The sequence below is a fragment of the Geodermatophilus siccatus genome (assembly GCF_900103785.1).
Taxonomy (GTDB): Bacteria; Actinomycetota; Actinomycetes; order Mycobacteriales; family Geodermatophilaceae; genus Geodermatophilus; species Geodermatophilus siccatus.
In genome coordinates, this window is sequence record NZ_FNHE01000008.1 from 117,817 (window position 1) to 175,487 (window position 57,671).

51 protein-coding genes, 1 tRNA gene and 1 pseudogene (2 of these 53 only partly in view) are annotated in these 57,671 nt (G+C 74.1%); 26 read left to right on the forward strand and 27 right to left on the reverse strand.

Going from position 1 to position 57,671, the window contains the following annotated elements; translation table 11 throughout:
• Positions 1-189: the 5' portion of a hypothetical protein gene (locus tag BLS21_RS25950; protein ID WP_245700470.1), read on the reverse strand. The gene continues 132 nt to the left of window position 1, outside the view; 189 of the gene's 321 nt are visible here — the first part of the coding sequence; it begins with the start codon at positions 187-189; the stop codon falls past the left edge of the window.
• Between the two features lie 140 nt (positions 190-329).
• Here BLS21_RS25950 and BLS21_RS15710 point away from each other — a divergent pair.
• A tRNA-Asn gene (locus tag BLS21_RS15710) sits at positions 330-402 on the forward strand.
• A 239-nt stretch (positions 403-641) separates the two neighbouring features.
• Here the strand turns inward: BLS21_RS15710 and BLS21_RS15715 are convergent.
• On the reverse strand, positions 642-1,304 hold the full coding sequence (locus BLS21_RS15715) for a tyrosine-type recombinase/integrase (RefSeq protein WP_091220201.1): 663 nt from the start codon (positions 1,302-1,304) through the stop codon (positions 642-644).
• A 397-nt stretch (positions 1,305-1,701) separates the two neighbouring features.
• Between BLS21_RS15715 and BLS21_RS15725 the strand changes: the two are divergent.
• Positions 1,702-1,908, forward strand: a pseudogene (locus BLS21_RS15725) (IS5/IS1182 family transposase); the annotation flags it as partial.
• A gap of 304 nt (positions 1,909-2,212) precedes the next feature.
• Positions 2,213-4,375 carry a S8 family serine peptidase gene (locus BLS21_RS15730; protein WP_091220207.1) on the forward strand — a complete coding sequence of 721 codons (2,163 nt, stop codon included), beginning with the start codon at positions 2,213-2,215 and terminating at the stop codon, positions 4,373-4,375.
• Between the two features lie 235 nt (positions 4,376-4,610).
• Here the strand turns inward: BLS21_RS15730 and BLS21_RS15735 are convergent, their stop codons facing one another.
• The 4 genes from BLS21_RS15735 to BLS21_RS15750 all read right to left on the reverse strand — a co-directional run bounded on the left by BLS21_RS15735 (position 4,611) and on the right by BLS21_RS15750 (position 8,070).
• Entirely contained in the window at positions 4,611-4,994 is a 384-nt protein-coding gene (locus tag BLS21_RS15735; RefSeq protein ID WP_091220209.1) for a DoxX family protein, read from the reverse strand.
• A gap of 231 nt (positions 4,995-5,225) precedes the next feature.
• Positions 5,226-6,173: an RNA polymerase sigma-70 factor gene (locus tag BLS21_RS15740; protein ID WP_091220212.1), complete on the reverse strand. Its 948-nt coding sequence runs from the start codon at positions 6,171-6,173 to the stop codon at positions 5,226-5,228.
• Positions 6,170-7,099 (reverse strand): NAD-dependent epimerase/dehydratase family protein, encoded by a 930-nt coding sequence (locus BLS21_RS15745; protein ID WP_091220784.1) that lies wholly within the window; start codon positions 7,097-7,099, stop codon positions 6,170-6,172. Before BLS21_RS15745 ends, BLS21_RS15740 begins: the two co-directional genes overlap by 4 nt.
• A 332-nt stretch (positions 7,100-7,431) precedes the next feature.
• Positions 7,432-8,070 (reverse strand): TetR/AcrR family transcriptional regulator, encoded by a 639-nt coding sequence (locus BLS21_RS15750; protein ID WP_091220215.1) that lies wholly within the window; start codon positions 8,068-8,070, stop codon positions 7,432-7,434.
• An 86-nt stretch (positions 8,071-8,156) separates the two neighbouring features.
• Between BLS21_RS15750 and BLS21_RS15755 the strand changes: the two genes are divergently transcribed.
• Positions 8,157-9,515, forward strand: a complete 1,359-nt coding sequence (locus BLS21_RS15755) for an FAD-dependent oxidoreductase (protein ID WP_091220218.1) — start codon at positions 8,157-8,159, stop codon at positions 9,513-9,515.
• On the opposite strand, the gene BLS21_RS25205 is transcribed toward BLS21_RS15755, so the two are convergent.
• From BLS21_RS25205 to BLS21_RS15800, 10 genes are all read right to left on the reverse strand, one after another.
• The gene (locus tag BLS21_RS25205; RefSeq protein ID WP_175479586.1) at positions 9,510-9,671 is read right to left on the reverse strand and encodes a hypothetical protein; all 162 of its coding nucleotides are present in this window, start codon (positions 9,669-9,671) and stop codon (positions 9,510-9,512) included. The genes BLS21_RS15755 and BLS21_RS25205 overlap by 6 nt on opposite strands.
• A 166-nt stretch (positions 9,672-9,837) precedes the next feature.
• Positions 9,838-10,911 carry an endonuclease/exonuclease/phosphatase family protein gene (locus BLS21_RS15760; protein WP_091220220.1) on the reverse strand — a complete coding sequence of 358 codons (1,074 nt, stop codon included), beginning with the start codon at positions 10,909-10,911 and terminating at the stop codon, positions 9,838-9,840.
• Positions 10,912-11,104: 193 nt separating this feature from the next.
• Entirely contained in the window at positions 11,105-11,518 is a 414-nt protein-coding gene (locus tag BLS21_RS15765) for a YybH family protein (RefSeq protein ID WP_175479587.1), read from the reverse strand.
• Between the two features lie 728 nt (positions 11,519-12,246).
• On the reverse strand, positions 12,247-13,599 hold the full coding sequence (locus BLS21_RS15770; protein ID WP_091220407.1) for a family 43 glycosylhydrolase: 1,353 nt from the start codon (positions 13,597-13,599) through the stop codon (positions 12,247-12,249).
• Positions 13,600-13,803: 204 nt separating this feature from the next.
• Positions 13,804-14,481, reverse strand: a complete 678-nt coding sequence (locus BLS21_RS15775) for a GntR family transcriptional regulator (RefSeq protein WP_139177160.1) — start codon at positions 14,479-14,481, stop codon at positions 13,804-13,806.
• A gap of 57 nt (positions 14,482-14,538) precedes the next feature.
• Positions 14,539-14,898 carry an allophanate hydrolase-related protein gene (locus BLS21_RS15780; RefSeq protein ID WP_245700472.1) on the reverse strand — a complete coding sequence of 120 codons (360 nt, stop codon included), beginning with the start codon at positions 14,896-14,898 and terminating at the stop codon, positions 14,539-14,541.
• Positions 14,899-14,902: 4 nt separating this feature from the next.
• The gene (locus BLS21_RS15785) at positions 14,903-16,099 is read right to left on the reverse strand and encodes a glycerate kinase (RefSeq protein ID WP_091220424.1); all 1,197 of its coding nucleotides are present in this window, start codon (positions 16,097-16,099) and stop codon (positions 14,903-14,905) included.
• 9 nt (positions 16,100-16,108) lie between these two features.
• Positions 16,109-17,908, reverse strand: a complete 1,800-nt coding sequence (gcl, locus tag BLS21_RS15790; RefSeq protein ID WP_091220435.1) for a glyoxylate carboligase — start codon at positions 17,906-17,908, stop codon at positions 16,109-16,111.
• A gap of 67 nt (positions 17,909-17,975) precedes the next feature.
• Entirely contained in the window at positions 17,976-18,854 is an 879-nt protein-coding gene (locus BLS21_RS15795; RefSeq protein ID WP_091220441.1) for a 2-hydroxy-3-oxopropionate reductase, read from the reverse strand.
• 83 nt (positions 18,855-18,937) lie between these two features.
• The gene (locus BLS21_RS15800) at positions 18,938-19,741 is read right to left on the reverse strand and encodes a hydroxypyruvate isomerase family protein (RefSeq protein WP_091220443.1); all 804 of its coding nucleotides are present in this window, start codon (positions 19,739-19,741) and stop codon (positions 18,938-18,940) included.
• Positions 19,742-20,234: 493 nt separating this feature from the next.
• Between BLS21_RS15800 and uraD (BLS21_RS15805) the strand changes: the two genes are divergently transcribed.
• The 13 genes from uraD (BLS21_RS15805) to BLS21_RS15865 all read left to right on the forward strand — a co-directional run bounded on the left by uraD (BLS21_RS15805) (position 20,235) and on the right by BLS21_RS15865 (position 37,821).
• Entirely contained in the window at positions 20,235-22,172 is a 1,938-nt protein-coding gene (uraD, locus tag BLS21_RS15805) for a 2-oxo-4-hydroxy-4-carboxy-5-ureidoimidazoline decarboxylase (RefSeq protein ID WP_091220445.1), read from the forward strand.
• Positions 22,173-22,262: 90 nt separating this feature from the next.
• Positions 22,263-23,726, forward strand: a complete 1,464-nt coding sequence (locus BLS21_RS15810) for a xanthine dehydrogenase small subunit (RefSeq protein ID WP_091220448.1) — start codon at positions 22,263-22,265, stop codon at positions 23,724-23,726.
• The gene (gene xdhB, locus BLS21_RS15815) at positions 23,723-26,170 is read left to right on the forward strand and encodes a xanthine dehydrogenase molybdopterin binding subunit (protein WP_091220450.1); all 2,448 of its coding nucleotides are present in this window, start codon (positions 23,723-23,725) and stop codon (positions 26,168-26,170) included. The genes BLS21_RS15810 and xdhB overlap by 4 nt, the downstream gene beginning before the upstream one ends.
• A 10-nt stretch (positions 26,171-26,180) precedes the next feature.
• Positions 26,181-27,050 carry a xanthine dehydrogenase accessory protein XdhC gene (gene xdhC, locus BLS21_RS15820; RefSeq protein ID WP_091220452.1) on the forward strand — a complete coding sequence of 290 codons (870 nt, stop codon included), beginning with the start codon at positions 26,181-26,183 and terminating at the stop codon, positions 27,048-27,050.
• On the forward strand, positions 27,047-28,345 hold the full coding sequence (locus BLS21_RS15825; RefSeq protein WP_091220454.1) for a guanine deaminase: 1,299 nt from the start codon (positions 27,047-27,049) through the stop codon (positions 28,343-28,345). The genes xdhC and BLS21_RS15825 overlap by 4 nt, the downstream gene beginning before the upstream one ends.
• A 447-nt stretch (positions 28,346-28,792) precedes the next feature.
• Positions 28,793-30,145 carry an allantoinase AllB gene (gene allB / locus BLS21_RS15830; RefSeq protein WP_091220459.1) on the forward strand — a complete coding sequence of 451 codons (1,353 nt, stop codon included), beginning with the start codon at positions 28,793-28,795 and terminating at the stop codon, positions 30,143-30,145.
• The gene (gene alc / locus BLS21_RS15835; protein ID WP_091220461.1) at positions 30,142-31,371 is read left to right on the forward strand and encodes an allantoicase; all 1,230 of its coding nucleotides are present in this window, start codon (positions 30,142-30,144) and stop codon (positions 31,369-31,371) included. Before allB ends, alc begins: the two co-directional genes overlap by 4 nt.
• Positions 31,368-31,892 (forward strand): 2-oxo-4-hydroxy-4-carboxy-5-ureidoimidazoline decarboxylase, encoded by a 525-nt coding sequence (uraD, locus tag BLS21_RS15840; RefSeq protein WP_245700473.1) that lies wholly within the window; start codon positions 31,368-31,370, stop codon positions 31,890-31,892. The genes alc and uraD (BLS21_RS15840) overlap by 4 nt, the downstream gene beginning before the upstream one ends.
• Entirely contained in the window at positions 31,889-32,221 is a 333-nt protein-coding gene (uraH, locus tag BLS21_RS15845) for a hydroxyisourate hydrolase (RefSeq protein WP_175479588.1), read from the forward strand. Before uraD (BLS21_RS15840) ends, uraH begins: the two co-directional genes overlap by 4 nt.
• A gap of 16 nt (positions 32,222-32,237) precedes the next feature.
• Positions 32,238-33,116, forward strand: a complete 879-nt coding sequence (gene pucL, locus BLS21_RS15850) for a factor-independent urate hydroxylase (protein ID WP_091220462.1) — start codon at positions 32,238-32,240, stop codon at positions 33,114-33,116.
• Positions 33,117-33,148: 32 nt separating this feature from the next.
• On the forward strand, positions 33,149-34,636 hold the full coding sequence (locus BLS21_RS15855; RefSeq protein ID WP_091220464.1) for a nucleobase:cation symporter-2 family protein: 1,488 nt from the start codon (positions 33,149-33,151) through the stop codon (positions 34,634-34,636).
• A gap of 105 nt (positions 34,637-34,741) precedes the next feature.
• A complete protein-coding gene (locus tag BLS21_RS15860) occupies positions 34,742-36,454 on the forward strand; it encodes an NAD-dependent malic enzyme (protein ID WP_091220465.1) in 1,713 nt (570 codons plus the stop codon).
• Positions 36,455-36,564: 110 nt separating this feature from the next.
• Positions 36,565-37,821: a DUF6986 family protein gene (locus BLS21_RS15865; protein WP_091220467.1), complete on the forward strand. Its 1,257-nt coding sequence runs from the start codon at positions 36,565-36,567 to the stop codon at positions 37,819-37,821.
• A 357-nt stretch (positions 37,822-38,178) separates the two neighbouring features.
• On the opposite strand, the gene BLS21_RS15870 is transcribed toward BLS21_RS15865, so the two are convergent.
• Both BLS21_RS15870 and BLS21_RS15875 read right to left on the reverse strand, forming a co-directional pair.
• On the reverse strand, positions 38,179-38,925 hold the full coding sequence (locus BLS21_RS15870) for an SDR family oxidoreductase (RefSeq protein ID WP_091220468.1): 747 nt from the start codon (positions 38,923-38,925) through the stop codon (positions 38,179-38,181).
• A 102-nt stretch (positions 38,926-39,027) separates the two neighbouring features.
• Positions 39,028-40,251, reverse strand: coding sequence for a PucR family transcriptional regulator (locus BLS21_RS15875; protein ID WP_245700474.1), 1,224 nt, complete (start codon positions 40,249-40,251; stop codon positions 39,028-39,030).
• Between the two features lie 162 nt (positions 40,252-40,413).
• On the opposite strand from BLS21_RS15875, the gene BLS21_RS15880 reads away from it, so the two are divergent.
• A complete protein-coding gene (locus BLS21_RS15880; protein WP_091220472.1) occupies positions 40,414-40,794 on the forward strand; it encodes a hypothetical protein in 381 nt (126 codons plus the stop codon).
• A 233-nt stretch (positions 40,795-41,027) separates the two neighbouring features.
• Positions 41,028-41,804 carry a DUF6544 family protein gene (locus tag BLS21_RS15885; protein WP_217636153.1) on the forward strand — a complete coding sequence of 259 codons (777 nt, stop codon included), beginning with the start codon at positions 41,028-41,030 and terminating at the stop codon, positions 41,802-41,804.
• A gap of 25 nt (positions 41,805-41,829) precedes the next feature.
• Here the strand turns inward: BLS21_RS15885 and BLS21_RS15890 are convergent, their stop codons facing one another.
• The 4 genes from BLS21_RS15890 to BLS21_RS15905 form a co-directional block, all read right to left on the reverse strand.
• The gene (locus BLS21_RS15890) at positions 41,830-43,227 is read right to left on the reverse strand and encodes a DUF2254 domain-containing protein (RefSeq protein ID WP_217636154.1); all 1,398 of its coding nucleotides are present in this window, start codon (positions 43,225-43,227) and stop codon (positions 41,830-41,832) included.
• Complete coding sequence (locus tag BLS21_RS15895) at positions 43,224-43,688, reverse strand: STAS domain-containing protein (RefSeq protein WP_091220478.1); 465 nt, start codon at positions 43,686-43,688, stop codon at positions 43,224-43,226. The genes BLS21_RS15890 and BLS21_RS15895 overlap by 4 nt, the downstream gene beginning before the upstream one ends.
• 73 nt (positions 43,689-43,761) lie before the next feature.
• Positions 43,762-44,082, reverse strand: a complete 321-nt coding sequence (locus tag BLS21_RS15900) for a TraR/DksA family transcriptional regulator (protein ID WP_091220484.1) — start codon at positions 44,080-44,082, stop codon at positions 43,762-43,764.
• Between the two features lie 75 nt (positions 44,083-44,157).
• A complete protein-coding gene (locus BLS21_RS15905) occupies positions 44,158-44,337 on the reverse strand; it encodes a hypothetical protein (RefSeq protein WP_091220486.1) in 180 nt (59 codons plus the stop codon).
• A gap of 333 nt (positions 44,338-44,670) precedes the next feature.
• Here BLS21_RS15905 and BLS21_RS15910 point away from each other — a divergent pair, with 333 nt between their 5' ends.
• Together BLS21_RS15910 and BLS21_RS15915 are read left to right on the forward strand one after the other, a co-directional pair.
• Positions 44,671-45,576 carry a universal stress protein gene (locus tag BLS21_RS15910; protein ID WP_091220488.1) on the forward strand — a complete coding sequence of 302 codons (906 nt, stop codon included), beginning with the start codon at positions 44,671-44,673 and terminating at the stop codon, positions 45,574-45,576.
• A 22-nt stretch (positions 45,577-45,598) separates the two neighbouring features.
• Positions 45,599-46,252, forward strand: coding sequence for a trimeric intracellular cation channel family protein (locus tag BLS21_RS15915; RefSeq protein ID WP_091220490.1), 654 nt, complete (start codon positions 45,599-45,601; stop codon positions 46,250-46,252).
• Between the two features lie 10 nt (positions 46,253-46,262).
• Here the strand turns inward: BLS21_RS15915 and BLS21_RS15920 are convergent, their stop codons facing one another.
• The 3 genes from BLS21_RS15920 to BLS21_RS15930 form a co-directional block, all read right to left on the reverse strand.
• Positions 46,263-47,516 (reverse strand): amidohydrolase, encoded by a 1,254-nt coding sequence (locus BLS21_RS15920; RefSeq protein WP_091220493.1) that lies wholly within the window; start codon positions 47,514-47,516, stop codon positions 46,263-46,265.
• Positions 47,517-47,628: 112 nt separating this feature from the next.
• Entirely contained in the window at positions 47,629-49,260 is a 1,632-nt protein-coding gene (locus tag BLS21_RS15925; protein WP_091220495.1) for a phospholipase D family protein, read from the reverse strand.
• Between the two features lie 465 nt (positions 49,261-49,725).
• Positions 49,726-49,947 (reverse strand): hypothetical protein, encoded by a 222-nt coding sequence (locus tag BLS21_RS15930; protein WP_091220497.1) that lies wholly within the window; start codon positions 49,945-49,947, stop codon positions 49,726-49,728.
• Between the two features lie 392 nt (positions 49,948-50,339).
• Here BLS21_RS15930 and BLS21_RS15935 point away from each other — a divergent pair, with 392 nt between their 5' ends.
• A complete protein-coding gene (locus BLS21_RS15935; protein ID WP_245700475.1) occupies positions 50,340-50,612 on the forward strand; it encodes a DUF7455 domain-containing protein in 273 nt (90 codons plus the stop codon).
• Between the two features lie 50 nt (positions 50,613-50,662).
• Here the strand turns inward: BLS21_RS15935 and BLS21_RS15940 are convergent, their stop codons facing one another.
• Positions 50,663-51,607, reverse strand: a complete 945-nt coding sequence (locus BLS21_RS15940) for an aldo/keto reductase (RefSeq protein WP_091220500.1) — start codon at positions 51,605-51,607, stop codon at positions 50,663-50,665.
• A gap of 19 nt (positions 51,608-51,626) precedes the next feature.
• Positions 51,627-54,092, reverse strand: a complete 2,466-nt coding sequence (locus tag BLS21_RS15945; RefSeq protein ID WP_217636155.1) for a beta-glucosidase family protein — start codon at positions 54,090-54,092, stop codon at positions 51,627-51,629.
• A gap of 115 nt (positions 54,093-54,207) precedes the next feature.
• Between BLS21_RS15945 and BLS21_RS15950 the strand changes: the two genes are divergently transcribed.
• The 4 genes from BLS21_RS15950 to BLS21_RS15965 form a co-directional block, all read left to right on the forward strand.
• Entirely contained in the window at positions 54,208-55,149 is a 942-nt protein-coding gene (locus BLS21_RS15950; RefSeq protein WP_091220510.1) for a phosphoglycerate dehydrogenase, read from the forward strand.
• Positions 55,150-55,234: 85 nt separating this feature from the next.
• Positions 55,235-55,894, forward strand: a complete 660-nt coding sequence (locus BLS21_RS15955; protein WP_175479589.1) for a GntR family transcriptional regulator — start codon at positions 55,235-55,237, stop codon at positions 55,892-55,894.
• Positions 55,895-56,089: 195 nt separating this feature from the next.
• Positions 56,090-57,514, forward strand: coding sequence for an MFS transporter (locus BLS21_RS15960; protein ID WP_091220514.1), 1,425 nt, complete (start codon positions 56,090-56,092; stop codon positions 57,512-57,514).
• Between the two features lie 24 nt (positions 57,515-57,538).
• A protein-coding gene (locus BLS21_RS15965) for a transketolase (protein ID WP_091220515.1) crosses the window boundary here: on the forward strand, positions 57,539-57,671 show its start. 743 nt of this gene lie beyond the right edge of the window; only the first 133 of its 876 coding nucleotides appear in the window; its start codon is at positions 57,539-57,541; its stop codon lies off the right edge, out of view.

Sequence of the window (57,671 nt, forward strand, 5' to 3'; positions counted from 1 at the left end):
GACCCGGGCGCGGGCCGAGTTGAGCACGCCGTCGGCTCGGGCCTGCGCCATGCCGGCCAGCCCCTGCAGCTGTGGGTTGTCCTTGGCCTGCTCCCAGGCCCGGCGGATCTGCTCGTAGCGCTCCGTGCCTGCCCTGGCGCCGAGCACGTAGCCGGCGCCGAAGCCGACGAGGAAGGACAGCTTCGCCATGGAGAACCTCCAGGTGAGACGAGGGGGACCGGACGATCACGGTAGTCGCGTTCCGGTGTGGCGCGCGACGCAGAGGGCCCTGCGCGGCTGCGGGGACGGCGTGGGGTAACCTCGTCCCTGCGCGCGGGCACGCCCGCCGATCCCCCGTAGCTCAATTGGCAGAGCATGCGACTGTTAATCGCAGGGTTATTGGTTCGAGTCCAATCGGGGGAGCAACACCGCAGGTCAGCGGCTCGTGAGCGCCTCCAGGCGGAACCAATTGTCGCTGGAGTCGCAAGAAACCCGTGACATTGGGGCGCGTGACGGCGCTGGGTGGCACCTCTGACGGGCTCTCGACGCTGGCTCGGCCGACGTCGCGGGGCCGCTGTCTGAGAGCTGGCCGGGTAGTGGCTGCGGTCCTCGGGGTGCCCAGCAGCGCGAGGTTGTGAAGAAGCCCTCGCGGATTCGAGGCGCTACAGGGCCCGCCGGATGACCGCAGCGGTCCTCGGGCTGGCGGTGCCGCGGCCGAGGTAGACGTCCTGGGTCAGGCTGGGCCGGCTGTGGCCGAGGTGGTCGGCGATCTGGCGAGCGGACAACCCGGCCTCGTCCAGCCGGGTGGCCACGGTCTTGCGGAACGTGTGCGAGGTGGCCCAGGGGAAGCCGGCCCGGTCGAGGGCCTGGCGCAGGTCGCCGTTGGTGTTGCTCGGATCGCGGAGCCGTCCCTGCGGGCTGGGGAAGAGCACCGGGTCGTCCCCAACGGTGGCCAGAATGGTGATGCGGCGCTGGAGCAGCTCAACCGTCCGCGGTGGGAGGGTGATGGTGCGCCGCCCGGCGGTGGTCTTCGGCACGTCCTGGATGAGCAGGCCGCGACCTCGCTCGCGGATGACGGTGCCGGTCACGGTCAGCGTGCCGGCGTCGAGGTCCACGTCCAAGGGGCGGAGCGCGCAGGCCTCGCCGATGCGCAGGCCGGTGCCGAGCAGGAAAGCGACGAGGTCGGGCAGGTCCTGGCGGGCCGCCGCGGCGTCGACGACCAGCCGTTCCTGCAGCGAGCGGGCTTCCTCGACGGTGAGCGCCCGGGGGCCGCGGGCGGTGCGGGCCGTGCGCCGGGCGGTGGCGTGTTCGAGGGATCGCGCCAGCCGCCCATGGGAGCGGGAGAGACTGGATGGTGACCGTGACCTTCATCCGGGTGCAGGCGGGGGTCCCGCGCGCGCAGCATTCCGACGTGCCAGCGTGGCAGCACCGCGGCCGCCCGCAATTCGATCGTCCCCGCCTGCAGGTCCACGGCGTTCCAGGGCAGTCCGCAGGCCTCGCCGATGCGCAGCCCGGTGGCCATCAGGAAGGCGCCAGGTCGGGCAGGTCCCGGGCGATCACCTTCTCGTCGTAGGACAGGGCGGCCCGCAGCTGCCGGAGCTGGGGCTCGGTCAGCGCGCGTTGCCTTCTTGGCCCGGACGGTCGTCGCAGGGTTATCGGATTGAGTCCCCTCGGGGGAGCGGAGCTCCAGTTCAGCCGCTTGTAGTGATCGGGGGGATCCACGGCGCAGCACGAGGGCCGAACCCGATCGATCGGGGCACGCGCGGCGGCAAGTACCACCTGCTCGGCGACGTGCACGGCCTGCCGCTGGACGTGCTCGTCTCGGCGGCCAACCGGCACGACAGCCTGTTCGTCGAGTTGATCCTGGACTCGATGCTGGCGATCAAGCGCGGCGGCCGCGGCCCCCCCGCCGACGGTCCGGTCGAGCTGCTGATCCGCCGCCATCGACGGTTCACCGGGGCCAGAGGGCTTGTGACGTCACGGTGATGACGCGGTGACGCAGGACCACGATCCTGAAAGTGATCGAGCGAATCCACACCGACGAACGCTGTGGCTTGCATGTGGCCGGGGACACCACCCCTCATGCCCTTGTCCCGACCAGCCGCGTCCCGCATCGCCTCGATCCGTGCTGGCCGGCTGCCGAGGGACCCGATCAGCTCGTCCGACCTCGTAGCTAGCCGTCCAGGAGCGGACCTCAGCCGCCTTTCCGTCACACCATCTTGAGGAGCCCCGCATGCCGATGCAGGACATCCACCTGACCACGAACGCTCCACTGGGCGAGGATCAGGTCCACCGATTGGAAGACCTGGGGCTACGCCTCGTCAGCCGGTTGTCCGAGAGCTCCTACCGGCTTCGGGGCGACAGCGGCGCCACCGCCGCCGACCTCGTGGGGCTCGACTTCGTCGACACGGCCTCGGCCTACGCTGCAACGGACAAGCTCGACCCGTCGCTCAGCGCGGCGTCGGCTATCGCGGCCACAACGGTGGCAGATGCTGGAGCCGCACCCTTGGTCACCGGCCTGGTGTCCCTCGACCCGGCCGTCGACCCGGCCGTCACCAAGGAGCAACTGGCGGAGCTGGGCAACGTCGTCACGGCCACGCCCCGGCGAGCGGTCGTGAGCACCTCGACCGACCGGCTGGCAGACATCGCCTCGTTGGACGGCGTCCTGAGTGTCGAGATCGAGCCCGATCCCCACACCCAGAACGACGTCGCCCGCACGCTCGCCAAGGTCGAGCCCATCGCCACGACCCTCGGTCTCGACGGCACAGGCGAGATCGTCGGCGTCGCCGACAGTGGCCTGGACACCGGGGTCGCGGCCACGGTGCTGGCCGACTTCGCCGGTCGCGTCGTCAACATCCGGGCCACCGTCGTCAAGGCACCGGCCAACGGCGCGGACCTGAACAACCACGGCACCCACGTGTCCGGGAGCATCCTCGGTGACGGAGCCAACTCCAACGGCCGTCTCCGGGGCATGGCGCCAGGGGCGCGCCTGACGATGTTGGCGATGGGCCCCGACAACTCGACCCGCCTGATTGTTCCTGCTGACCTGGTCGCCGGGGTGTTCACGGACGCGTACGCCGACGGCGCCCGTATCCACTCCAACAGTTGGGGGTCGAACAACACCCCGGGCCGGTACACCGCGTTCTCCGAGGACGTCGACGACTTCGTGTTCCACCACCCCGACATGCTGGTGGTGATCGCGGCGGGGAACGCGGGACCTGGAGCGTCGACCGTCCAGGCACCGGGAACGGCCAAGAACTGCTTGACTGTGGGAGCGTCGGAAAGTGTGCGGCCGCTGCCGGCGGCGATCAGCATCAACCCGAACATGCAGGACCACGATCACAATCCCGCTACTCCGAAGACCAACGTGCCCGTGACGCGGAACAACTTCAGTCAGCAAGCGGACGACGCCGACGACATCGCCGGCTTCTCGGGGCGTGGCCCAGTGAACGACATCGGGGATACCCGCACGAAGCCGGACATCGTCGCACCGGGCACGTTCATCCTGTCCTGTCGCTCGACGGTGAGCACTGCGGATGTCGGACCTGACGGTGTGCGGCACTCGGCCGACATCGATGCGCTCTACGCCGACGACGCCGACGGCGTGGCGACGCACGCGGAGGCCGTCGGCCGAGGACTGCCTGGCGCGCCCTTCTTCGGCACGTGGAACCAGAACACCCCCGCAGCGCCAGCCGGGTCAGGAGCGCTGGCACAGCAGAACTACTTCTACAGCTCCGGCACCAGCATGGCCACCCCGATCACCAGTGGGACGGCGGCACTGCTACGGCAGTACCTTCGGGAGCGCCGCGGCGTTGCCACCCCGTCGGCCGCCCTGATGAAAGCGATGATCGTCAACGCCGCAACCGTGCCGGCCGGCGTCTCCACCGCACCCGACAACACCCGCGGCTTCGGCTGGCTCGACCTCGAGCAGCTGCTGTCACCGCCACCCACCGGCCAGCAGGCGATCAGCGACGACGTGCACCTGGCCGTCGCCACTGGCGAGGTCCGTCGGCTGACGGTGCAGGTAGCCGCTCCCAACCTGCCGCTCCGCGTCACGCTGGCGTGGACCGATTCGCCGGGCAAGGGACTACAGAACCGGCTGTACCTCCGGCTTCTCCCGCCCGGTGGCGGTGCCCCCATCGACGGCGACGTCACCGCGTTCCCCAACCCCACCAACAACGTGCAACGCGTCCACGTGGCCGCGCCGACCGCGGGCACCTGGACGATTGAGGTGCACGGAATCGACGTGCCGTTCGGTATTCCGACATTAGCTCCAGCTTTGCGCCAGGACTTCGCGCTCGCCGTCTCCAACGGTACCGGTTTCTCGGCCGCGCCCGTTGACATCAGTCAGGTCATCGACCACGGCGGCAGCATGGGGACTCAGCTCGCCATTTGATCTCAGGCGGCGGCCTGGTGAATGGCCGGATGGCGTGGTGCCGGTCCTCGTCGGTTGCCTTCTGGGCGTCCGGGTGAGCGTCCGCAGGGTTTCGGTGGGCTGGCAGGGGTGTCAAGGATCTGCAGGTTCTGGGAGGAAGCGTGGAGCGTGCGGGTTGGAGTCAACCGGACTGGGGGCAGTCCCAGCTGGCCGCTCGATCAGTCCAGGGCCGGCATCCAGAAGGCACCGCACCCGGTCAGACGGTGAAGGACTCGGGGCCGAAGCGGCCGAACGCCACGAAGACGGCCATGGCGAGATAGGTCACGTCCACCAGCACGTGAGTGGACTCCTGACGGCGGTAGGTCACGATCGCCGCGCCCGCCATGATCGTCGCCAGACCGACAGCGGCCAGCGGCACCAGAACCGGCGCTATGCCGAGCAGGGCGGGCAGGATCAGGCCGACGGCACCCAGGATCTCGACGGCTCCGAGAGCCTTAACGAAGCCGGCGCTGACGTCCAGGACCCATCCACCGCCGGGAGCCTGGGCCAGTTTCTCCCGGGACATGAACAACTTGGTGGAGCCGGCGAAGAGGAACACGGCGGCCAGGAGTCCGGCGATGATCCACAGAGCGAGGTTCATGAGGTCTCTCCTTGCACTCCCGATTGGCGCTGGAGGTGTCGAGGCAGTGGAGGTGTCGTGGGCGAGGTCCTGACCCGGATCGGTTGAGCTGGAGGTCGCCGCGCCCGGTTCCGGCACTTCATCGCGTGAGGCCGGGTGGCGCGGTGAGGGAAGGGGAGTTTCTGCTGCGGGGGGCACTCCCGGCTGTCGTCCTCGGGAGCTCTTCGACAGGCCCGCCGGAGGTCGCGGTTGCTAGCTCGGCGCTGACCCGTTCCGTTCTCGAGTCGATCGGCGAGCCCGGCTCACCTCGCGGGTGACGGACCAGGCGTCCGCCACCGGACCCAGGTGCCCGAGCTTGTCGGGGTTGATCAGCGAGTGGATCGTCTGGATCCGCCCGTCGAGGATGTCGAGCGTCCAGGTGAAGAGGACCCTGTCGTTCCGATCGCGGAAGATCGCGCCCGCCTGGCCGTTCATCTCGTGCGGCTCGAACGTCACGTCGATCCGGACCAACGGAGGGGCGATCGAGGCGAGCAGCCGGGCCACCTTCGCGGCACCGATGACGGCCCTGGCCAGCTGCGGGGCCTTCCCGCCGCCGTCCCCGACCAACTGGACGTCGGCGGCGAGCAGTTCTTGCAGACCGTCGACGTCCCCTTCCCTGAAGGCGTCGAAGAAGCGCTTGGCGAGTTCCTCGCGCTCCCTCCGGTCGGCCTCGAACCGCGGGCGCCCAGCGTCCATGTGGCGGCGCGCCCGCACCGCGAGCTGGCGGCACGCCGCCTCCGACCTCCCCACCGCCGAGGCGACCTCGGGGAAACCGAACCCGAACACCTCCCGCAGCACGAAGACCGCGCGCTCGAGCGGGCTGAGCCGCTCGAGCAGGAGCAGGGCCGCCATCGACACCGAGTCGGCCAACTCCGCCGAGCGCGCCGGATCCTCGTAGGGGTCGTCGAGCAGCGGCTCGGGGAGCCATTGCCCGACGTACTCCTCCCGCCGCACGCGGGCGGAGCGCAGCACGTCGATCGAGATCCGGGTGACGACGGCCGAGAGGAAGGCCTTGGTCGACGTGGGTCGTGTCGGGGAGGACTCGAAGCGCAGCCAGGTCTCCTGGACCGCGTCCTCGGCCTCGCTGACACTGCCGAGGATCCGGTAGGCGATCGCGAACAGCAGCGACCGCAGCTCCTCGAACTCCTCGGCCAGGGTCACGCCAACCCTTCCCTGAAGCCCTGCCGCCACGACGGATAGCGCAGCTCCCAGCCGAGCTCGCGCTTGGCCTTGGCGTTGGAGAAACCGCGCCCCTCGGTCATCATCGTCACCGCCACGTCCCCGGCCAACAGCCTGGCGAGCCACGTGGGGACCCGCATCGGCCGCTTCGCGCCCGTGCACGCAGCCAGGTAGGGCAGCCACTCCCTGGCCGGCGCCGGTTCGTCGTCGACGATGTTGAACACGCCGGTCGCCTTCTGCTCCACGGCCAGGACGGTGGCGCTCGCCGCGTCGTCGAGGTGTACCCACGAGCTGTAGCCGGTGCCGCCCCCGACGAGGGGGAACTGCCGCCTGCGCACGAGCTCGACCACGTCGTCGGTGGCGCCCGGCCCGTAGAACCCGCCGTATCGCAGGACCGCGCCACCGGCCTCGACGACCACGTCCTCGACGTGGCGCATCGCCGCCATGCCCTTGCGCATGCTCGGCGGGCCCGGGTCCAGCGGGTCCTCCTCGGTCTTGACCCATCCGCCCTCGCGGATCCCGTTCCAACTGGCGTGGCCCTGGGCGACGACGTGGGAGACGCCGGCCGCCTCGGCCGCGGCCAGCAGGTGGTCGGTCCCCTCGGTGCGCAGCTGGTTGGTGGTGGCGAAGAACCGGTCCATGTGCCTCATGTCGGGCTTGCCGGCGTGGGCGGGGCTGATCGCGGTCATCTGGTGCACGATCGCGTCGGGCCGGGCGGCCGCCACGGCTGCACCGACCGACACCGCATCCAGCCCGTCCATCACGACACCGGCGGCGCCCAGCTGCTCCAGCAGGCCCAACTTGCCCGAGCCCGTCGTCGTAGCGGTCACCTGGTGGCCCCGGGCCACCAGCTGCGGCACCAGCCGCCGTCCCATCGCCCCGGTGCCACCGGCCACGAACACCCGCATGACCATCACCTTCCTGATCGCAGGATCGGCTCTCGGTCCGGTGACGAGACAGCCCCGGCCATCTGTGACATCGAGGTCCCGGCGCACCCCTCTCCCGAGACGAGGGCTGCGCGGCCGCCCCGGTCCGAAGGCTGCCGGCTCGCGGTGCGCCGCAGCGTCGGCGTGGTCGAGGCCGCACCGGCGACGTTCGACGGACAGCGACTGACGAGCCCCCCGCCGTCGAGACCACGACCAGCGCGGCACCCGGCGGGATCAGCACGGAGCCGCTGTGCGGCTCGACGGTTCCCACCAGCCGGCCGCCGGCGGCGCGGCGCCTGCCGTTGCTCGTGCTGCTACGCCAGCAGTGACGCAGCCGCCATCCGCTGCAGGTTCCCGACGTAGGTCTCGAACGTCCAGCCCCACGTGCCGACCAGGCGCTGGTAGAGCGTCGGGTCGATCAGGGCGTCGGCGATGGCGGCAGCCTGTTCGCGATCGAGTCCGGGCGGAAGCCCGCCGAGGTCGGCGACGCGGCCGACGACATCTCGGGCGCCCTCGGCCCGCTGGTCGTCGGTCGTGGCGAGGAGGGCTGCAGCCTCGGGGTCGGCGTCGGCTGCCACGACGAGGACGTGGTGCAGCGTGGCGAGCCGCTGGTTGATGGCGGCGTTCATCGCCATCCACGCGGCGAGCAGTTCGGCAGGGTCCTCGCCCTGCATCATCCGCTGCACCTCCGGCCGGTCCGCGATGGCCACCGGTTCCTCGTCGCCGGCGAGCGTCCAGTCGAAGGCGAGCTTCAGGACGGCGGCCTTCGCGCCGACCGAGGTGAAGACGGTCCTGCGGCTGACCCCTGCACGCTCGGCGATGGCGTCGATCGTGGTCGGGACATAGCCGCTCTCCACGAACAGCGCGGCTCCGGCGTCGACGATCCGCCGGCGCGTGACCCGTGACTGCTCGTCACGCAGGGCGGAGCGGTACGGGCGGCCGCCGGCCGTCATGCGCGCGGCTCCGCAGGCCGCATCGATCGACTTGACAGCACTACTAGTGTAATCAACACATTTTCAGTGTAACGGATGGTGGAACCATGGACGTCGTCATCGTCGGCGCCGGACCCACAGGACTGACCCTCGGCGCGGCCCTCGCCCGGCGCGGCCATCGAGTCGTGGCCGTCGACAGGGACCCCGGCCCCGCACTGGACGGCTCGTGGCGGCGCCGGGGTGTGATGCAGTTCCAGCAGGCGCACGGGTTCCGCCCGCAGGTGCGTGACCTGCTGCTCGCCGAGTGGCCCGAGGCGTGGCGCGCGTGGCTCGACCTCGGTGCGGAACCGATCGACCTGCCCGCCCCCGACGCCTGCACGCCAGCGGTCGGGGTGCGGTCCCGCCGCGTCACCTACGAGCGAGCCCTCCGCCGGGCGGCAGCAGAAGCCGACGGGCTGACCGTCGCGGTCGGTCACGTCGACGGCCTCGCCGAGCGGGGCGGTCGGGTCGTGGGTGCAGTCGTGGACGGATCGACCGTGAGCGCCGACCTGGTCGTCGACGCGAGCGGCCGCCTCTCCCGGCTGACGCCGCCGCAGATCCGCGGGGACGCCGGCATGGCCTATGTGTCCCGGACCTACCGCCGGCACCCGGGCGAGCCGCCGGGTGCCCCGGCCACGCCGTTCGCGTGGAGCGCCCGGTTCCACGGATACGACAGCTACGCCTTTCCGCACGAACACGGCCACGTCTCGATCGTGATCATCCGGCCCAGCGCCGACGCCGGCCTGGGTGCCCTGCGTCACCCGAGCGCCTTCGAGGCCGCCTGCCGGGCGATTCCCGGGCTGGCCGAATGGACCGACGCCCGCGTCGCCACGCCCACCAGCGGCGTCATCGTCGGTGGTGGATTGCTCAACACCTACCGGCGGCAGCTCGAACGGCCCGGTCTGGTCGCCGTCGGTGACGCAGTCGCGACCACGGCGCCCACGGCTGGCCGAGGGCTCGCCATGGCCAGCATGCAGATCGGCGCACTCCTGCAGCTGCTCGACGCCGGCGCCGACCCCGCCACCATCGCAGCGCCCTTCGGCGCTTGGTGCGACACGTGGATCCTCCCGTGGGTCGAGGACCACCTCGCCTTCGACGCCGAGTCGGTACGCCGCTGGCAGGGCCACGACCTCGACCTCACCCAGCCCCTGACCTCGGCAGCCATCGTCGCGGCTGCTCGAGCCGACCCCCGGATCGAACCCCACGTCGCCGGCTTCCTGGCCATGACCGCGTTGCCGGCGTCGCTGGCTGCCGCCGAGCCGCTGGCCCGCGCCGTCTACGAGACCGGCTGGCGTCAGCCGACGGCTCAGGGCCCCACGCGCGACGAGCTCGTCTCGATCGCCGAGTGGGCGCGAGCCATTCCGGGCGCCCGCCTCGAGACGGCGGTGGCCCCAATCCCCAGCTACCTCGAGAGGAGCGCATCATGAACGGCCGCCGTCCTGCGATCGCGCAGGCTCCCGAAGGTCGACGTTGCAGGGGTCGTCGAGCCGCTGCCGCGTGAGTGCGTGGCGCGGACCGCCGCGCAGCTGCTGGAGCACGGCGTCCGCCTCGACGACGAGGTCGGCGCCGTCGAAGCGCACCACGCCGCCTTCCGGGAGGTACCCGACCACTGGGGCCGAGGGACGCGGTCAGCCCGGTCGAGCGGATGGCGGCGACGTGTTGAGCCGGGGACTGTAGCCCTTGGGGGCAAACAGGTGGTCGGGACGGGTCCTGGTCGACCTGAAGCGTGCGATGCGCATCTTCTGCCGATCAATCCTGCTGTACCACCTCGCACTCCTCGAACGTATCGGCACCAGGGCCGCCGACGCAGGTGTCATTGCCCGGACCACCGTCGATGAGGTCGTTCCCCGGGCCGCCGTGGAGCGTGTCGTTGTTGGCGTCGCCGAAGATGGTGTCGCTGTCCTGCTGACCGTGTATCGTGTCGTTTCCTTGATCGCCGATCAGAACATCGCCGAAGGTGCCGCCGAAGAGCGTGTCATTGCCGGGGCCACCATTGAGGAAGTCGATCTGGGATTCTCCGATGAGCGTGTCGTTGCCCATCCCACCACGGAATCCGTTGTTGCTCTCGTTGCCCCAGATCGTGTCGTTACCGGCGCTACCGCAGACCTGGTTACCGCTGCCCAGGTCGTAGATGGTGTCGTTGCCGTCCAATCCGTCGATCCTGCTGTTGCTCGTCACGATGCTGATCGTGATGGTGTCGTTGCCGCCGGTGCCGGTTATGGTCGCCGGCGCACACTGGGGGTCTTGGACCTGGGCTGCGGCCGGTGAGGTGGTGAGGAACACCACGAGCAAGGCCGCAACGCCTACGAGCGCCATCCGGAAGAGGCGACGCAGATCCTTGCATTGCAGACCGGAGATCGAAGTCATGGCTACGCTCCTGTGACAGTCGGAATACCGATCGAGTCCTCGACCGGTCGGCCCGGTTGACCCCCGTCGGTGCCCATCTCCGGGCCGGGCGGAGAGGCCGGCAGCTCGGACTTCAGATGGCAGGTGAGCAGATCGATCGGCCGCCCGCTCCGGCGGAGAGCCGGTGACCTCCGCGACGTCGGTCAGCGGCGGTCGGGACAGGAAGCCGACCCGGATCGGCCGCTGGCTCGGCTCCACGCCGGCGGTCACACAGTGCCACGCGCCGCCGGCCCGCTCGGCCACGTCCGCGAGAGCATCGGGGTTGCCGACCTCCTGCACCGCCAGCACGTCGGGCGCCGTCCGCACGACGACCTCGGCCAGGGCTGCCGGCTCGGCCCCGTACCCGGCCGGATCGCCGGGCCCGGCCTCGTCCTCGGGGCGGAGCAGGTTCTCCAGATCCCACGTGCCGATCCGCACGTCGCCGCACCTCCCCAGGCTGCGGAGTCCACCTCGGGCTGCAGGTCGCGCCGCCCTGTGCGCGCGACCACGAGAGGGTTCCTCTCGCCGGAGCTCCTCCTCGAGGGCGGCAGGGATGGACTCGCCGGCCTTCGGGGCCACCAGGCGATGAACCTCGCTGTGAGGCGAGCCGGTGCGACGAGATGTGTCTGTGTCAGCTGCCGGCCGATGCCGCCGCTGGCCCGCTCGCGGCCGCTGCGTCCGGCTCCCGGCTCGCGAACGGATGATCGAGGACGTAGAGCCAGCCGCCGTCGGGCTGGCGCCGGGCGACCTCGGCGGTGACCGCCGACATCGCCTCGTCGCCGGCCGTGAGCTTCCACTCGAGGCTCAACAGGGCCAGCTCGCCTGACTCGATCACGTACCGGGTCCGCACGGCCATGTGACCGTTCGCTCCGAGAACGCCGGCGAGATGCTGACGGATGGCGTCGGGCCCGGTGGCGAGGGACCCGTCGGGCTGCGCCATGACGGCGTCCGGCTCGTACAGGGCCACCAGGGCCTCGAGGTCCTGTCGGTTGAAGGCGGCCTCGAAGGCCGCATGGAGCCCCTGGGGAGTGCTGACGGTCGTCACGAGATCGCCTCCCTGGCCTCCGGTGACGCCAGCGCCGGGACCGTCGACCACGCTATGCGGAGGACGTCACAGCAACGTCACCGCGGTGTCACCTGACCAGCGCCACCCGAGGACCGATCAACCCACGACCGACGCATCACCCACGACGCAGGGATCGACCACCGGTGTCCGACGAGCTGCTCCAGGGCTGACCTGCCCGTTCAGCGTCGGCCGACGGTTCGCAACGACGCCAGGACCAGCTCGCAGGGGCATCGGCCCGAGTCCGATGGAGGGCAGCACCGCAGGTGGAGGCGGCAAGCCCCCGGGCAGGCCGTGACGAACCCCTGGGTGTCGCGGTCCCGGTCCCCGGTGTGGACGTCCTGGGCACCGGGAGAGCTGAGGCGGGTGGCGGAGCGCTGCGAGTCGCCGGCATGGCCGTCGGGACGCCTGGGGGTGAGCCCGCCACCGTGGTGAGCGTGGCCCGGATGTGCTGCTCCCCATGCCTGCGGGTGAGCCCGTGACCGGAGCAGGCACCGCCCGACGTCACCCTGACCGGGGTGCTCCCCGCGGCCGCGGGTCGGCTCGGCCACCCGGCGCTGATGTCTCGGACGTCACTATCGGGGAGCGAGTCGAGGATGCCGACCGCTGCACCGGAAACGGCCAGGAGGACACCGGGAAACGGCCAGGAGGGCACCTGAGGAACGGTCGAGCGGGGTCGGCCGGCGCACCGCGGGCCGCGAACGGCCGGCTCACACGGTGGTGGCGAGGCTGTCGGTGTAGCCGTCGTAGGGGAGTGTCGTGGTGGCCACCGTCTCACCGTCCACGATCCGGTTGATCCGGAAGGCGGCGATGTCGGCCTTGTGCACGACCCGGTCGCCGGCGGCCGTGCACACCTCGTTGAAGACCACCGACGGCACGTTGCCGGCGCGTAGGCAGGCGGTGATGCTCTCGCCGTCCCGGGTCTGCACGTCGATCGAGTACTCACCCCGGGGCGCCGCCCCCCACTGCAGGGCGACGGTGTTGATCGTGTGCAGGGAGCCGTCGGCCTTGAACACCAGCGGCTGGACGTAGACGTCGCGGCCGGCGAAGACGCCGGCGGAGGTGAACCGGCCGACGTGGTACAGCGTGTAGAACTGGCCGTGCCGGTCGGTGACGGTGTTGTGCCCCTGGTTCTCGATCAGCTGCCCGTCGTGCGTCTCGAGCGGCGACGAGAGGGAATACCGCTCGCGCTCGCGGGTCAGGTCCCTCACCTGGGCAGCCATCACGTAGCTCATCGCGTACTGGCTCCGGTAGTGCCCCTGGCTGTAGACGAGGTAGTGCCGGCCGTCACGGCCGAAGAGGGTGGGCGCCTCGTTGACGTCCTCCTCGGCCGGCGTCGTCGGCCGGGTCACCTCGAAGAGCTCCTCCGGCGCGTCGAGTGGATAGGCCGACACCACGTTGCCGCCCTCCGGGAGGAACCAGGTGTAGTGCATCCACCGGCGGGAGCCGTCGAAGTACACCGACGGGTCCAGCCGCATCGCCTTGTCGCACCCGTCGGCCGGGCAGTCCGCCGTCACGTGGGTGCGGGGATGTCCCGTGTCCCCGTCGATCGTCTGCGGTGCACCGAACTGCATGTCGCCGTCCGCCGCCGGCGCCGTCGCGTAGAAGATCGTCGGCGCGCTGTCGTCCGAGGGGCAGGGCTCGCCCTTGGACACGCGGTTGGCCACGAAGTAGAGGACGTAGTCGTCGCCCTGCTTGTCCAGGTCCGGCGCCCACGTGGCGCAGTAGTGGTAGAGGGGGTCGTGCTCGCTGGGGTCGTAGCGGCGCAGCAGGCTGAACGTGCGCAGATCGGTCGAGGTGTAGATCGGCAGGTCGTCCTGGGGTGACGTCCCGGACAGGAAGTACAGGTCGTCGTCGACCTTGTAGACGTCGGGGTCGGCGAGCCCCTCGACGGCGAGCTGCCGGCCGTACGGCGAGCTCTCGGCCTGCGCGGGCACGGCGCCGACGCCCGCCAGCAGCGGCAGGAGGACGGCGAGCAGGCCGAGCAGCGTGAGCGCCTGCCTGCGGCAACGGGGACGCCGGCGCCCGGGACCACGGACGCGAGAGGTGCTCGGACCCGGCATCGTGCCCTCCCAGGGGCGGTGGTGCCCTCGGACGACGTCGCGCGGAGGCGTCCCGCACAGCGGCACGTGCCGGCGCCGTGGGGCGGTCGTGCGGACCCGACGAATATGGCACGGCGGGTGGGCCGGCGGGAGGCCCGGCCGCACCGGGTGCCGCGACCGACCAGCGCCTGGGCGTCCGGGCCGACCGGGCGCCGTGGCGAGCCCTCAGGATGGGTCGGCGGGCGGGTCGGCTGCGGGGCCCGTGCCGAGGAGGGCTCCGGCGAGGAGGTGCTGCCGGTGCAGCTCCGCTGCTTCGACCAGCTGCTGCTCGTCCCCGGCCAGGAAGGCGTCGAGCATGACCTGGTGCTCGGCCTGCAGGGTCTTCTGCCCGGTCTCGTCCAGCTTGTTCGCTGCCCGGTAGGTCTCGGTGGCGTCCCACAGGCCGTCGAGGAGACGGAGGAGGCGCGGCATGCGACAGGAGGCGAGGACGACGGCGTGGAAACGCCGGCCGTTGTCGCTGAAGGCGTTGACCTGTCCCCGGGCGAGCGCGTCCTCGGCCGCCGCGCAGGCCTCGTGGGCCGCTGCGCGGTCGGCGTCCGTGGCGTTCGCCACCGCTCGCCGCAGGGCCTCGTCCTCGAGCAGCGCGCGGAGGTAGTAGATCTCCTCGAGCTCCTCGGCGGTCAGGCTCGGGACGGCGAAGCCCACGTGCGGCCGGTGCGTCACCAGCCCCTCGCCCTCGAGGATCATGAGGGCCTCGCGGACCGGGATCCGGCTGACGCCCAGGGCCGCCGCCACCGCGTCGACCCGGATCACGGTCCCCGGCGGCAGCTCACCGTCGTTGATCCGGCGCCGCAGTTCCCGGAGGACCGCCTCCTGCATGGTCTGCGGTCGGAACGTCGTCACCACCTGCCACCTCGCTCTGCTGACCTGTGTGGCAGGTAGTGTCCCTCCTCCCGGCCGTCAGCGATGCCCTGGACTCGCCTGGTGGGCGCGCCAGCCACCGGAGTCGGAGATGTCGACGAGCCCCTCCCCCCGGGCGTGCACCTCGGGACGCAGCACGACGGCCAGGCTGGCCGACCCGTCGGCGAGCTCGATCACGGCGAGCTCCAGCTCGGGGGGCTCCACGGGCATGAACTCGTCGCGGACGGCCGCCAGCGGCAGTGCGTACAGCTCGCCGGGAACGGAGACCCCGCCCTCGGTGACCGGCCACAGGGCCGGGAAGCCGCCCTCGCAGGCGTAGAAGCGGTAACGCGGAGCGGTCCTCGCCTCACCGAGGAACGGGTACCGCGCGATGCCGGGGTGCACCCGACCACCGCGCATGCCCTCACCGTTGAGGAAGAGGGGGACGGGAACGCTCCCCTCGGACCCGGCTGGTGGTGTCACGTGATCGCTCCTCGTCGTCGTCGGTCAACCAGTCGGCGGCGACCAGCCCGGCCAGCCGCTCCAGGAGGGGGCCGGCCTCGCTCATGCACCGGGCAGGGTCGGGTTCGATGTCGGTCAGCGCGTACGCGGCGCCGATCCCGGTGGGCGCCAGGTCCGCAGGGGTCAGCAGCGAGCGGCCGGCGACGGCGACGGCCGGCACGTCCAGCCCGCGGGCGGCCGCGGCGACGCCGGCAGGTGCCTTGCCGTGCAGGGTCTGCTCGTCCAGTGAGCCCTCGCCGGTGACCACCAGGTCCGCACCGGGCAGCGCGGCGCGGAAGCCGACGAGGTCGAGCACGAGGTCGATGCCCGGTCGCAGCGCGGCGCCGAGCGTGGCCATCGCCGCGAACCCGACCCCACCGGCCGCGCCGGCGCCCGGGCGGTCGGCCACGTCGATGCCGGTCGCCACCCGCACGGCCTCCGCCCACCGGGCCAGTGCGGCGTCCAGCTCGACGACGTCGTCGGGCGAGGCCCCCTTCTGCGGACCGTAGACGGCGGCCGCGCCGCGCGGGCCCAGCAGCGGGTTGTCGACGTCGGAGGCGACGACGACCTCCGCCTCCCGCAGTGCCGGGTGGAGGCCTGAGAGGTCCAGCGACGCGACGGCCGCCAGAACGGCACCGCCGCGGCCGACCTCGCGGCCCCCGGCGTCCAGGAGACGTCCCCCGAGCGCCTGCACCAGCCCCGCGCCGCCGTCGGTGGACGCGCTGCCCCCGATGCCGAGCACGATGCGCCGGCACCCCGCGTCGAGCGCGGCCCGGACGACCTCACCCGTGCCGTGGCTCGACGCGGTGCGGGCCGCCGGCCGCCCGCCGGGGAGCCGGCGCAGCCCCGACACGTCGGCCATCTCGACGACAGCGACGCCGTCCCGCTCGGCGTAGGCGGTCCCCACCGGTTCCCCGGTGGGCCCCTGTGCGGACACCGGCACCCGGCGGTACCCGGCGGAGACCGCTGCGTCGAGCGTCCCGTCACCCCCGTCGGCGACCGGCACCTGGACGACCTCGGTCCCCGGGGCGGCACGGGTCAGCCCGATGGCCAGGTGAGCGGCGACCTCCGGCGCGGACAGGGAGCCCTTGAACTTGTCCGGCGCCACCACGACGCGCACGTGCCCTCCTCAGTCGAGGAGCTGGGCGGACGCGAGCCCGAGCGCGGCGATGGCGGTGGGCGCGTGCTCGCCCGTGCTGGCCAGCTCCTCGAACTCCACGACCTCGTCGAGCTCGGTGCCCATCGAGATGTTGGTGACCCGCTCGAGGATGACCTCCACGACCACCGGCACGCGGTGCTCGACCAGCAGCTTCTTGGCCTCCTCCAGGGCGGGGCCGATCCGGTCGGGCTCGTGCACCCGCAGGGCCTTGCAGCCCAGTCCCTCGGCGACCTTGACGTGGTCCACGCCGTAGCCGCCGAGCTCGGGGGAGTTGACGTTGTCGAAGGCCAGCTGCACGGCGAAGTCCATGTCGAAGGCGCGCTGCGCCTGCCGGATCAGCCCCAGGTACGAGTTGTTCACCAGCACCTGGATGTAGGGCAGGTTGAACTGCGCCCCGACCGCCAGCTCCTCGATGAGGAACTGGAGGTCGTAGTCGCCGGACAGCGCCACCACCGTGGCGTCCGGGTCGGCGACGCAGACGCCGAGGGCCGCGGGCACGGTCCAGCCCAGGGGCCCGGCCTGGCCGGCGTTGATCCAGTGCCGGGGTCGGTAGACGTGGAGGAACTGGCCGCCGGCGATCTGCGAGAGGCCGATGGTGCTGACGTAGCGGGTGTCCCTCCCGAACGCCTTGTTCATCTCCTCGTACACCCGCTGCGGCTTGATCGGGACGTCGTCGAAGTGGGTGCGGCGCAGCAGGGTCCGCTTGCGCCGGGCGCACTCCTCGACCCAGTCGCCGCGGTCGGGCAGCTGCCCGGCCGCCCGCCGCTCCCGGGCCACCTCGACGAAGAGCCGCAGCGCCGCTCCGGCGTCGGAGACGATGCCGAGGTCGGGGGGGAACACCCGCCCGATCTGGGTCGGCTCGACGTCGACGTGCACGAACGTGCGCCCGCGGGTGTAGGTCTCCAGCCCGCCGGTGTGCCGGTTGGCCCACCGGTTGCCGATGCCGAGCACGAGGTCCGAGGCCAGCAGGTTCTCGTTGCCGTAGCGCTGCGACGTCTGCAGCCCGGCCATGCCGGCCTGCAGCCGGTGGTCGTCGGGGATCGCGCCCCAGCCCATCAGCGTCGGGACGACCGGGACGTCGACCAGCTCGGCGAACTCCACCAGCAGGTCGGCGGCGTCGGCGTTGATGATCCCCCCGCCGGCGACGACCAGCGGCCGCTCGGCGGTGGCGAGCAGGTCGAGCGCCTTCTCGATCTGGGCGCGGGTGGCCTGCGGCTTGTAGACCGGCAGCGGCTCGTAGGCGTCGACGTCGAACTCGATCTCGGCCATCTGCACGTCGAAGGGCAGGTCGATCAGCACCGGGCCGGGCCGGCCGGAGCGCATGAGGTGGAAGGCCTGCTGGAAGGCGCGCGGCACCTGCGCCGGCTCCAGGACGGTCGTCGCCATCTTGGTGACCGGCGCGGCGATCGCGGCGATGTCGACGGCCTGGAAGTCCTCCTTGTGCATCCGGGCGGTCGGCGCCTGGCCGGTGATGCACAGGATCGGGATGGAGTCGCCGGAGGCCGAGTACAGCCCGGTGATCATGTCGGTGCCGGCCGGCCCCGACGTCCCGATGCAGACGCCGATGTTCCCGGCCGCGGCCCGGGTGTAGCCCTCCGCCATGTGCGAGGCGCCCTCGACGTGCCGGGCGAGCACGTGGGAGATGGTGCCGTTCTCGCGGAGCGCGGCGTAGAGCGGGTTGATCGCCGCTCCGGGCACGCCGAAGGCGTGCGTCACGCCTTCGCGCTGGAGGATCTGCACCGCGGCCTGGATGGCCCTCATGCGAGGCATGGGTCTCCTGTCTCCGGAGCCCGGGAGCCGGGCCCCGCGTCGTCTCGTGGGGTGTCGGGAGGAGGGGTCAGGAGCGGCCGGACAGCTGCTCGACGAGCTTGAGCAGCGCCGAGTGGTCGAGGGCGCCGTCGCCCTGGGCCTTCAGGCTGGCGACGAGCTGGGCGACGACCGCCCCGAGCGGGATGACCACCCCGGCCTCGCGGGCGGCGGAGGTCACGATGCCCAGGTCCTTGTGGTGCAGCTCGACGCGGAACCCGGGCGTGAAGTCGCGGCGGAGCATCGCCGCCGCCTTGCGGTCGAGGATCGCGTTGCCGGCGAGCCCCCCGGCGAGGACTCTCACCGCGGCGTCGGTGTCGACGCCGTGGGCCTCGAGGAAGACGATGGCCTCCGCGACGAGCTCGATGGTGCCGGCGACGATGAGCTGGTTGGCCGCCTTGACCGTCTGGCCGGACCCGGCCGGCCCCACGTGCACGATCGTCCTGCCGACCGCCTCGAGGACGGGCCGGCTGTCGGCGAAGTCCTCCGGGCTGCCGCCGACCATGATCGAGAGGGTCGCGTCGATCGCGCCCTGCTCGCCGCCGCTCACCGGGGCGTCGAGGACGCGGACCCCGCGCTCGCGGCCCGCCTCGGCGACCCGCTTCGCGACGTCCGGGCGGATCGAGCTCGTGTCGATGTGCAGGGTCCCCGGCTTGACCAGGCCGTAGAAGCCGTCCTCGCCGATGGTGACCGCCTCGACGTCCGGGGAGTCGGGGACCATGGTGACGACGACGTCGGCGTCCCGCACCGCCTCCGCGAGGCTGCCGGCTCCACGCCCGCCCCGCTCGACGAGCCGCTGGACGGGCTCGGGACTGCGGTTGTGGCCGATGACGTCGAAGCCGGCCGTGACCAGGTTGGCGGCCATCGGGCCGCCCATGATGCCGAGGCCGATGAAGGCGACCGTCGTCATAGGAGCTCTTCCTCCGGATCAGTCGGGCGTGGCTCCCTGCAGGGGCCCGCCGCGAGCTCGCGAGTGGTGGGGCAGGGAGGTCCTTACTGCAGCCAGCCGAAGCTGTCGGCCGAGGCGCCGCTGGGCACGTACTCCAGCCCGACCCAGCCGTCGTAACCGGCGTCCGCGAGCCGGCCGAGGTACCGGTCGAGGTCGAGCTCCCCGGTGCCGGGCTCGTGCCGGCCGGGCGCGTCGGCGATCTGCACGTGCGCGACCCGCGAGCCGTACGTGGCGATCACCCGGTCGAGGTCCTCACCGTTGACGGCCAGGTGGTACAGGTCGCAGAGGAAGCCCAGGCTCGTCACCCCGGTCTCCTCGGCGACGCGGTCGATCACCCCGACGGCGTCCGCGGCGGTCAGCAGCGGGTACCGGGGCGCGCCGCTGACCGGCTCGACGAGGACCGTGCCGCCGACCCGGCCCGCGGCCCGGCCGGCGAGCGCGAGGTTCTCCACCGCCAGGGCGTCCTGCTCCTCCGGCCGGGCGTCGTCGACCCGGTTGCCGTAGAGGGCGTTGAAGGCGCGGCAGCCGAGCTGCTCGCCGATCCCGACGGTGACGTCGACGTTGTCCCGGAACTCCGAGGATCGCGCGGGCCAGGACACCAGCCCCCGGTCCCCGCCCGGCATGTCACCGGCGGAGAAGTTGAGCCCGACCAGTCGGACGCCGGCGTCGCGGACGGCGCGGACGAAGGCGTCGACGTCGGACTCCGACGGCACGGCGACCGGGAACGGCCACCAGAACTCGACGGCGTCGAACCCGGCCCGCTTCGCGGCCGCCGGGCGCTCCAGCAGTGGCAGCTCGGGAAAGAGAATGGAGCAGTTGACCTCGTACCGGAGGGGGGGAGCGACCATCACTTCTTCCATGATTCGGTCGAGAGGGGGATCCGCGACGAGTCGTGTCGTCGGCATCGCGGACCCCTGCGGAATTGCTGTGGGGACAGTAAGTACGGTGGGAAGCGCGGTCAACGGCCGATCCCGCCTCGAGGGTCGATATATCGGATATCTGGAATCGGGCCGGTGGCGCTCTCTCGACGAGAGTATTTCGTATATCGCACGGGATCTCGTTGACCCGGTCCATTCGCGCTCCTAGCGTCCTCCGGCACCGCACCGTCCCGCGGTGCGCCGAGCCCCTGTCCGGGAGGTCCCGTGGACGCTGCGACACCGGGCCGCCGCGCCCGGCCTCCGCCGGCCGGCTGACCCTCCTCGGACCGGGCCCGGCCGGGGGCGGCAGCGGGGAGGACGCGGGCCTGGTGGTGCGCGGCGTCGGCACAGACCCTGCGCACGAGCAACGGGGACGACCACTCCGCCCGGCGGAGACCAGCCGACCGGCTCAACGAGGAGCGCCATGTCCACCACAGCCCCACCCGCGGCGCCGGGCAAGCGCCGCAAGCACCCCGTCGACGAGGTCCCTCCTGCGGGGAAGCTCGCGGTCTACGGCATCCAGCACCTGCTCGCCTTCTACGCCGGCGCGGTGATCGTGCCGATCCTGCTGGCCGGCGCCATCGGACTGTCCGACCGCGAGCTCATCCACCTGATCAACGCCGACCTGTTCACCTGCGGCATCGCGTCGATCATCCAGTCGGTCGGCTTCTGGAAGGTCGGCGTCCGCCTGCCGCTGCTGCAGGGCGTCACCTTCACCGCGGTCTCGCCGATGATCGCCATCGGGCTGGCCGCGGGCGGCGGGACCGAGGGGCTGCTCGTCATCTACGGCGCGGTCATCGTCGCCGGGCTGTTCACCTTCGCCATCGCCCCGTACTTCAGCCGCCTCATCCGGTTCTTCCCCCCGGTCGTCACCGGGTCGGTCATCACGATCATCGGCATCGCGCTGCTCCCGGTGGCCGCGGCCGATGCCGTCGGTGGCGCGGCCGACCCGGACCCGGGCAACGCGCGCAACCTCGCGTACGCGCTGGGCACGCTGGCCCTGATCGTGCTCATGCAGCGGTTCTTCCGCGGCTTCCTGGCGACGGTCGCCGTCCTGGTCGGGCTGGTCGTCGGCACGCTGACCGCCTGGGCGCTGGGCGACGCCACCTTCGGCGCGGTGGCCGACTCGTCGTGGATCGGCGTGACCACGCCGTTCTACTTCGGCTGGCCGAAGTTCAGCCTGGCCGCCATCGTGTCGATGATCGTTGTCATGCTGATCACCGCGGTGGAGACCACCGGTGACGTGTTCGCCACGGGCGAGATCGTCGACAAGCGGGTCGGTCGCAAGGACATCGCCGCGGCGCTGCGCGCCGACGGCCTGGCCACCACGATCGGCGGCGTCCTCAACTCCTTCCCCTACACCTGCTTCGCCGAGAACGTCGGCCTGGTGCGCCTCACCCAGGTGAAGAGCCGCTGGGTCGTCGCCGCGGCGGGCGGCTTCATGATCCTCGTCGGCCTGGTGCCCAAGGCCGGTGCCGTGGTGGCCGGCATCCCGCACCCCGTGCTCGGCGGGGCGGCGCTGGCGATGTTCGCGACCGTGGCGGTCGTCGGCATCCAGACGCTGAGCCGGGTGGACTTCAACGACCACCGCAACGTGGTCATCGTCGCCACCAGCCTGGGGCTGGCGCTGCTGGTCACCGTCCAGCCGGGGATCGCCGAGGCGGTGCCGTCGTGGGCCCGGATCATCCTCGGCAGCGGCATCACGCTGGGCAGCATCTCCGCGATCGTGCTGAACGCCGTCTTCCACCACATCGGGCGCCCCCACGGCCCCGCCGTCGCCGGCATCCCGGGGCAGCGGCAGGTCCGGCTGCAGGACGTCAACGCGATGAGCCGCGAGGAGTTCGTCGCCACCTTCGGCCGGCTGTTCCAGGGCCCGACGTGGGTGGTGGAGAACGCCTACACCCAGCGGCCGTTCGCCGACACCGCCTCGCTGCGGCTGGCCTTCCAGGAGGCCCTGTTCGCGGCCACCCCGGAGCAGCAGCGGCAGCTGATGGACGCCTACCCGGCGCTGGGCAGCGACACGGTCGCCGAGGGGACGGCGGGGGAGCAGTCCACCCTCGACCAGGCGACCGCGGGCCTCACCCGGCTGACCGACGAGGACCACGCCGCCTTCCGCGAGGTGACCACCGCGTACCGGGAGAAGTTCGGCTTCCCGCTCATCGTCTGCGTCCGCGACAACCCCAGCCGGGAGCGGATCCTCGAGCAGGGCCGGGCCCGCATGCAGAACTCGCCCGTCCAGGAGCACGCGGCCGCGCTCATCGAGATCGCGAAGATCGCCGGGCACCGGTTCGACGACCTGGTGGCCGACGCCAACCCGATCCACAGCGCGCGGACCCAGCGCTACGGCGCGACCGCGCTGTAACCAGCACGCGGGAGGCTGGAGGCGACCTCCGGCCCCGGCCGGGCGGCGGACCGCCGCCCGGCCGGCCCGAGACAGACAGGAGCAGCAGCGATGCAGTCGCCAGCCGTCACCGTGAACGGGCGGTCGATCCCGCTCGACGGCACCACGCCACACACCACCGCGCTCGACTGGCTGCGGACGCAGGGACTCGTCGGGTGCAAGGAGGGCTGCGCCGAGGGGGAGTGCGGGGCGTGCTCCGTCCTCGTCGCGCGGCCCGGGAGGACGACCCCCACGCGGTGGACGGCCCTCAACGCCTGCCTGGTCCCCGTCGCCGCCCTCGCCGGGCAGGAGCTCGTGACCGCCGAGGGCCTGGGCACCCCGGACGCGCTGCACCCCGTCCAGCGGGAGATGGCCGAGCGGGGCGGCTCGCAGTGCGGGTACTGCACCCCCGGCTTCGTCTGCAGCATGGCGGCGGAGTACTACCGCGCCGACCGCGCCCCGGCCGCGGCCTCCGACGGCCACGGGGGCGGCGGGCCGGACCACCTGCACGGCCCGAACGGGTTCGACCTGCACGCCCTCAGCGGCAACCTCTGCCGCTGCACCGGTTACCGGCCCATCCGCGACGCCGCCTTCGCGCTCGGCGCCCCGGAGGACGACGACCTGCTGGCGGCCCGGCGCAGCCAGCCGCCACCGGAGGTGCCCGCGACCCGCGTCGCCGCCGACGGGGCGGAGTTCGTCCGGCCGTCCGGGCTCGCCGAGGCGCTGACCCTGCTGGCCGAGCGGCCCGAGGCGCTGCTCGTCGCCGGGTGCACCGACTGGGGCGTCGACGTCAACCTGCGCGGGCAGCGCGCGCCGTTGGTGGTGGCGATCGACCAACTCCCGGAGCTGCGCGGCTTCGCCGTCACGGACTCCGCGGTGGAGATCGGTGCGGCGCTGAGCCTGTCGGAGGTCGAGGAGCGGCTCGCCGGACGGCTCCCGCTGCTCGACCAGGTCTTCCCCCAGTTCGCCTCGCGGCTGATCCGCAACGGCGCCACGATCGGCGGCAACCTCGGCACCGGCTCGCCCATCGGCGACACGACGCCGGCGCTGCTGGCCCTCGAGGCCACCGTCGTCCTCGCCTCGCTCGACGGCCAGCGCGAGGTCGAACTGGCCGACTACTTCACCGGGTACCGCCGCAGCGTGCGACGCGCCGACGAGGTCATCCGCGCCGTCCGGGTGCCGCTGCCCCCGGCCGGGCTGGCCGCCTTCCACAAGGTGGCCAAGCGGCGCTTCGACGACATCTCCAGCGTCGCGATCGCCTTCGCCCTCGACGTGCGCGGCGGCGTCGTGCGGCGGGCGCGGATCGGCCTCGGCGGGGTGGCCGCCACGCCGGTGCGCGCCCGGGCCACCGAGGAGGCCCTCACCGACCGGCCGTGGGACGCCGACACGGTGCGGGAGGCGGCCGCCGTGCTGGCCGGCGAGGGCACCCCGCTCGACGACCACCGGTCCAGCGCCGCCTACCGGTCGGCGATGTTGGGCCAGGCCCTGCACCGGCTGTTCGCCGAGAACCCGACGCCTTCGGAGGTGGGAGCATGAGTGCGCTGTCCGAGCGGCCGGCCGAGCCGGTCGTGGGCCGGGCCGTGCCGCACGAGAGCGCCGCCCTGCATGTCACGGGCCAGGCCCTCTACACCGACGACCTGGTGGGGCGCACGAAAGACGTGCTGCACGCCTGGCCCGTGCAGGTCATGCACGCGCACGCCCGCGTGACCGCGCTGCGCACGGAGCCGGCCCACGCGGTCCCCGGCGTCGTCCGGGTGCTCACCGCCGCGGACGTCCCCGGGGTCAACGACGCCGGGGTCAAGCACGACGAGCCGCTGTTCCCCGACGAGGTCATGTTCTACGGCCACGCCGTCTGCTGGGTGCTCGGCGAGACGATCGAGGCCGCCCGGCTCGGCGCGGAGGCGGTCCAGGTCGAGGTCGAGCCCCTGCCCGCGCTGGTGACCGTCCGGGAGGCGATCGCCGCGGGCAGCTTCCAGGGCGGTCAGCCGCGCCTGGAGCGCGGCGACGTCGAGGCCGGCCTCGCCGGCGCGGCGCACGTGTTCAGCGGTGAGCTGGAGTTCGCCGGCCAGGAGCACTTCTACCTGGAGACGCACTGCTCCCTGGCGCACGTCGACGAGAACGGTCAGGTGTTCGTGCAGAGCAGCACGCAGCACCCGTCGGAGACCCAGGAGATCGTGGCCCACGTGCTCGGGCTGACCAACTCGCAGGTCACCGTGCAGTGCCTGCGGATGGGCGGCGGCTTCGGCGGCAAGGAGATGCAGCCGCACGGCTTCGCCGCGATCGCCGCGCTGGGCGCCACGCTCACCGGCCGGCCGGTCCGGCTGCGGCTCAACCGCTCGCAGGACATGACCATGTCGGGCAAGCGGCACGGGTTCGCCGCCCGGTGGCGGGTGGGCTTCGACGAGTCCGGCCGCCTGCAGGCGCTGGACGCCACGTTGACCTCGGACGGCGGCTGGAGCCTCGACCTGTCCGAGCCGGTGCTGGCCCGGGCGCTGTGCCACGTCGACAACGCCTACTGGATCCCGAACGTCCGGGTGAACGGCCGGATCGCGAAGACCAACAAGACCTCGCAGACGGCGTTCCGCGGGTTCGGCGGTCCGCAGGGCATGCTGGTGATCGAGGACGTCCTGGGCCGCTGCGCGCCGCTGCTCGGGCTCGATGCGGCCGAGCTGCGGCGCCGCAACTTCTACACCGCGGGCCGGACGACGCCCTACGGGCAGCCGGTGCGCCACCCCGAGCGGCTGGCGACCATCTGGCAGGAGCTGCTCGAGACGAGCGACGTCGCCGGACGGCAGCGGGAGATCGAGGAGTTCAACGCCACCCACCCGCACCGCAAGCGGGGCCTGGCGGTCACCCCGGTCAAGTTCGGCATCTCGTTCAACCTGACGGCGTTCAACCAGGGCGGCGCCCTCGTGCACGTCTACAAGGACGGGTCGGTGCTGATCAACCACGGCGGCACCGAGATGGGCCAGGGCCTGCACACCAAGATGCTGCAGGTCGCGGCGACCACGCTCGGGGTCCCGCTGTCCCGGGTCCGGCTGGCGCCGACGCGCACCGACAAGGTGCCCAACACGTCGGCCACGGCGGCGAGCTCCGGCGCCGACCTCAACGGGGCGGCGATCAAGAACGCCTGCGAGCAGATCCGCGAGCGCCTGGCGCAGGTCGCCGCGGAGCGGCTCGGGATCAGCCCCGCCGACGTGCGCTTCGCCCACGGCTCGGTGCACGGCATCGCGTTCGCCAGCGACCGGCTCACGTGGGAGGAGGTCGTCACGGCGGCCTACTTCCAGCGCGTCCAGCTGTGGGCCGCGGGCTTCTACCGGACGGAGGGCCTGCACTGGGACTCGTCGCGGATGCAGGGCGAGCCGTTCAAGTACTTCGCCTACGGCGCCGCGGCGGCGGAGGTCGAGGTCGACGGGTTCACCGGGGCGTACCGCACCCGGCGGGTCGACATCGTGCACGACGTCGGCGACTCGCTCTCGCCGCTGGTGGACCTGGGGCAGATCGAGGGCGGCTTCGTGCAGGGCGCCGGGTGGCTCACCCTCGAGGACCTGCGCTGGGAGGAACGCGAGGGCCCGCACCACGGGCGGCTGGCCACGCAGGCGGCCAGCACCTACAAGCTGCCGAGCTTCTCGGAGATGCCCGAGGAGTTCAACGTGCGACTGCTGCGCAACGCGACCGAGGAGGGCGTGGTGTACGGCTCCAAGGCCGTCGGGGAGCCGCCGCTGATGCTCGCCTTCTCCGTCCGCGAGGCGCTGCGCCAGGCCGCTGCCGCGTTCGGCCCACCGGGGCTCAGCGTCGACCTGGCCTCGCCCGCGACGCCGGAGGCCGTCTACTGGGCCGTCGAGCAGGCCCGGCGGAGCACCGAGCACGGGCACGTCGACGAGGGCGCCCCCGGCGTCCTCCCCGACCAGCCGGGCCCGGACGCGCCGCCCATGGTGCCGTTCTCCGAACGCGCCCAGCAGCTGATGACCCGCACGTGAGGGAGCGGTCGTGGAGTGGACGAAGGCGATCGAGGAGCTGCGCGCCGGCCGGCGCCGCGGCGTGCTGGTCACGGTGGCGGCGGTCCGCGGGCACGCCCCCCGCGGGGCCGGCGCCAAGATGGTCGTGGCCGCCGACCGCACCTGGTGCTCGGTCGGCGGCGGCAACCTCGAGGCGGTCGCGGTGGCCCGGGCGCGGGAGCTGCTCGGCACCCGGGGGTCGCGGCCCGAGCTGCTGACCGTCGCGCTGTCGGACAAGGCCCCCTACCAGCACGGCGTCCAGTGCTGCGGGGGAGAGGTGACGCTGCTGCTGGAGCCGCTGCCGGTCGCGCCGGCGGTCGCCGTCTTCGGCATCGGGCACGTCGGGCTGGAGCTGGCGCGGATCCTCGCCCGGCGGGACCTGGACCTGCACCTGGTCGACTCGCGCCCGGAGCAGCTCGCCGACGAGCGGCTGGCCGTGCTGGCCGACGCGGTGGCGACGGTGCACGTGCACCACGTGCCGGTGCTGCCGGAGCTGGTGCTGGCCGAGCTGCCGCCCGGGGCGCACGTGCTGGTCATGACGCACGACCACGCCGAGGACGCCGCCCTCTGCGACGCCGCGCTGCGCACCCCCGGGCTGGGCTCCATCGGGCTCATCGGCTCGGCGGCGAAGTGGTCCCGATTCCGGCGCAAGCTCGCCGACGAGGGCCACCCGGACGAGGCGATCGACCGGATCACCACGCCCATCGGGCTGCCCGGGCTGACCGGCAAGGACCCCTCGACCATCGCGATCGGCGTGGCCGCCGCGCTGGTGGCGACGCTCGAGCGGGAGGCGGAGGGAGCGGACGGCGCGCAGGCCGCCGCGGACCCTGGACGGGTCCCGGCCCCGGGAGCACCGTCGTGACGATCTACCGCGGCACGGTCCTCGACACCCCCGTCGACCCGTTCACGGGAGGGACGCTCCGCGCCGACGCCGACGCCGGGTTGCTGGTGCGCGACGGGACGATCGAGGCCCGGGGCGGCTTCGCCGAGCTGCGCGCGCGGCACCCCGGCGAGGAGGTCGTCTACCTGCGCGGCGGGCTGGTGCTGCCGGGCTTCGTCGACACCCACGTCCACTTCCCCCAGGTCCGGGCGATCGGCGGGCTGGGCATGCCGCTGCTGGACTGGCTCTCCCGCTGCGCCCTCCCCGAGGAGGCGCGGCTGGCCGACGGTGGGTACGCCCGGGCCGTCGCGGCGGAGTTCGTCAGCGGCCTGGTCCAGGCGGGCACGACGACGGCCCTGGTGTTCGGCGCCCACTTCGCCTCGGCGGTCGACGCGTTGTTCGCCGAGGCCGCCCGCACCGGCCTGCGGATCACCAGCGGTCTGGTCGTCAGCGACCGGCTGCTGCGCGACGAGCTCCACACGACGCCGCAGCGCGCCTACGACGAGGGGCTCGCCCTGGCCCGGCGCTGGCACGGCGTGGGGGCCAGCCGCTACGCCGTCATCCCGCGGTTCTCGCTGTCGTGCGGCGACCCCCTCCTGCAGTCGTGCGGGTCGCTGCTCACCGACGTCGAGGGGGCGTGGTTCACCTCGCACGTCAACGAGAACGTCCGGGAGATCGCCGCCGTCGCCGAGCTCTTCGACGGCCGCCGGTACCTGGACACCTACGACCGGCACGGGCTCATCGGCCGCCGCAGCGTGCTGGCGCACAACGTGCACCCCTCGGACGACGAGCTGGCGTGCCTGGCCTCGCGGGGCGCGAGTGTCGCCCACTGCCCGACCAGCAACGCGGCCCTCGGCAGCGGGCTCTTCCCGCTCGCCCGCCACCTGGCCCACGGCGTCCGGGTGGCGCTCGGCTCCGACGTCGGCGCCGGCACGGGGTTCTGTCTGCTCAAGGAGGGGCTGCAGGCCTACTTCGTGCAGCAGCTGCTCGGCGACGACGGCGCGCGGCTGACGTCGACCCACCTGCTGCACCTCGCGACCGCCGCCGGAGCCGACGTGCTCGGGCTCCGGGACCGGACCGGTGACCTCGGGGCGGGGCGGCGCTTCGACGCCGTGTGGCTGCGGCCCTCCGCAGGCACGGCCCTCGACGTGGCGCTGCGCCACGCGGCGGACCCCGAGGACGCACTGGCCAAGGCCTTCGTGCTGGGCTCACCGGCCGACATCGACACGGTGTGGGTGGACGGCCGGCCGTGCCGGAGCAGGAACCCCGTCGCCTGACGTCCGCCCGGGTGCGGTGGGCGGCCAGGTCCACGGCGTCGACGGCTCGCTCCGGCACCCGCGGGGGCCCGACGTCGCCGGTCCGACCGGGCGCACCCGGTGCACGGGCCGGGGGTCCCTGCGCAATTCTCCCACCGGTCTCCCGGGAATTCGGCTGCCCGGACGCCGGGTGCGTCCGGTGTGATGGTCGGTCCTCCGCGGCGGAGCAAATGTCGGGCCAATGTCGAATGCATTTCGACGGCGCGCAGTATGTCGTATATCCAGCCGTCGCCCATTGACCGGGACACTCGCCCGCTCCTAGCGTTCCGGACAACGGACAAGCGTTTCGACGGGGTCCGGGAAACGTGCGACCGGCACCCGCTGCCGGTGCTCCCGCACCCACTCCTGCGCCGTTCGTCCGTGCCCGGACCACTCCACCGCCCTCATCCCTCGGCAACGGGAGGCCTCGTGACCCGGTACGACACGGTCCTGCGCGCTCGCCGTCTCGTGACGGCCGGGCGCGAGCAGGCCGGCTGCGTCGGGATCAGCGACGGGCGCATCGTCGCCGTCGAGCCGCTGGAGTCCGGTCTGGAGGGACGACGCGTCGTCGAGCTCGGCGAGGACGTCGTCCTGCTCCCCGGCCTGGTCGACGCCCACGTGCACGTCAACGAGCCCGGCCGCACCGAGTGGGAGGGGTTCGCGTCGGCGACGCGGGCGGCTGCCGCCGGTGGCGTCACCACGATCCTCGACATGCCCCTCAACAGCATCCCGCCGACCGTGGACGTGGCCGCGCTGGAGGTGAAGCGCAAGAGCGCCCTGGGCCAGATCTCCGTCGACGTCGGCTTCTGGGGTGGCGCCGTCCCCGGGAACCTGGGGGAGCTGACCGCGCTGCACGCCGCGGGCGTCTTCGGCTTCAAGTGCTTCCTGGTGCACTCGGGTGTCGAGGAGTTCCCCCCGCTGCGTCCGGAGGACCTCGAGGACTACCTGCGGGTCCTGCGGACCGTCGACGGGCTGCTCATCGTCCACGCCGAGGACGGCGACGAGATCGAGCAGGCCCCCAGCGCGCACAGCGACGACTACCGCGACTTCCTGTCCTCCCGGCCACGGGTGGCGGAGGACCGGGCCATCGGCCGGGTCATCGACGCCGCCCGGGCCACGGGTGCGCGGGCGCACATCCTGCACCTGTCCAGCAGCGACGCCCTGCCGCTGATCGCCGAGGCGCGCCGCGACGGCGTCCGGATCACCGCCGAGACCTGCCCGCACTACCTGACGTTCGCGGCCGAGGAGATCCCCGCGGGGGCGACGCAGTTCAAGTGCTGCCCGCCCATCCGGGAGGCGGCCAACCGCGAGCGGCTGTGGCAGGGACTCGCCGACGGGACGATCGACTGCATCGTCTCCGACCACTCGCCGTGCACCCCGGAGCTCAAGCGGCTCGACCTGGGCGACTTCGCGCAGGCGTGGGGCGGCATCTCCTCGCTGCAGCTCGGCCTCTCCGACGTGTGGACCGAGGCCCGGCGGCGCGGCTTCGCCCTCCCCGACGTCGTGCGCTGGATGGCCGAGCGGCCGGCACAGCTCGCCGGGCTGCAGCGCAAGGGCCGCATCGAGCCCGGCTACGACGCCGACTTCTGCGTCTTCGCGCCGGACGACGGTTTCGTCGTCGACCCCGCCACGCTCTTCCACCGCAACCCCATCACCCCCTACGCGGGCCGGCGGCTCGACGGGGTCGTCCGCAGCACCTGGCTGCGCGGCCTCGAGACCGGCGGCGCAGAGCCGGCCGGCGACCGCCCGCGGGGGCACCTGCTGACCCGAGGAGAGGCATGACAGTGAGCAGCCCCGTGCAGGAACGGTCCGGCGTCGCGACGGTGGACCCCGGAGCCGACGCGGCGCCGGTGCAGGACTCCACCCGCCTGCCCGACCTGGCCTCGCGCAGCCTGGGCGGCAGCGTCGTCCACGCCAACGACGAGCTGTTCGCCGAGCGGGAGAACCTGATCAAGCCGGGGGCGCCGACCTACTCGACGTACACCTTCGGCCACAAGGGTCAGGTCTACGACGGCTGGGAGACGCGCCGGCGCCGCGAGCCCGGCCACGACCACGCCATCGTGCGCCTGGGTGTGCCGGGGATCGTGCGGGGCGTCGTCGTCGACACCGCCTTCTTCACGGGCAACTACCCGCCCGCCGTGTCGGTCGAGGGCGCCGCGGTCGAGGGCTATCCCTCCCCGGCGGAGCTGCTGGACGCGGAGTGGGTCCCCCTGGTGCCCCGCTCGCCGGCCGCCGGTGACACGCGGAACGTCTTCGCGGTCGACCAGCCGCAGCGCTTCACCCACGTCCGCCTGTGCATGTACCCCGACGGCGGGGTGGCCCGGCTGCGGGTGCACGGCGAGGTGGTCCCCGACCCCCGGTTCCTGACGGACGGAGCCGTCGACCTGGCGGCCCTCGCCAACGGGGGCGTGGTCAGCGGCTGCAGCAACATGTTCTTCTCCTCGCCGACGAACCTCATCTCGCCCGGACTGGCGCGGCTGATGGGGGAGGGCTGGGAGACCGCCCGCCGCCGCGACGACGGCAACGACTGGGTGGAGTTCTCCCTCGCCGGGCCCGGCGTGGTGCGCCTGGCCGAGCTGGACACGAGCTGGTTCCTGGGCAACGCCCCCGGCTGGGCCTCCCTCCGCGGCACCCGCCGCCGGGGCGGTGCGGCGGACGGCCCCGAGGAGTGGACCGAGCTGCTGCCCCGGACCCGGCTGCAGCCCGACACCCGCCACCTGTTCCGCCTGCCCGACGTCGGCGAGGTCGACACCGTCCGGCTCGACGTCTTCCCCGACGGCGGGATGGCCCGGGTGCGGCTGCACGGCACGCTCAGCGACCAGGGGCGGGCCGAGCTGGGACTGCGCTGGTTCAACAGCCTGCCGGCCGCCCAGGCCCGGCAGGTGCTGGCCCGGGAGTGCGGCCTGGACGGCACGGCGGCCGACGACGTCCTCGCCGGCCGGCCGGTTCCCGACCCGAGCGCGCTGCCCGGCGCCGTCCGCTCCCTGCTGACCGGAGGTGCCCGGTGAGCGGGTCCGTGGACGAGCTGCGGGCCGGTCTGGAGACGCTGGACGCGCTGCCCGCCGACCGGGCCGAGGAGCAGCTGGCCGCCTGCTGCGCGGCCCGCGCCTGGGTCGCCCGCATGGTCGCCGGCCGGCCCTACGCCGACGTCGACGACCTCCTGGCCGCCAGCGACCGGGCGATCGAGGACCTCGGACCCGGCGACCTGGCCGAGGCGCTGGCGGCGCACCCCCGCATCGGACAGCGGGTGGCCGGCTCCTCTCCCGAGGCCGCCTGGTCCCGGCAGGAGCAGTCCGGGATGGACGACGCCGACACCGAGGTCCGCGCCGCGCTGCGCGAGGGCAACCTCGCCTACGAGGAGCGCTTCGACCAGGTCTTCCTGATCCGCGCGGCCGGCCGGTCACCCGCGGAGATGCTCACCGAGCTCCGCCGACGGCTCGGCAACGACCCCGAGACCGAACGGCGCGAGGTCGCCGAGCAGCTGCGGCAGATCACCCGCCTCCGGCTGGAGAGGTCGCTGCAGCCGTGAGCTCCCTGTCGACGCACGTCCTCGACGCCGTCTCCGGGCAGCCCGCCGCAGGCGTGCGGGTGACCCTGGAACGCCGTGCGGGGGAGGACTGGCAGCCGCTCGGCACCGGCGTCACCGACGCCGACGGCCGCCTGCGCGACCTGGCGCCCGACGGACTCGACGCCGGTGTGCACCGCCTGACCTTCGCCACGGGCGACTACTTCGCGGCGACCGGCCAGACCGGCTTCTACCCCGAGGTGACGGTGGCCTTCACCGTCACCGAGGACCGGCACCACCACGTCCCCCTGCTGCTCAGCCCGTACGCCTACTCCACCTACCGAGGTTCCTAGAACAGGAGTGATCCCCATGGCAGTCGTGCTCGGCCACAACCAGTACGGCAAGGCGGAGAACCGGGTCGTCCGGGTCTTCCGCGACAGCGACCCCCACGAGATCGTCGACTACAACGTCAGCGTCGCGCTGTGGGGCGGCCAGGAGGCACCGCACCTGACCGGCGACAACGCGCCGGTGCTGCCGACGGACACGCAGAAGAACACCGTCTACGCCTTCGCCAAGGAGGACGACGTCGTCGCGCAGCCGGAGTCGTTCGGCATCCGGCTGGCCCGCCACTTCGTCGACGAGACCGAGCCGATCACCCACGCGCGGGTCCGCATCGAGATGTACCCGTGGACCCGGCTGGGCAACCCGCACGCCTTCACCCGCGACGGCCGCTTCGTCCGCACCGCGACGGTGACCTACGACGGCTCGACCACCTGGGTCGTCTCCGGGGTCGAGGACCTGTGGATCCTCAAGACCACCGACTCGGAGTTCGCGGACTTCCTGGAGGACCGGTTCACGACGCTGGCGCCCACGCACGACCGCCTCATGGCGACCTCGCTGCGCGCCCAGTGGTGGCACACCGGCGAGGACGTCGACTGGGGCAAGTCCCACGACCGGGTCGTGCAGACGGTGCTGGAGACCTACGGCAACCACCACAGCCTGGCGCACCAGCAGACCCTGTTCGACTGCGGCGCAGCCGTGCTGGAGGAGCAGCCGGAGATCGCCGAGTTCCGCGTCACCGCCCCGAACAAGCACCACTTCGTCTACGACCTGGCCCGCTTCGGGATCGAGAACGCCGGCGAGGTCTTCCACGCCGACGACCGTCCCTACGGGCTCCAGGAGCTCACGGTCCGCCGCGACGACGCCCCCGCCCCCGGCCTGGCCTTCGACCCCGGTCAGGGCTGGTGACCGCACCCGACCGGCTGACCCGAGGAGGACCGATGGCCCTGTGGAACAAGAAGCGGCGCACGGGTGCGGCCGGGACGGGTGGGCACCCGGTGGACGAGGTGCTGCCACCGGGACCGATGGTGGCCTACGGCCTGCAGCACGTGCTGAGCATGTACGCGGGGGTGGTCGCGGTGCCGATCATCATCGGTACCGCGCTGGGGCTCTCCACCCAGCAGACCACGTACCTGATCAGCGCCGGCCTATTCATGTCCGGCCTGGCCACGCTCCTGCAGACGCTCGGCGTCTGGCGGATCGGCGCCCGGCTGCCGATCGTGCAGGGGACGTCGTTCGCGGCCGTCTCCACCATGCTGGCCATCGGCGCACCGCTGGGCGGTGAGGCGGGGCTGCGCGCCATCTTCGGGGCGCTCATCGTCGCCGGCGCCATCGCGCTGCTGATCGCGCCGTTCTTCACCAGGCTGCTCCGGTTCTTCCCCCCGGTCGTGACCGGCACGGTCATCACGGTCATCGGGGTGTCGCTGCTGCCGGTGGCGATGCGGTGGGCGCTCGGGACGGCGAACACCCCCGGGTACGGCTCGATGCGCAACATCGGCCTGGCCGGGGCGACCCTGCTGATCATCGTCCTGATCTACCGCTTCCTGGGCGGCTTCTTCAACCGCGTGGCCATCCTCTTCGGGCTCGTGCTCGGGACGCTGGTGGCCATCCCGTTCGGCGCCACGGACTTCGGCCGTCTCGGGGACGCCGCTCCCTTCCAGCTGACCGAGCCGTTCCACTTCGGCATGCCGACCTTCGCCGTCGGGGCGATCGTCTCGATGCTCGTCGTGATGCTGGTGATCATGACCGAGACGACGGCCGACATCCTGGCCATCGGTGAGGTCGTCGACAAGCGGCTCACCCGCCGCGACGTCACCGGCGGACTGCAGGCCGACATGCTCTCCACCACCGTCGCCGGCGTCTTCAACGGCTTCTCGGTCAGCGCGTTCGCCCAGAACGTCGGCCTGGTCGCCGTGACCGGGATCAAGAGCCGGTTCGTCGTCGCGGTGAGCGGCGTCATCCTCCTCCTGCTCGGCCTCTTCCCGGTCCTCGGCGCGATCGTGGCGGTCGTGCCGCTGCCCGTCCTCGGGGGCGCGGGGCTGGTGCTGTTCGGCACGGTCGCCGCCAGCGGCATCCGCACGCTGAGCAAGGTGGAGTACGACGGCAACGCCAACCTGGTCATCGTCGCGGCCGCCCTGGCGATGGGCGTCATCCCCATCGCCATCCCCGAGTTCTACGAGCCCTTCCCGAGCTGGTTCGAGGTCGTCTTCGACTCGGGCATCAGCGCCGCCGCGATCACCGCCATCCTGCTCAACCTGCTGTTCAACGTGCGGCGCGGGCAGCCGGAGGAGGCGCCGATCTTCGCGGAGGCGCCGGCGATCGGCACCACCTACGAAGGGGACACGGAGGGGATCGTGGTCGAGCACACCGACACCGCCCACCCGACCCCCACCAGGCCGAGGCGCCGGGTCCCCGACAGCCACCACTGACCGGGACCGGCGACGGAACGGGACCCGCCGGAGCCCGTTCCGTCGTCGCCCGGCCACCCCCGCCCCCGACAGCCACCGGCCGAGCCCGACGAACAGGAGGACCACGTGTACGAACGGCCCTACGAGCTGGTCGGTGCGGCCGACAGCCTGACCGCGCGCGTTCGCGCCCGGGGCAACGACGTGCTGCGCAACCCGATGCTCAACCGCGGCACGGCCTTCACCGAGGCCGAGCGGGAGGCACTGGGCCTGGAGGGCCTGCTGCCCAGCGCGGTGTCGTCGATGGACGGGCAGGTGCGCCGCACGGAGCAGCAGTACCGGGGGCAGCCCGACCCCCTCGCCAAGCACGTGTACCTGGCCAGCCTCCGGGACCGCAACGAGGTCCTGTTCTACCGGCTGCTCAGCGAGCACCTGGAGGAGATGCTGCCGATCGTCTACACGCCGACCATCGGCGACGTCATCGAGCGCTTCAGCCACGACTACAACCGCCCGCGCGGGGTCTTCCTGTCCATCGACGAACCGGACGCCATCGAGGGCGCGCTGCGCGCCTACGGCCTCGGGCCGGACGACTGCGACCTCATCGTCGCCACCGACTCCGAGGGGATCCTCGGCATCGGGGACCAGGGCGTCGGCGGCATCCAGATCTCCATCGGCAAGCTGACCGTCTACACCGCGGCCGGGGGCATCCACCCGCGGCGGGTCATCCCCGTCGTCCTCGACGTCGGCACGGACAACCTCCGTCTGCTCGACGACCCGATGTACCTCGGCAACCGGCACCCCCGGGTGCGCGGCCAGCGCTACGACGACTTCATCGACGCGTTCGTGACCGCGGCCACCGCGCTGTTCCCGAACGCCCTGCTGCACTGGGAGGACTTCGGCGCCAGCAACGCCCGACGGATCCTCGAGCGGTACGACCCGACCCGCTGCACCTTCAACGACGACATGCAGGGCACGGCGGCGGTCGTGCTCGCCGCGGTCTTCGCCGCGATGAGGGCCACCGGCGAGCGGCTGCGCGACCAGCGCGTGGTCGTCTACGGCGCCGGGACCGCGGGGATCGGGATCGCCGACATGCTGCGCGACGCGATGGTGCGGGAGGGGCTGTCCCGCGAGGAGGCGACGCAGCGGTTCTGGGCGCTGGGCAGCCGCGGGCTCCTGACCGAGGAACGCGCCGCCGAGCTGCGGGACTTCCAGGTGCCGTACGCCCGCCCCGCCGGCGAGACGGCCGGCTGGGCCGGGGCGAACGGGTCCATCGGGCTCGCCGAGGTCGTGACCCGGGCCCGGCCGACGATCCTGATCGGCACCTCCACCCAGCCCGGGGCCTTCAGCGAGCCGATCGTGCGCACGATGGCGGCCTCCACAGAGCGACCGGTCATCCTGCCGCTGTCCAACCCCACCTCCCTGTGCGAGGCGCTGCCGGAGGACCTCGTGGCCTGGACCGACGGCCGCGCCCTGGTGGCGACCGGCAGCCCGTTCCCGCCGGTGCACCACGACGGCACGGAGCACGTCATCGCGCAGGCGAACAACGCCCTGGTCTTCCCCGGTCTGGGGCTGGGGGTCTCGGTGGTCAGGGCACGGCGGGTCAGCACCGGCATGCTGACCGCGGCCGCCGCCGCGGTCGCCGAGCTGTCCGACGCGGGGACGCCCGGGTCGGCGCTCCTCCCACCGGTGGACGACCTGCGGTCGGTGTCCGCGGCGGTCGGCATCGCGGTCGCGCAGGCCGCGGCGGCCGAGGGGCTGGCCCAGGTCGAGCTGCACGACCCGGTCCGGCAGGTGCACGCCGCGATGTGGCGGCCGGAGTACCCGCGGATCGAGGCCGTCTGACCGCCGGGCAGGTCGCCGGGCCCTCGGCCTGGTGTGACGGGGACGGGCCGGCACGGCAGGGCTCTCGACGGCGCCGACGGGGCACGACCGACACGCGGAGGACCACACGGATGACACGACTGAGCGACGAGATCGCTGACGACCTGGACCACCGGCTCGCGGACGCCGACCGGGAACTGGGGGCGCGGTACCCCGGTGACACCGGCGCCCGGCAGCCGGTGCACACCGTCTACGTCCCGGCCGACCGGTTCTCCGCCGACGTCCCCGGCGCGTGGGGCGCAGCGGCGGGTGCGCTGCTCGACCGGCACGCACCGACGGCGGACGCGCTGGCCGGCGTCACCGGCATGCCCGTCCCCCTGGTGGACGACGTCTACGACCGGGTGACCGCGAAGCTCGCCCGGGAACCGATCGAGGACCTGCGCGTCGACTTCGAGGACGGCTACGGCCGGCGCTCCGACGAGGAGGAGGACCGGGCGGCCACCGAGGCGGTCGCCGCGCTCGCCGCGGTGGCCGGAGCCGAGGGCGGGCCGCCGTTCCTGGGCATCCGGTTCAAGAGCCTCGAGGCGCCGACCCGCCGGCGGGGTCTGCGCACCCTCGACCTGGTCGTCGCCGGACTGGTCGCTGCCGGGGGCCTGCCGGAGGGGTTCGTCGTGACCCTGCCGAAGGTGACCTCGGTGGACCAGGTCGAGGCGATGGTGGAGGTCTGCACCCGGCTCGAGCAGGCCCACGGGTTGCCCGCCGGCCGGCTGCGGTTCGAGATCCAGGTGGAGACGCCGCAGGCCGTCCTCGGCGCGGACGGGACCGCCCCCGTGGCCCGCATGATCCCCGCGGCGGAGGGGCGCTGCACCGGACTGCACTACGGCACCTACGACTACAGCGCCGCCCTCGGGATCACCGCCACCCAGCAGAGCCTGGAGCACCCGGCCGCGGACCACGCGAAGGCGGTGCTGCAGGTCGCCGCAGCCGGCACCGGGGTGCGCCTGTCCGACGGGTCGACCAACGTGCTCCCGACAGGGGACGAGGGTGCGGTGCACGCGGCGTGGCGCCTGCACGCCCGGCTCGTCACGCGGTCGCTGGAACGCGGCTACTACCAGGGCTGGGACATGCACCCCGGGCACCTGCCGACCCGCTACCTGGCCACGTACTCCTTCTTCCGCGCGAGCCTGCCGGCGACGGCGGCGCGGATCAGGGCCTACCTCGGCCGCGCGGAAGGCGGGGTCATGGACGAACCCGCGACGGCCCAGGCGCTCGCCGGCGCCGTCCTGCGCGGGGTCGACTGCGGTGCCGTGACGCCGGAGGAGGCCGGCGAGCTGACGGGTGTCGACCGCGCCCGGCTCGAGGGGCTGGCCCGGCGCGCCGGGGTCTGACGGCGCTTCTCGGGCTGGTCGGCGGGGTCGGGTGGTGTCCTGGCAGTGCGGCCTCGCCCGGGCACGCGTCGTGCGGGCCGGACACCGCCGGACGGCCGGCCACCCCCTGATCGGGCACCGCCGTGACCGCCGAGGGGCCCGCCCGGTGCGGCACCCCGGGGAGCTCCACCCCTGCTTCCAGGGAGGAGCAGGGGTGGAGCTCCCACGGGGGGTGTTCAGCTGGCGTGTCCCGGGACGCGGTCGGGGTCGGGCGGGCGAGCCGGATCGGGTGACGCCAGCCGACTCGCCCGCGCCGCTCACCCCGACGCGTCAACCGATCGGACACCGCTGTGACCCCACCGGGACCCGCCGGGCGGGTCAGCCGCGGCCGACGTAGGGCATCCCGGTGGCCAGCACGGTCATGGTCGCGACGTTCGCCCCGAGCGGCAGGCCGGCCATGTAGACGACCGCGCGGGCCACGTCCTCGGCCGCCATCCGCGGCTCCGGTCGGATGCTGCCGTCGGCCTGGCGGACCCCCTCCGCCATCGCCTCGGTCATGTCGGTCGCGGCGTTGCCGACGTCGATCTGGCCGCAGGCGATGCCGTAGGGGCGGCCGTCCAGGGACGTGGACTTCGTCAGACCGGTGACGGCGTGCTTGGTCGCGGTGTAGGCCGCGGACATCGGCCGGGGGACCTGGGCGGAGATGGAGCCGTTGTTGATGATGCGGCCGCCCTGCGGCTCCTGGTCGCGCATGACGCGGAACGCCTCGCGGGTGCAGAGGAAGACGCCGGTGAGGTTGACCGCGACGGCCGCCTGCCACTCGGCCAGCGGGATGTCGGCGACCTCCCGCGCGGCAGCGAAGGAACCCGCGTTGTTGAACAGCAGGTCGACCCGCCCGCAGGCGTCGACGGCGGTGTGGAAGAGCGCGCGCACCGACGCCTCGTCGGTCACGTCGGTCGGGACCGGGCGCAGCCTCCCCGCACCGCCGCGCTCGGCGACCGCCTGCAGCGCTGCCTGCCGGCGTCCGGCCAGGACGACGTGCCAGCCGTCCGCGGCGAGGGCCAGGGCGGTGGCCGCGCCGATGCCGCTGCCCCCGCCGGTCACGACGGCGACCTTCTCGCTCACGTCTCCTCCTCGCTGCGCCTCGGCCCCTGCTCCACCGGACCGGGGACGTCCCCGGAGGTCATGGGACCACCTCGGCCGATCCGCCACACACCGGGCACCCGCTCACGGGTCGGCCGGGAGCGGTCGGGTGGGCCACTCGAGCAGGCGGGCGCCGAGCACCGCGGTCTGCAGGGCGAACCGCTGGTCGGCCCGGGACGCGCTGTACCCGGTCAGCTGGGCGACCCGGGCGAGGCGGTAGGTCACCGTGCGGACCGAGACGTGCAGCCGCCGGGCGGCCTCGGTCGCGACGTCGCCGGCGTCGAAGTAGGCCTGCAGGGTCTCCAGCAGCACCTGCGCGCCGCCGCGGACCTGCTCCAGGGGGCCGAGCACGTCGCGGACCAGGTCCACGATCGCCGCCTGGTCGCGGCCGAGCACCCGGTACACCAGCAGGTCGCGGGCGTGCACCACGTCGTCGTCGGAGTCCAGCCGATCGGCGAGGGAGAGCGCCTCCCGCGCCTCCTCGTAGCTGCGCGGCACGCCCCAGACCCCGGGGAACGCCCGTCCCGCGACCACCCGCCACCGGCCCGCGACCCGCAGCCGGCGCAGGTCCTGCTGCAGCAGCTCACCGATGTGGGCACCACGCGCGGCGGCACCCGCGGGCGTGGCGGCGCTCGGGACCAGGACGACGACGCGGCCGTCCTTCATCGCGACCAGCACCTCGCGGTCGCCGAACCGGTCGACGACCGCGCGCTCCAGCACGGTGGCGGCGCGGGCGACGTCGCCGTCGGGGTCGCGGGGCGCGACCAGCGCGACGTGGTGCGGCTTGCCCAGGTCGATCCCGAACAGCTCGGCGCGCTCCACCATCCGGGACACGTCGGCGTCCCCGCGGAGCAGGTCGTCGACGAACTCCGCCCGCACGGCCTCCTCGCGGCGGATCATCTCCCGGCGCTCGACCTGGTGCCCGTCGACGAGCACGCCGACGGCGTCGTCGAGGACGCGCAGCACCGCCTCGGCCGCCGCGCGGACCTCCTCGGCATCGGACGAGCGCACGACGACGGGCAGCTGCCGCCACAACCGCCACGCCGCGGACAGGTACAGGTCGACCGCGCGCCGCGCGCCGACGCCCTGCGCCGCCGCACGCCGTCCCTGCTCCCGGACGGCGTCGAGCTCCCAGGTCTCGGGACGGCGCCCGTGGATCGCGGCGTCGGCCAGCAGCGGCAGGTACTCGTCCAGCAGGTCGGCCGGCGCCCGGGTGGCGGCCGCCGCCGAGGCGCCGACCGAGGCCAGCCAGTCCTCCGACGGCGGCGCGGCCCGGCCGGGGCGCCGCCGACCGACACCAGGGGACACGTGCGCTCCTTCCCCGGCCGCGGCTGGTGGGTGAGAGGTGCGGCCGCTGGCCATCCTTGCCGATCACCGGCAAGGAGAGCGGGCTCCATCCGGCCGACGGGGACCGTAGCCGGGCACCGCCGGCAGCGGGCATGGTCGGGGTCGTCGAGAAGGGAGTCGGGAGTGCTCAGCGATCACGAGCAGCGGGTGTGGGACGACGTCGAGCGGTTCTGGGCCGAGGAGGCCGAGGAACCGCCCCGGCCCGCACCCCTCCCGCGCCGGCGGGCGTCCCGGGACCCGGCCGACCTGCCCGCCCTCGTGGTCGCCGGCGCCTGGGGCGCGATCCTGCTGGTCCTCTTCGGAGCGCTGGCCGCGGGCCTGGCGGTCGGTGTCTCGACCGCGCTGGGCTGGGCCCTGTGGCGGTACTGGCCCCGGCTGGGCCGGGCGGACCCGACCGCGACCCGGTCGGTGCTGGACGAGGTCGGCCGGGGTCTGCGGGCGGCCCGCCGTCCGGCGGAGCAGCGGGGACCGCGGCAGCAGCGTGGCGGGTCGCCGGACCGGTGACCGGCCGCCGTCGTCGGGGACCGCGCGGGCCCGTCCCGACTGGTGGATCCGCGTCCCACCGACCACGCTGACCGCCGTGGCTCCCCGCGGGCCGACCGGCCGCGGGGACCGGCGTGCTGCGGGAGTCCGGGCCGCACCGCTCCCGGAGGTGATCGTCTGGTCGGGACACCGGTCGTCGTCGGCACCCGCTCGCGCGCCGGGCGGGGGAGCTCCCGGACGCGGAGGCCGATCGCGTGACCACGGACGTGTGGGGAGCGTCGGCCGCGCCCCGGTCGCTGCGTGCCGAGTGGGCACGGCTCGCTGCCGCACCGGCGGCGCCTGGCCGGTTCAGCCCCGATCTCGTGACCGGGCTGCCGGAGCCGGCCCGCCGCTGGCTGACCCACGCCCTCGCCCCGGGGACACCGCTGTGGCCCTCGGTGCAGCTGCGGATGCGCGGCCGGATCCGCATCGGGGCGTGGCGGTCCTTCACCGCCTCCCAGGTGCTCGCTCCACCGCACGGCTTCATCTGGGCGGCCACCGCCCGCGTCGCGGGGCTGCCGGTCACCGGCTTCGACCGGTACGGCTCCGGCGCCGGTCAGATGCGCTGGCGGCTGCTCGGCCTCGTGTCGGTGGTGAGCGGAGCGGGGCCCGACGTCGCCCGCAGCGCCGCCGGACGGCTCGCCGGCGAGGGGGTCTGCTGGCTGCCGAGCGCCTTCGGCGCGGCCCGTTGGTCGGCCGGGCCCGAGCCGGACACGGCCGTGGCCACCTGGCGGATCGGCGACGCCGACGAGTCCGTCCACCTGCGGGTCGACCCGGACGGCGCGCTGCGAGAGGTCCGGCTGCAACGCTGGGGCAACCCGGACGGGCAGGCGTTCGGCCGCCACCCGTTCGGTGTCGCCGTCGAGACCGAACGCTCCTTCGGCGGCGTGACGATCCCGTCGGCGCTGCGCGCCGGCTGGTGGTGGGGCACCGACCGGCAGGACGCCGGGGAGTTCTTCCGCGCCGAGGTCACCGACGCCACCTTCGGTTGACCGCGGGCGGCGGGGACGGCGTCGGTCAGGGCGTACCGGCCGCCGCGTGGGAGCCGTTCAGCCCCCCGGCTCCGGCGCCGGCCGGTGCGGCGTCCCAGTGGCTGCTGTGGTCGGCCGGATCGGCGGCGGTGGCGACGGCCTCCAGGCGCGCGAGGTCGGCCGGGTGCAGGCCGGAGGTGCGCAGCGACTCGAGGAGCAGGTCGATCTGGCGGTGCAGGGCCGGCACGTGCTCGGCCCGGCCCGCGACCTGGACGTGCGCGATCAACATCCGCAGGACCCGCAGCAGCGCGGCGGCGACCTGCGGCTGCGCGGGAGCGGCGTGGCGGAGCTGGTCGAAGCCGTGCGCGATGTACTCCTCGGCCGACAGCTGCCAGGGGCGCAGCAGCACCCGCCTGTCGGGACCGGCGACCGCGTCGGCGGGGGCGTCGGCGGTCAGCAGCCGCCGCAGCAGGCTGCCGATCCGGAGGCCGGCCTCGACGGCGGTGGTGGGGTCGTTGACCGCCGCGCTCAGCGCGCGCAGCCCGATGTCGACCAGCTGCCGCAGAGCGAAGTCGACGTCGTACTGCATGGTGCGGCTGGCGGAGACGAGCACCGTCGCCGCCAGGCGGCGGGCGGTCGCTCCCCGGTCCTCGGGTGCGGGCCAGACGGTGACCAGGGGCTCACCGCCGTGGACGTAGGCGCCCACGCGGGTCTCCAGGCGCACGGTGGTGCCCGGCGGCACGGCGAGCAGCAGTCGGTCGCTGGGGGCCTGGGTGACCCAGCCGTCGCACGGCGCCGGCACCGTCAGCGCCGGTTGCCCGGCCGGCTGCGTCCGGACCACGGCCGGTCGCTCCGCGGCGGTCGTGCGGTCGGTGGCGGCGAGGACCTGCCGGCCCTCGGCACTGATGCGTTCGACGACCCGGCCGACCTGCAGCCCGTGGGCGAGGTGGTCCAGGTGCGCCACGATCAGCAGGACCGTGACCACGGTGAGCAGTACCGCGACGGTCAGCGAGATCCGCGGCGCCGTCGCCCGGCTGTCGGCGTCGACCGCGCGCAGGACCAGCACCGCGTAGACGAACGTCGCGACCAGCAGGCCGATGACGACCTGGCTGAGCCGGTCGCGGATGAACGAGCGCATCACCCGCGGGGAGAACTGGCTGCTGGCCAGCTGGAGGCTGACGACGGTCAGGGAGAACACGACCCCGGCGGTGGTGATGGTCGCCCCGGCGACGGTGCTCAGCAGCCAGGTGGCGGTGCTGCTGTGCATCGACAGGGTGAGCGGGAGGGCTCGCGCGGCGGCGGCCCGGTCGACCGCGGTGGCGACCTCGGCCAGGGCGATGCTGCCGAGGACGAGCAGCGCGGGCAGGGCGAACAGGCTCTCGCGGAACCGGTAGGCCGCCGCCGCGGCGCGCATGGGCAGCGGCGACCGGGCCGTACCGCTCACCGGCACACCCGGCGGGGACGCCGGGTCGACGCCCGCCGCTGCCGGGGCCGCGGTCGCGCGGCCGTCTGCGGACCGCTTCCCTGCGGCTCCGGCTCGCTCGGGTCGATCGCGACGCGGTCGGCGAACCCGGTGAGCTGCAGCGGGCGGAGCACGCGGCGCCGTCCGCCCGTGTGGACCACCAGCCGCGCGCCGCGCATCCGGCACCGGCGGTCCGCCTGGGCCAGCACCGTGACGCCGGCGGCGCCGATGAAGGTCACCCGGCTCAGGTCGACGACGAGCACGCGGACGCCGCGCTGTCGCGCCTGCGAGTGCAGGCAGACGTCCAGCGCCGGAGCGGTGTAGGCGTCCACCTCGCCGATGACCTCGACCACCACGCGGCCGGGGCGACCGCCGGGCACGACGGTGACCGACAACAGCTGACCGGTCTCGGGAGCGGCCGGGGGGGCGGGCGTGTGCAGCACGGGGAGCTCCTTGCGGGGAGGTCCGCCCGTCGGCGACGGGGAGGGGGCGCCGACGGGTGGGGGTGCGGGCGGGTCAGCGCGACTGCTGGCAGGAGACGCAGCCGGCCGCGAACGGCCGGAACTCCAGCCGCTCGGCGGGGATGGCGCCGCCGCAGTACACGCAGGCGCCGTAGGTGCCGGTGGCGATGCGCTGGAGCGCCGCGTCGATCTCCTCGATCGTGCGCAGCAGGGCGGCCGCGCGGCTCTGCGCGACCGGGTCCGGCACGGAGGTGGCCGTCTCGGCCAGGGCGAGCTCGCGCTGCCGGACGCAGTCGGCCCGCTGGGTCTCGAGCAGCACCCGGAACGGCGTCCGGTCCGGGGACGCGGTGGTCGGGGCGGGGCTGAGGGTGGTCATGGAGTCCTCCCGGTACGACGAGGACGCGTCCCACCGGAGCGGGACGCGCGGGACGGGGGCGGAGACCCGGAGGGGTCAGGCCCCCGCCGGTGGCGCGCGGTCCTGACTGCGGCGCAGCACGTCCAGGCCGCGCAGGCCCCGGGCCCGCAGGCTCGTCGCCAGGGCCAGCAGCCCGCCGCCGGTCACCGGGGACGGACGGCGCGCGGGCGACCCGGCGAGCACGGCGGGGCCAGGAGGCGAGGTCTGCGCGTCCACCGGGTCCCCCCTCCTCGTCGTGGGTCGGCCGGCCCGCACCTCCCGCGGGCCTGAGCCCACCATGCCCGTCGCCTGCTGACCGGGACACGGCAGCGGCCGGTCAACTCAGGCGCCTCGAGGTTGCCGACGACCGGCAACGAGGTCGGCGGAGACTGCGGCGGTGGACCCCCGGTGAGCGCGCCGCTGCGGTCGGGCCCGACCGACCGCAGCTGACGCTCGAGGCCGACCGGGTCGGCGACCGCGTGCACCCGGCGCCGAGGCGGGTAGAGCGACGCACTCAGGCCGGACGGACCGTCCCGCCGGTGGCCGGAGGGCCCGAGGAGAGGGAAGTCGATGACACAGCGGGCAGACCGGGTGCGCGAGGTCGTCGTCGGGGTCGACGGCTCCGACGAGGCGCGACGGGCGCTGGCCTGGGGCTTCCGGGAGGCCGGGCTGCGCGAGGTCGCGGTCCGGGTGCTCACCGTCTGGACCGGGTCGCCGCCGTCCGGTGCCGGGGAGGGGTCGCGCCCGACGGCGGAGTTCGAACGCGAGGTCGGGGCCCGGGTCCGTGCCGACGCCGTCGAGGCGGCCCGGGCCACGGGGACCGCGGCGGTCCCGTTCGAGACGCAGGTGCGGTACGGCCACCCCGCGGAGTCGCTCATCGAGGGAGCCGGTGCCGACGGCCTGCTGGTCGTGGGTCAGCGCGGGCTGGGGGGCCTGCGCGGCCAGCTGTTCGGCTCGGTCAGCCAGCAGTGCGCCCAGTACGCGACCGGTCCGGTCGTCGTCGTCCGCGGGGACCGCCCCGTCGAGGGAGCCGCACCGGCCGGGCGGGTCGTGGTCGGGGTGGACGGCTCGCCCGACTCGGTCACCGCGGCGCGGTTCGCCGCGGCCGAGGCGCGGGCGCGCGGCGCGGAGCTGCACGTCGTCCACGCCTGGAGCGACACCGTCTCCGGCTACGGCGGGCCGCCGTGGGCGGTGCCGGGCGCGACACTGCAGGAGGAGGCCGCTTCGGCTCTGCGGCGCAGCGTCCAGGACGCCGGGCTGGACGGGGGACCCGGCCTGCGGGTCCGGGCGGAGGCGGTCGAGGGGATCGACTGGGACGTCCTGCTCGACGTGGCCGAGGGCGCCGACCTGCTGGTGGTGGGCTCCCGCGGCCGGTCCGGGTGGGCCGCGCTGCTCCTAGGTTCTGTGGCCCTGCACTGCGTGACCGCCGCACCGTGCCCGGTCGCGGTCGTCGGGCCGCCCCGGGACCGGCGGTGACCGCCCTCGGGAGGACCGCCGGATGACGACGGACCTCCCGGTGCTGCTGGTCCTGGACCTCCTGGGCACCTTCGCCTTCGCCCTCAACGGCGCGCTGACCGCGTTGCGCGTGGTCCGGCTGGACATCGTCGGCGTCGTCACCCTGGGCGTGATCACCGCGCTCGGCGGCGGCATCATCCGCGACGTCCTGCTCGACGTCCCGCCGGCCACGTTCAACGACTGGCGCTACCTGGCCGTGGCGGGCGGCGGCGGCCTGATCGCCTTCGTGTTCGGCCGCCACCTCGAACGCCTCACCACACCCATCACCGTGCTCGACGCCGTGGGTCTGAGCCTGTTCGCGGTCACCGGTGCCGGGAAGGCGCTGGACCTGGGCCTGGGCCCGGCCCAGGCGGTCATCCTCGGCGCGACCACCGGCGTGGGGGGCGGCACGCTGCGCGACGTCCTGGTCCGGCAGGTCCCGTCGGTGCTCAGCAGCGGCCTCTACGCCATCCCCGCCCTGGTCGGCGCCACGGCCACCGTCGTCGTGACGCTGCTCGGCGTCCACGGTCCCGCGACCGCGGTCGGTGCGGCGGCCCTGTGCTTCCTGATCCGCATGGTCGGCGTCCACTACGACCTGGACGCACCGCTGCCCCCGCGGGCGTTCGGCCCGCCGCCCGACGACGACGGGCCGCGCTGAGCGGCGGTCGCTACGCGGCCAGCCACGCCAGGGCGCCGACGACGAGGGCCTGGGTGCCGGTGTCCAGGGTCGGTTGGACGACCGGCGCGAAGCCGGCGGAGTGGTTGACCGGGACGTCCTGGGCGACCCGGCCGGCCGCCTCCGCCGCGCGGTACACCTCGGGGTCGGTCCCGCCGACGAACCAGTAGGTGTAGGGCACGCCCAGTGCGGTCGGGATGTCGCTGAAGTCCTCGCTCGCGGACTGCTGGCCGGCCGGCGCGGACCGCTCGCCGAAGAAGTCCGCGAAGGCCGCGGCCACCCGCTCGGTGGTGGCGACGTCGTTGTCGGTCAGCGGGAACCGGTCGAACAGCTCGAACTCCGGCTCCCGCGGGCACCCCGACGCCTGGCACTCGGCCCGGACGATCCGCTCGACGGCGTCCAGCACCGTGCGGCGGGTGGCGTCGCTGAACGTGCGCACGTTGAGCTGCAGCGTGGCCCGGTCCGGGATGACGTTGCTCTTCGTCCCGGCCTGGATGCTGCCGACCGTCAGCACCGCGGTCTCGCCGGGAGGGACCTCGCGGGAGACGACGGTCTGCAGCCGGACCACGATCATCGCGGCCAGGACGACCGGGTCGACGGCGGCCTGCGGCATCGAGCCGTGGGCGCCGCGCCCGTGCACGGTGACGCGCATGCTGTCGGCCGCCGACAGCGCGGCGCCGGCGTGCGTGCGCACCTGCCCGGCGGGCGCGGGCGCCACGTGCTGGGCCAGGGCCACCTGCGGGGTCGGCACCAGGTCGGACAGCCCGGCCTCGACCATCCCGCGGGCGCCGTCGCCGGTCTCCTCCGCGGGTTGGAACAGCGCGATCAGGGTGCCGCGCCAGTGCTCCCGGCCATCGGCGAGCAGCTGCGCGGCGCCGGCCAGGCACGCCACGTGCGCGTCGTGGGCGCAGGCGTGCATCACGGGCACCTCGGCGCCGTCGGCGTCGGTGGTGGTGACCCGGCTGGCGTAGGGCAGCCCGGTCGCCTCCTGCACCGGGAGGGCGTCCATGTCCGCCCGCAGCAGCACCGTCGCGCCGTCCCCGTTCCGCAGGACGCCGACCACCCCGGTGCCGCCGACCCGCTCGTGCACCTCGAACCCGGCGCCGCGCAGCCGGTCCGCCGCCAGGCCCGCGGTCCGCGTCTCCTGGTGCGACAGCTCCGGGTGCTGGTGGACGTCCCGGTAGAGCTCCTCCTGCCACGGCCTCGTGTCCTCCAGGCCGGCGAGGACGGCGGAGACGGCGGTCATGGCCCACTCCGATCTGGGGACGGACGGTCGGGCCGCACCCCGCGCCAGTGTGCGCGCACGTCGCCGTCCGCGCTCCGGTTGACGAGCACCCCGGGGCCCGGTCCGGAGGCGGTCAGAACTCGTGCCGGAGGCGCGTGGGCCACGGGCGGCCGTCCGGGTCGTAGGCCAGGTCGTACACCGGGGTGACCAGCGCGCGGGCCAACGAGCCGCCGCCGGTCCGCCGGGGGTGGGCGCGCAGCTGGCCGGCCGGGCGCGGACCGCGGCGGCCGCCGTCGTGCCAGGCGTCCAGCTCGGCGGCGGCCCGGCGCATCGCCTCGGCCGCCTCGTCGAGGTCGAGCAGGCCGGCGTCGTCGCCGGCGGCCCGGCCGAGGTGCTCGCGCACCAGGGCGAGCCGGAGCTCGCGGGCGAAGGTCCGTGCGCCGTCACCCAGCCCGGCGGGGTCGACCGGGTCGCGGCCGTCGCGCTGCTCGTCGAGGACGGCGGCGGTGAGCTCGGAGTCGTGCGTCCAGGACCGCCGGTTGAGGTTGGCGCTGCCCACCGCGGCCCACACGTCGTCGACGACGCAGACCTTGGCGTGCACGTAGACCGGGCGGCCGGCCTCGTTCTCCAGGTCGAACAGCTGCACCCGGTCCCCGCCGGCCGCGAGCACGGTCCTCCAGGCCGTGTCCTGCCCGAGCAGGGAGGCGGGGAAGTCGAAGCCGCCCTCGCGGTCGACGTACCGGGGGACGACGGCGACCAGGCGCAGCGTGGGCGAGCGGCGCAGCGCGGCGGCGAAGATGCGCGCGACGTCGCGCGACCAGAGGTACTGGTCCTCGACGTAGACCAGCCGGCGGGCGCGGGCGAGGGCCTTGGCGTAGCCCCGGGCCACGCTGCGCTCGCCGTCCGGGGCGAACGGGTACCGGGGCCGTCGCCGGGGGTAGGTGCGCAGCAGCTGCACCGTGCAGGTGCCGGCCGGGTCCGGTGGCGGCGCGGGTGGGGGGAGGGGATCGGGCGCGCGGTCGATCCCGTGCAGCCGGTCGGGGACGGTGTGCCAGGGCCACCGGGTCGGCGGGGCCGGATCGGCCCACCGCTGCCGGAACACCGTCTCGACGTCGCGGACGGCGGGGCCGCGCACCTGCAGCTGGACGTCGTGCCAGGCCGGGGTCGGGCCGTACACCCGGGCGAAGGACCGCGCCTGCGGGTCCCCCGGGTGACCCCCGCCGTCGCGCCGCGAGCGTGCGGGGTCGATGCCCCCGAGGAAGGCCACCTCGTCAGCCCTCCCGTCGCCGGTCACCACGACGGACTTCTGGTGGTGGGCGCCCAGCGGCCGCACCCGCTGGTCCAGCAGCACCCGCCCGCCCGCGGCGGTCACCGCCCGCGCCAGGGCCCGGTTCGCCTCCAGGGTGTAGCCGATCGCCTCGGGGTGCGAGCGCCACAGCAGCCCGCGCACCAGCGCGCCCCGGCGGGCCGCCCGGACCAGCGCGGCGCCCAGCGGTGGTCCGCCGTCGTCGAGCAGCTCCTCGCCCTCGGCCCGCCACCCGGCGAACAGGACGGCGTCCCCCGTCCCCGCGCGGGCCACGGCCTCGGCCAGCACGGGCAGGTAGCTGCGACCGTCCACGAGGGCGCGCACCGCGTTGCCCTCGCGCCAGGCGGGCAGCCCGGCGTGCTGGTTGCCCCGCTGGGCGGAGGAGAGCAGCCACGGGTGCCCGCCGCGCAGTTCCCGCGCCCAGCGTGGCTCGCGACGGGAGGCCGGCGACCTGGACATGACCGGCGATCCACCCCTCGTGCCGCCCGCACCCGCCGCCCGCTGAGGGGCCGCCCGACCGTCCGCGTGCTACCCCTGCCCCGGGCCGGGCAGTCGTCAGGGGAGGACGGGGGTGCCGTCGCCCGCCGGTGGAGGGTGCGGCACTCGATGACGTCGACCGCGAGGCCGTCGCGGGACGTTCCCTCGTACTCGACCTCCACGTCCCGGCCGGTGTCGCTCAGGTCGTGCTGCGTGGGTCGGGAGCTCCGCGACCCTGGGGCGGTGGCTCCTCCCGCGTGGTCGGTGCTCCACCGGCCGTCCCGCCCTCGGGAGAGGGCAGGGCGGCGACCGCGACCGCGAGCCCGAGCGTGGAGCGCAGGCCCGCCAACCGGGGGCTCTCCAGCTCTCGTCTGAGTCGTGTGAGGTCGTGCGTCAGCAACTCGTTCTCCTCGTTCCTGTCGGTGTCGCCACCACTGCGGGGGTCGGTCACCAGTTCGTCGGGGGATCGCTGGCGGGGAAGGACTGCAGTCCCCACTCCTCGACGATGTCGATGAGCGGTTCCGTCCTCGCGTTCCTCGTCCGCCCGGCGACGAGTCCGTCCACGGTCGTCCGGGTGCGACCGAGGACCTCGACAGCGGCCGGGTGGACCTCGGGCGTCGCGGCGGGACGTGACCTGACCGCTGGACTGCGGGGGAGGGTGAGGGTCATGCAGGCATCTCCTCTACTGGGGGGCGTACCTCCAGCGTGCTCCTCGGTCGCCCGATCCCCCAGGGGGCGTCCGGTCAGTCGGGCCTGGCTCTGCTTGCCGACGGTCGGCAACATGCGGCTGGGCGGGTCCCCGGAGGCGGCCGCCCGCTGCGCCTGCTCCGGGCGGCCGCCCCCGCGGTCGTTGCCAGCGCTCGGCAAGGTCGATGGGCACCAGCTGACCGGCGACGTCCCTGGCCGGGCCGACGTCCGGAGGGCATGGTCGGGTGCAGCCGGTCGGGACCGCTGAGGCGATCGCCGTCGAGCGATCGCCCTCCGGGTCCCGCGGTCACCGGGAGCCGGCGTTCCCGGCCACCGACGACCTGACCCGTACGAGACCCCACCGGAGGAACCAGGTGTCCATCGCCACCGGGGACGCGGACGTCGCGTCTGCCGCGCCCGCCGTCGCTCCCCCGACGCTCGCCGACCGCTGCGACGCGTCCGCTGTCGTAGGCGGCCCCGACGGCAGGACCGGACGTGGTGCCTGCGGCGCGCAGGCACTCATCCGTGCCGTGCTGCCCAGCGGCGAGGACCTGGTCTTCTGCGCCCACCACGGCCGGGAGCACGAGGTGGCGCTCGCCGCTGCCGGTGCGACCGTCCACGACGGGACGGGCGCGATCACCGCCTAGCCCGGCGCCCGACCCGGTGGAGACGCCGGTCAGGGGCCGTCGCCCCGGACTCAGGCCCAGGGCAGCCGGCTGCGGGTGCCCCAGTAGTCCTCGGGGTCCTGCGGCTCGACCAGTCCGCCGACGTCGAGGCCGGCGACCCGGGGCGCGTCCGCGTTGCTGGTCAGCTGGGCCACGGTCACCGCGCCGCTGAGCACGACGTCGCACCACGACTGGGCGAGCGCCGCCCCCAGCGCGAGGGCGTCGACCCCGACGCCGTGCTCCCGCGCGGCCGCGGCGAGCGGGCTGTCGGCCGGCAGCCCGTGGTCGGTGAGGCGCCCGTTGGCGACGCCCTCCTTGACGACGACGCGCAGGCCGGCGGCGTGCGCCTCGGCCAGCGCGTCGCCCGCCGACGTCTCGAGCAGGTTCCAGGTCGACTGGACGCTGGAGAACAGCGGCCGGCCGTCGACGGTGAGCTCCAGGCCGCGGCGGACGGCGGCGGCCTGCTCCGGCCCGGAGGTCGAGAACCCGATCCCGGTGCCGGCGTCCCGGACCTCGGCCAGCCGGCGCTGCAGCGGCTCGTCGTCCCACAGCGGGCTCTCCGCGGTCAGCGAGTGCACCTGGTAGAGCCGCAGCCAGGGGCCGAGCAGCTCGGTGCTCTCCCGGTACTGGCGCTCGAACGCCGCCGCGGTGTGCTCCTTGACCTCGTGGCGGTCGGCGTCGGTGCGCCAGTCGCCGGTGTACCGGTAGCCCCACTTGCTGGCGACGAACGGCACCTGCTCGCGGCCCTGCAGCCAGGAGGCGAGGAACTCCTCGGCGCGGCCGTAGGAGCGGGCGGCGTCGACGTAGCCGATGCCCAGGGACGCCGCGGTGTCGAGCAGCTCGGAGGTGCGGGCGCGCAGCGCCGCCGGCGTCCGGTCGGCGGGCAGGTCGCGGTCGCGGCCGAGGGTGATGTAGGCCGGCCGCCCCACCGCCGCCAGGCCGAGCCCGAGCACCGCGGTCGGGGTGTCCCCGGTCATCGTCGTCCCCTTCCCCGGGTCAGCCCGGCACGTGCACGTCGAGCGCCAGCGGCAGGACGCCGGACAACGGCCCCACGTGCAGCCGGAAGACACCCGCCTCGGTGGCCCAGCGGTGCCCGGTCTCGTCCCAGTGCCGGTAGGCGCGCTCGGGCAGCTCCACCGTCACCGCCACCTCCTCCGCCGGGGCGGCCTCTGCCACGGCGAAGCCGGCCAGCCAGCGGACCGGCCGCTCGACCGCGCCGTCCGGCCGGGCGGCGTAGACCTGCACGACCTCCCGCCCCCGCCGGCTGCCGGTGTTGCGCAGCCGCACGGTGACCGCCGAGGCGCCCCCCTCGGCGGACAGGTACTCCCACGCGGTGTAGCCGAGACCGGAGCCGAACCGGAACCGCGGCTCCCGGCCGTCGCGGTCGTGGCCGCGGTGGCCGACGAACAGGCCCTCGTCGTAGCGCAGCGTCCCGTCGACCGGTCGCGGGGAGGGCAGGCCCGCCTCGTCGGCCGGCCAGGTGACCGGCAGCCGGCCGCCGGGCTCGACGGCCCCGAGGAGGACGTCGGCGAGGGCGTTGCCGCACTCCTGCCCCGGGAACCAGGTCAGCAGCACCGCCGGCACGTCGCCGGCCCACGGCAGCAGCACCGGGGCGCCGGAGTTGACGACCACCACCGTGCGCGGGTTGGCCTCGACCACCCGGCGGACCAGCTCGTCCTGCCGGCCCGGCAGCGCGAGCGAGGTGCGGTCGAAGCCCTCGCTCTCCACCTCCTCGGTGGTCCCCACGACGACGACGGCCACGTCGGCGTCCCGGGCCAGCGCCACGGCCTGCTCGAGCTCGGCGTCGTCGTCGGTGTCGCGGGCGGCGTGGACCTGGACCGTCACCGACTCCACGGCCGTGCCCTCGACGCCCCCGGCCGGCTCCGGCACGTGGCCGACGACGACCTCGACCTCCTCACCGGCCCGCAGTTCCACGGCTCCGGACGCCTGCGGGGGCCGCATCATGCCCTCGACGGGGTCCGCGCCCGGCGGCAGGCCGATCCGGGTGTCCAGGCGGACCTCCCCGCCGACCGTGACCCGGAACGAGCCCACGCCGGAGGCGCCGATCCGGTGGGGGCCGTCCTCCTCGGCCCGCACGCGGGTGCGCACCTCCACCGCCCGCACCCGGTCCATCGGCAGGTCCGGGCCGTAGGAGCCCAGCCCGGTGAAGGCCGCCGCCTCGCGCGTCTCGGTGCCGAGCACGGCGCCCTCCGCGTCGAGGAAGCGCACCTCCACGCCCCGGCCGCCGTCGGGGCGGCGCAGCATGTCGGGGTCCGCCGGCGGCAGGCGGTGCGTGCTGCGGCCGCCGCGGCCGTGCACGACCTCGACGTCCGACCCGAGGGCGGCGCGCAGCCCGGCCAGCGGGGAGACGGTGTACGGCGGGAACACCGTCGCACTGCCGCCGCCGAGGGTGCGGGCCTCGACCGCGTTGGGCCCGAGGACGGCGACCCGCCGCAACCGGCTCCGCTCGAGCGGCAGCAGGGGGCCCTCCGCGGAGCCGGCCGGCTCGTTGCGGGCCAGGACGAAGCCCGCCGCGGCGGTGGCCCGCAGCTCCGCGCCGACCTCCTCGGCGGTCCAGGCGGTGGCGTCCCGGCCGGCGACCCCCTCCAGGGCGCCGACCCGCCCGGCCAGCCGGAGCACCCGCAGCACCTTGTCCTCGACCGCGGACTCCGGCACCTCCCCGGCGCGCACCGCCGCGACGAGGGCCTCCCCCCAGGGGCTCCGCGGACCGGGCATCACCAGGTCCAGCAGCCCGTCCCCGGCCGCGGCGAGCGACCTGGCGGCGAACCAGTCGGAGACGACGACCCCGTCGAAGCCCCACTCGCCCTTGAGGACGTCGCGCTGCAGCGGGCTCTCGGTCATCGTCGTCCCGTTGACGCCGTTGTAGGCCGCCATGACCGCCCAGACGCCGCCCTCCCGCACGATCGCCTCGAAGGGCGCCAGGTACACCTCGCGCAGCACGCGCTCGTCGACCCGGACGTCGGCGGAGAAGCGCTCGGTCTCCTGGTCGTTGGCGACGAAGTGCTTCACGCTGGCCCCGACGCCCTCCTCCTGCAGCCCGCGGACGTAGGCGACGCCGATCCGGCCGGTGAGCAGCGGGTCCTCGCTGAAGCACTCGAAGTGTCGCCCGCCGTAGGGGGTGCGGTGCAGGTTGACGGTCGGGGCGAGCAGCACGTCGACGCCCCGGCGCCGGGCCTCCGCGGCCAGCAGCCGGCCCAGGCGCTCGACGCGGTCGACGTCCCAGGTCGCGGCCAGCGCCGTGGGGGAGGGGACGTTCGCGGAGGAGTCCCGCTCGTCCCAGCGCTCGCCGCGGACGCCGGCCGGACCGTCCGAGACGACGAGGCGGCGCAGCCCCGCGACCGGCTCGGGGTGCAGCGACCAGAAGTCCGCCCCGGTGAGCAGGCGCACCTGCTGCTCGAGGTCCAGCCGCTCGAGCCGCGCGCGCAGGTCGTCGTCGTGCACCGGGTGCGTTCCCTCCTCGGCAGGGCAGGCCACCGCAAGGTCTAGTTCGGTCCGACGGGCGCGGTCAACCGGAGCGCCGTGCGCCGGACGTCGTCCCTCGGGCAGGGTGGTCCCCGTGAAGCTGCTGCTGCCCGACTCCGTGCCGCTGGACCCCGCTCTGCCCGAGGGGGTCGAGGCGGTGCGCTACGACGCCGCGGCCCCGGTGCCCGACGAGCACCTCGACGCCGAGGCGCTGGTGGTGTGGGGCAACCGCCCGGGCGACCTGCGCGCCGTCGCCGGCCGGATGCCGGGGCTGCGCTGGGTGCAGACCCTGGCGGCCGGGCCGGACGTCGTCCTGGGCGCGGGCTTCCCGGAGGACGTCGTCGTGACCTCCGGCGTGGGACTGCACGACCGGCCGGTCACCGAGCACGCCCTCGCCCTGGTGCTCGCGCTGCTGCGCCGGCTCCCGGAGGCGATCGCCGCGCAGGCCGGGCACCGCTGGGCCGACGAGCTCGGCGGGCTGCAGCCGCTGCACCCCGACGGCCGGGTGACCACCCTGCTCGGCGCCCGGGTGCTCGTGTGGGGCTTCGGCAACATCGGGCAGCACCTGGCACCGCTGCTGCAGGCCCTCGGCGCGCAGGTGCGGGGCGTGGGGCGCAGCGCGGGGGAGCGGGCCGGGTTCCCCGTCGTCGCCCAGGACGAGCTGGAGGACGAGCTCCGGCGGACCGACGTCCTGGTGATGATCCTGCCCGCCACCGAGGCCACGACCCACGCGCTGGACGCCGCCCGGCTGGCCGCGCTGCCGCGGCACGCGCTCGTCGTGAACGTCGGCCGGGGGACGACGGTCGACGAGCCCGCCCTCGTCGCCGCGCTCACCGAGGGGGGCATCGCCGGTGCCGCGCTCGACGTCACGGAGGTGGAGCCGCTGCCGGCCGACTCCCCGCTGTGGGACGCGCCGAACCTGCTGCTCACCCCGCACGCCGCCGGCGGCCGGCCGGTCGGTGCCGACGAGCTCGTCGGCACCAACCTGGAGGCCCTGCTCGCCGGGCGCGAGCTGCGCAACGTCGTGGCGCGCTGACCCCCCGAGGGGGGAACACTGTCGACAGTCGGCACGACCGCCGGGACGGCGCGGCTACGATGACGGTCGACGAGGAGGCTGCTGCGTGAGCGTTGAGTCACTGTCGGCACTGGACCGGAGCACGCTGCGCGAGCGGTCCCTCGAGGCGCTCCGGTCGGCCATCCTCTCCGGCCGGTACCGGCCCGGTGACCACCTCGGGGAGGTCGAGCTGGCGGGGTCGCTCGGGGTCAGTCGCGGCACGGTGCGCGAGGCGCTGCGGCACCTCCAGCAGGAGGGGCTGGTCACCGCCGGCAACCGCGGCATGCTGCGGGTCAACAGCCTGTCCTCCGCCGAGGTGCACGAGCTCTTCCGCGTCCGCGCCGCCCTCGAGGGGCTCGCCGTCCGGGAGGTCATCGCCTCGCCGCGGCGGGAGGCCGCCGCCGAGACGCTGCGGACGGCCGTGGAGCGGCTCTCCGACGAGGGCGAGCCGGCCGCGCGGATGGAGGCCGACCTGGCGTTCCACCTGCTGCTCTGCCGGCTGTCGGGCAACTCCATGCTGGTCGAGGCCTGGCAGCGGCTCGAGGGCCGGATGCGGGTCGCCATCCTCAACGGCGCGGCCTGGCAGGCGCCGATGATGGCCCGCGACCGGCACGTGCCGATCGTCGAGGCCATCGAGCGCGGGGACGTCGAGGCCGCCGTGCGGGTCGTCGACGAGCACATGGCCGGCGCCGCGGAGCACTTCGCGCGGGCCACCGAGTCCTCCTGAGCCTCCCGACCTGAGGGGGCGGCCGCCGACGGCCGCCTCCTCCGTCGTGCTGCCTCCGGGCTGACCTGCGCCGACGCAGGCGGCCGGAAGTGACCCTTGACACCGTGACGGCCGCCACCCACTCTAGTCGGCAGTTGACTGTCAACAGTCGACGGACAACGGGGATCCGACGCCCACCGCCCACTGGAGGTCACCGTGACCGAGCGGCACCCACCCGTCCGCGATCCGCACCTCGAGGAGGTCGCCGCCTGGCACCCGATCGAGGGGACGCCGGAGAAGAAGAAGGTCGCCATCGGCTGTTCGGTCGGCGCGACGATCGAGACCTACGACTTCATCGGCTTCGGCATCGCGGCGGCGCTGTACTTCAACACCGCCTTCTTCCCGGCCGACGACCCGCTGTCGAGCACGCTGCTGTCCTTCGCCACGCTGGGCATCGGCTTCGCCGTCCGCCCGCTCGGCGGCATCATCGGCGGCTACCTCGGCGACAAGATCGGCCGCAAGCCCGTTCTCGTCGGCTCCCTGCTGCTCATGGGGATCGCGACGGTCCTCATCGGCTGCCTGCCCACCTACGACCAGGTCGGCGTCTGGGCCGGGGTCCTGCTCGTCGCGGTGCGCGTGGTGCAGGGGCTGGCGTTCGGCGCGGAGTGGGGCGGGGCGATCCTCATGTGCTTCGAACACGCCCCCTGGCGCAAGAAGGGCCTGTACACCGGCATCACGCAGGCCGGCTTCCCGGTCGGGCTGCTGCTGGCCAACCTGGCCTTCCTGGCCAGCGTCCCGCTGGGCGGCTCGTGGGCGTGGCGGGTGCCGTTCCTGCTGTCGGCCGTGCTGATCGTCGTGGGCATCGTGATCCGGCTCAAGGTCGAGGAGTCGCCGGAGTTCGAGGAGCTCAAGGAGGAGGGCGAGCTCTCCAAGAACCCGCTCCTCGAGGTGCTCCGCGACGACTGGCGCAACATCCTGCGCGCCTTCTGCCTGCGGATCACCGAGACCGCCGGCTACGCGGTGTCGGTCACGTTCATGCTCTCCTACGTCGCCGCCGAGGGGCTGGCCGACCGGTCGGTCACCCTCACCGGGACGATGATCGCCGCCGCGATCGGCATCTTCGCCACCACCTACTGGGGCGCGCTGACCGACCGCATCGGACGGCGCCCCGTGTACCTGCTGGGCACCGCGCTGCACGTGCTGTGGGGCATCCCGCTGTTCCTCACGGTCAACACCGGCGCAGCCGTGGCGATCGTCATCGCCTTCGTCGTCAGCTACGCGGTCCTGCAGAACTCGCTGGCCGGGGTGCAGGGCGCCTGGTTCTCCGAGCTGTTCGCGACCAAGACCCGCACCACGGGCGCGTCGCTGGCCTACCAGATGTCGGCGGTCGTGTCCGGGTTCACCCCGCTGATCGCCGCCGCCCTCTACGGGACCTACGGCTGGATCGGCCCGGCCCTGCTGTTCATGGGCTACGGCCTCCTCGGCCTGGTCGCCACCCTGTCGACCAGGGAGACCTGGGGCCGCGCCGAGCGGGAAGAGGTCGCCGTGCTCGAGCGCACCCTCGCCGCCGAAGCCGCCGTCCCCACCCCCCGGACCCGGACGTCCGAGCACCGGCCGACGGCCGACTCGGCGACCGACTGAGCTCACTCCCGAGAGGAGCACGACATGACCTCGCTGACCACACCGCAGGCCGCACCGGCCGCCGGGGACCGGGCGGAGCGGATCGAGCGCATCCGCCAGGCCGCGTACCGGATCCGCCGCAACGCCCTGGACATGGGGGAGGTGCAGGGCCAGGGCT

Bases quoted from the DNA above. Each gene is read 5' to 3' on its own strand.
- BLS21_RS15915 (WP_091220490.1), top strand. From the start codon at position 45,599: ATGACGACGGACCTCCCGGTGCTGCTGGTCCTGGACCTCCTGGGCACC.
- xdhB (WP_091220450.1), top strand. From the start codon at position 23,723: ATGAGTGCGCTGTCCGAGCGGCCGGCCGAGCCGGTCGTGGGCCGGGCC.
- BLS21_RS15745 (WP_091220784.1), bottom strand. From the start codon at position 7,099: ATGCGGGTGTTCGTGGCCGGTGGCACCGGGGCGATGGGACGGCGGCTG.
- BLS21_RS15780 (WP_245700472.1), bottom strand. From the start codon at position 14,898: ATGCGCGGTGGTCGGGTGCACCCCGGCATCGCGCGGTACCCGTTCCTC.
- BLS21_RS15920 (WP_091220493.1), bottom strand. From the start codon at position 47,516: ATGACCGCCGTCTCCGCCGTCCTCGCCGGCCTGGAGGACACGAGGCCG.
- BLS21_RS15770 (WP_091220407.1), bottom strand. From the start codon at position 13,599: ATGCCGGGTCCGAGCACCTCTCGCGTCCGTGGTCCCGGGCGCCGGCGT.
- BLS21_RS15855 (WP_091220464.1), top strand. From the start codon at position 33,149: ATGGCCCTGTGGAACAAGAAGCGGCGCACGGGTGCGGCCGGGACGGGT.
- BLS21_RS15795 (WP_091220441.1), bottom strand. From the start codon at position 18,854: ATGACGACGGTCGCCTTCATCGGCCTCGGCATCATGGGCGGCCCGATG.
- BLS21_RS15910 (WP_091220488.1), top strand. From the start codon at position 44,671: ATGACACAGCGGGCAGACCGGGTGCGCGAGGTCGTCGTCGGGGTCGAC.
- pucL (WP_091220462.1), top strand. From the start codon at position 32,238: ATGGCAGTCGTGCTCGGCCACAACCAGTACGGCAAGGCGGAGAACCGG.
- gcl (WP_091220435.1), bottom strand. From the start codon at position 17,908: ATGCCTCGCATGAGGGCCATCCAGGCCGCGGTGCAGATCCTCCAGCGC.
- BLS21_RS15925 (WP_091220495.1), bottom strand. From the start codon at position 49,260: ATGTCCAGGTCGCCGGCCTCCCGTCGCGAGCCACGCTGGGCGCGGGAA.
- BLS21_RS15900 (WP_091220484.1), bottom strand. From the start codon at position 44,082: ATGACCACCCTCAGCCCCGCCCCGACCACCGCGTCCCCGGACCGGACG.
- BLS21_RS15730 (WP_091220207.1), top strand. From the start codon at position 2,213: ATGCCGATGCAGGACATCCACCTGACCACGAACGCTCCACTGGGCGAG.
- BLS21_RS15735 (WP_091220209.1), bottom strand. From the start codon at position 4,994: ATGAACCTCGCTCTGTGGATCATCGCCGGACTCCTGGCCGCCGTGTTC.
- BLS21_RS15755 (WP_091220218.1), top strand. From the start codon at position 8,157: ATGGACGTCGTCATCGTCGGCGCCGGACCCACAGGACTGACCCTCGGC.
- BLS21_RS15810 (WP_091220448.1), top strand. From the start codon at position 22,263: ATGCAGTCGCCAGCCGTCACCGTGAACGGGCGGTCGATCCCGCTCGAC.
- BLS21_RS15750 (WP_091220215.1), bottom strand. From the start codon at position 8,070: ATGACGGCCGGCGGCCGCCCGTACCGCTCCGCCCTGCGTGACGAGCAG.
- BLS21_RS15865 (WP_091220467.1), top strand. From the start codon at position 36,565: ATGACACGACTGAGCGACGAGATCGCTGACGACCTGGACCACCGGCTC.
- alc (WP_091220461.1), top strand. From the start codon at position 30,142: ATGACAGTGAGCAGCCCCGTGCAGGAACGGTCCGGCGTCGCGACGGTG.
- BLS21_RS15930 (WP_091220497.1), bottom strand. From the start codon at position 49,947: ATGACCCTCACCCTCCCCCGCAGTCCAGCGGTCAGGTCACGTCCCGCC.
- uraD (WP_091220445.1), top strand. From the start codon at position 20,235: ATGTCCACCACAGCCCCACCCGCGGCGCCGGGCAAGCGCCGCAAGCAC.
- BLS21_RS15940 (WP_091220500.1), bottom strand. From the start codon at position 51,607: ATGACCGGGGACACCCCGACCGCGGTGCTCGGGCTCGGCCTGGCGGCG.
- BLS21_RS15800 (WP_091220443.1), bottom strand. From the start codon at position 19,741: ATGGTCGCTCCCCCCCTCCGGTACGAGGTCAACTGCTCCATTCTCTTT.